The sequence below is a fragment of the Candidatus Formimonas warabiya genome (assembly GCF_002777255.1).
Lineage (GTDB): Bacteria > Bacillota > Dehalobacteriia > Dehalobacteriales > Dehalobacteriaceae > Formimonas > Formimonas warabiya.
The window spans coordinates 4,728,639-4,786,309 of the sequence record NZ_CP017634.1; the positions used below are offsets into that span (position 1 = coordinate 4,728,639).

Annotated in this window: 55 protein-coding genes, 2 tRNA genes and 2 riboswitches (2 of these 59 cut by a window edge); of the genes, 47 read left to right on the top strand and 10 right to left on the bottom strand. The window is 46.4% G+C overall.

The features are described 5' to 3' along the window. Window positions 1-556, bottom strand: the 5' portion of a protein-coding gene (locus tag DCMF_RS21415) for a magnesium transporter CorA family protein (protein ID WP_148136311.1). It extends 374 nt beyond the left edge of the window; only the first 556 of its 930 coding nucleotides appear in the window; it begins with the start codon at window positions 554-556; the stop codon falls past the left edge of the window. A gap of 275 nt (window positions 557-831) precedes the next feature. Further along, window positions 832-996: riboswitch (M-box (ykoK) riboswitch) on the bottom strand. A gap of 190 nt (window positions 997-1,186) precedes the next feature. On the opposite strand from DCMF_RS21415, the gene purR reads away from it, so the two are divergent. From purR to DCMF_RS21435, 4 genes are all read left to right on the top strand, one after another. After that, window positions 1,187-2,020, top strand: coding sequence for a pur operon repressor (gene purR, locus DCMF_RS21420; RefSeq protein ID WP_148136312.1), 834 nt, complete (start codon window positions 1,187-1,189; stop codon window positions 2,018-2,020). A 117-nt stretch (window positions 2,021-2,137) separates the two neighbouring features. Then, window positions 2,138-2,410 (top strand): septation regulator SpoVG, encoded by a 273-nt coding sequence (gene spoVG, locus DCMF_RS21425; protein ID WP_148136313.1) that lies wholly within the window; start codon window positions 2,138-2,140, stop codon window positions 2,408-2,410. 102 nt (window positions 2,411-2,512) lie between these two features. Continuing rightward, window positions 2,513-3,895 carry a bifunctional UDP-N-acetylglucosamine diphosphorylase/glucosamine-1-phosphate N-acetyltransferase GlmU gene (gene glmU, locus DCMF_RS21430; protein WP_148136314.1) on the top strand — a complete coding sequence of 461 codons (1,383 nt, stop codon included), beginning with the start codon at window positions 2,513-2,515 and terminating at the stop codon, window positions 3,893-3,895. A 103-nt stretch (window positions 3,896-3,998) separates the two neighbouring features. Continuing rightward, entirely contained in the window at window positions 3,999-4,946 is a 948-nt protein-coding gene (locus DCMF_RS21435) for a ribose-phosphate diphosphokinase (protein ID WP_148136315.1), read from the top strand. 28 nt (window positions 4,947-4,974) lie between these two features. Here DCMF_RS21435 and DCMF_RS21440 read toward each other — a convergent pair whose 3' ends face one another. Beyond that, window positions 4,975-5,787, bottom strand: coding sequence for a PRC-barrel domain-containing protein (locus DCMF_RS21440; RefSeq protein WP_148136316.1), 813 nt, complete (start codon window positions 5,785-5,787; stop codon window positions 4,975-4,977). A gap of 149 nt (window positions 5,788-5,936) precedes the next feature. Here DCMF_RS21440 and pth point away from each other — a divergent pair, with 149 nt between their 5' ends. The 7 genes from pth (at window position 5,937) to DCMF_RS21475 (ending at window position 13,761) form a co-directional block, all read left to right on the top strand. Further along, on the top strand, window positions 5,937-6,500 hold the full coding sequence (gene pth / locus DCMF_RS21445; RefSeq protein WP_148136317.1) for an aminoacyl-tRNA hydrolase: 564 nt from the start codon (window positions 5,937-5,939) through the stop codon (window positions 6,498-6,500). A gap of 178 nt (window positions 6,501-6,678) precedes the next feature. Further along, entirely contained in the window at window positions 6,679-7,077 is a 399-nt protein-coding gene (locus tag DCMF_RS21450) for a hypothetical protein (RefSeq protein WP_148136318.1), read from the top strand. Between the two features lie 123 nt (window positions 7,078-7,200). Next, entirely contained in the window at window positions 7,201-10,686 is a 3,486-nt protein-coding gene (gene mfd, locus DCMF_RS21455; protein ID WP_214658796.1) for a transcription-repair coupling factor, read from the top strand. A 33-nt stretch (window positions 10,687-10,719) separates the two neighbouring features. Further along, entirely contained in the window at window positions 10,720-11,691 is a 972-nt protein-coding gene (locus DCMF_RS21460; protein WP_148136320.1) for a peptidylprolyl isomerase, read from the top strand. A 195-nt stretch (window positions 11,692-11,886) separates the two neighbouring features. After that, entirely contained in the window at window positions 11,887-12,459 is a 573-nt protein-coding gene (spoVT, locus tag DCMF_RS21465; protein WP_148136321.1) for a stage V sporulation protein T, read from the top strand. 144 nt (window positions 12,460-12,603) lie between these two features. Beyond that, window positions 12,604-13,383, top strand: coding sequence for a nucleoside triphosphate pyrophosphohydrolase (mazG, locus tag DCMF_RS21470; RefSeq protein ID WP_236860085.1), 780 nt, complete (start codon window positions 12,604-12,606; stop codon window positions 13,381-13,383). A gap of 102 nt (window positions 13,384-13,485) precedes the next feature. After that, the gene (locus DCMF_RS21475) at window positions 13,486-13,761 is read left to right on the top strand and encodes an HU family DNA-binding protein (protein WP_148136322.1); all 276 of its coding nucleotides are present in this window, start codon (window positions 13,486-13,488) and stop codon (window positions 13,759-13,761) included. Window positions 13,762-13,860: 99 nt separating this feature from the next. Here the strand turns inward: DCMF_RS21475 and glnA are convergent, their stop codons facing one another. Continuing rightward, window positions 13,861-15,159 carry a type I glutamate--ammonia ligase gene (glnA, locus tag DCMF_RS21480; RefSeq protein WP_148138021.1) on the bottom strand — a complete coding sequence of 433 codons (1,299 nt, stop codon included), beginning with the start codon at window positions 15,157-15,159 and terminating at the stop codon, window positions 13,861-13,863. A gap of 233 nt (window positions 15,160-15,392) precedes the next feature. On the opposite strand from glnA, the gene DCMF_RS21485 reads away from it, so the two are divergent. The 9 genes from DCMF_RS21485 to DCMF_RS21525 all read left to right on the top strand — a co-directional run bounded on the left by DCMF_RS21485 (window position 15,393) and on the right by DCMF_RS21525 (window position 20,949). Continuing rightward, complete coding sequence (locus DCMF_RS21485; protein ID WP_257790930.1) at window positions 15,393-15,662, top strand: RNA-binding S4 domain-containing protein; 270 nt, start codon at window positions 15,393-15,395, stop codon at window positions 15,660-15,662. Window positions 15,663-15,732: 70 nt separating this feature from the next. Further along, window positions 15,733-16,698, top strand: a complete 966-nt coding sequence (locus tag DCMF_RS21490; RefSeq protein ID WP_148136323.1) for a SpoIID/LytB domain-containing protein — start codon at window positions 15,733-15,735, stop codon at window positions 16,696-16,698. Window positions 16,699-16,807: 109 nt separating this feature from the next. Continuing rightward, entirely contained in the window at window positions 16,808-17,092 is a 285-nt protein-coding gene (yabP, locus tag DCMF_RS21495) for a sporulation protein YabP (protein ID WP_148136324.1), read from the top strand. 15 nt (window positions 17,093-17,107) lie between these two features. Next, window positions 17,108-17,626, top strand: coding sequence for a spore cortex biosynthesis protein YabQ (yabQ, locus tag DCMF_RS30535; protein WP_148136325.1), 519 nt, complete (start codon window positions 17,108-17,110; stop codon window positions 17,624-17,626). A 141-nt stretch (window positions 17,627-17,767) separates the two neighbouring features. Then, window positions 17,768-18,013, top strand: coding sequence for a helix-turn-helix transcriptional regulator (locus DCMF_RS21505; RefSeq protein WP_148136326.1), 246 nt, complete (start codon window positions 17,768-17,770; stop codon window positions 18,011-18,013). After that, complete coding sequence (locus tag DCMF_RS21510; RefSeq protein WP_148136327.1) at window positions 18,003-18,338, top strand: FtsB family cell division protein; 336 nt, start codon at window positions 18,003-18,005, stop codon at window positions 18,336-18,338. The genes DCMF_RS21505 and DCMF_RS21510 overlap by 11 nt, the downstream gene beginning before the upstream one ends. Before the next feature lie 92 nt (window positions 18,339-18,430). Further along, the gene (locus tag DCMF_RS21515) at window positions 18,431-18,799 is read left to right on the top strand and encodes a S1 RNA-binding domain-containing protein (protein WP_148136328.1); all 369 of its coding nucleotides are present in this window, start codon (window positions 18,431-18,433) and stop codon (window positions 18,797-18,799) included. Window positions 18,800-18,883: 84 nt separating this feature from the next. Beyond that, the gene (locus DCMF_RS21520) at window positions 18,884-19,753 is read left to right on the top strand and encodes a Ppx/GppA phosphatase family protein (protein ID WP_148136329.1); all 870 of its coding nucleotides are present in this window, start codon (window positions 18,884-18,886) and stop codon (window positions 19,751-19,753) included. Between the two features lie 89 nt (window positions 19,754-19,842). Continuing rightward, on the top strand, window positions 19,843-20,949 hold the full coding sequence (locus DCMF_RS21525) for a mannose-1-phosphate guanylyltransferase (protein WP_148136330.1): 1,107 nt from the start codon (window positions 19,843-19,845) through the stop codon (window positions 20,947-20,949). A 3-nt stretch (window positions 20,950-20,952) separates the two neighbouring features. Here the strand turns inward: DCMF_RS21525 and DCMF_RS21530 are convergent, their stop codons facing one another. Next, a complete protein-coding gene (locus DCMF_RS21530) occupies window positions 20,953-21,246 on the bottom strand; it encodes a hypothetical protein (RefSeq protein ID WP_214658797.1) in 294 nt (97 codons plus the stop codon). 57 nt (window positions 21,247-21,303) lie between these two features. Between DCMF_RS21530 and DCMF_RS21535 the strand changes: the two genes are divergently transcribed. The 4 genes from DCMF_RS21535 to DCMF_RS21550 all read left to right on the top strand — a co-directional run bounded on the left by DCMF_RS21535 (window position 21,304) and on the right by DCMF_RS21550 (window position 25,849). Beyond that, window positions 21,304-22,416 carry a CotS family spore coat protein gene (locus DCMF_RS21535; RefSeq protein ID WP_148136332.1) on the top strand — a complete coding sequence of 371 codons (1,113 nt, stop codon included), beginning with the start codon at window positions 21,304-21,306 and terminating at the stop codon, window positions 22,414-22,416. Between the two features lie 4 nt (window positions 22,417-22,420). Further along, window positions 22,421-23,431: a CotS family spore coat protein gene (locus tag DCMF_RS21540; RefSeq protein ID WP_148136333.1), complete on the top strand. Its 1,011-nt coding sequence runs from the start codon at window positions 22,421-22,423 to the stop codon at window positions 23,429-23,431. Window positions 23,432-23,443: 12 nt separating this feature from the next. Continuing rightward, window positions 23,444-24,562, top strand: coding sequence for a glycosyltransferase family 4 protein (locus DCMF_RS21545; protein WP_148136334.1), 1,119 nt, complete (start codon window positions 23,444-23,446; stop codon window positions 24,560-24,562). 219 nt (window positions 24,563-24,781) lie between these two features. Next, window positions 24,782-25,849, top strand: coding sequence for a two-component system sensor histidine kinase NtrB (locus tag DCMF_RS21550; RefSeq protein WP_148136335.1), 1,068 nt, complete (start codon window positions 24,782-24,784; stop codon window positions 25,847-25,849). Between the two features lie 29 nt (window positions 25,850-25,878). Here the strand turns inward: DCMF_RS21550 and DCMF_RS21555 are convergent, their stop codons facing one another. Next, on the bottom strand, window positions 25,879-26,400 hold the full coding sequence (locus DCMF_RS21555) for a peptidylprolyl isomerase (protein ID WP_148136336.1): 522 nt from the start codon (window positions 26,398-26,400) through the stop codon (window positions 25,879-25,881). Window positions 26,401-26,565: 165 nt separating this feature from the next. On the opposite strand from DCMF_RS21555, the gene DCMF_RS21560 reads away from it, so the two are divergent. The 3 genes from DCMF_RS21560 (at window position 26,566) to DCMF_RS21570 (ending at window position 31,231) form a co-directional block, all read left to right on the top strand. Continuing rightward, entirely contained in the window at window positions 26,566-28,014 is a 1,449-nt protein-coding gene (locus tag DCMF_RS21560; RefSeq protein WP_148136337.1) for a LysM peptidoglycan-binding domain-containing protein, read from the top strand. Window positions 28,015-28,194: 180 nt separating this feature from the next. Further along, a complete protein-coding gene (locus DCMF_RS21565; RefSeq protein WP_148136338.1) occupies window positions 28,195-29,214 on the top strand; it encodes a CotS family spore coat protein in 1,020 nt (339 codons plus the stop codon). A 13-nt stretch (window positions 29,215-29,227) separates the two neighbouring features. Further along, window positions 29,228-31,231: a glycosyl hydrolase family 18 protein gene (locus tag DCMF_RS21570; RefSeq protein ID WP_148136339.1), complete on the top strand. Its 2,004-nt coding sequence runs from the start codon at window positions 29,228-29,230 to the stop codon at window positions 31,229-31,231. Window position 31,232: 1 nt separating this feature from the next. On the opposite strand, the gene DCMF_RS21575 is transcribed toward DCMF_RS21570, so the two are convergent. Then, on the bottom strand, window positions 31,233-31,844 hold the full coding sequence (locus DCMF_RS21575) for a DUF2284 domain-containing protein (protein WP_148136340.1): 612 nt from the start codon (window positions 31,842-31,844) through the stop codon (window positions 31,233-31,235). Window positions 31,845-32,055: 211 nt separating this feature from the next. Then, window positions 32,056-32,142, top strand: a riboswitch (cyclic di-GMP riboswitch). Window positions 32,143-32,200: 58 nt separating this feature from the next. Here DCMF_RS21575 and DCMF_RS21580 point away from each other — a divergent pair. The 12 genes from DCMF_RS21580 to ndk all read left to right on the top strand — a co-directional run bounded on the left by DCMF_RS21580 (window position 32,201) and on the right by ndk (window position 45,803). Next, the gene (locus DCMF_RS21580) at window positions 32,201-34,171 is read left to right on the top strand and encodes a methyl-accepting chemotaxis protein (RefSeq protein ID WP_214658798.1); all 1,971 of its coding nucleotides are present in this window, start codon (window positions 32,201-32,203) and stop codon (window positions 34,169-34,171) included. 145 nt (window positions 34,172-34,316) lie between these two features. Continuing rightward, window positions 34,317-35,327: a CotS family spore coat protein gene (locus DCMF_RS21585; protein WP_214658799.1), complete on the top strand. Its 1,011-nt coding sequence runs from the start codon at window positions 34,317-34,319 to the stop codon at window positions 35,325-35,327. A 9-nt stretch (window positions 35,328-35,336) separates the two neighbouring features. Continuing rightward, window positions 35,337-36,362, top strand: a complete 1,026-nt coding sequence (locus DCMF_RS21590) for a CotS family spore coat protein (protein ID WP_148136343.1) — start codon at window positions 35,337-35,339, stop codon at window positions 36,360-36,362. Continuing rightward, window positions 36,359-36,988, top strand: coding sequence for a metallophosphoesterase family protein (locus tag DCMF_RS21595; RefSeq protein ID WP_148136344.1), 630 nt, complete (start codon window positions 36,359-36,361; stop codon window positions 36,986-36,988). The genes DCMF_RS21590 and DCMF_RS21595 overlap by 4 nt, the downstream gene beginning before the upstream one ends. Beyond that, a complete protein-coding gene (locus DCMF_RS21600; RefSeq protein ID WP_148136345.1) occupies window positions 36,985-38,118 on the top strand; it encodes a glycosyltransferase family 4 protein in 1,134 nt (377 codons plus the stop codon). Before DCMF_RS21595 ends, DCMF_RS21600 begins: the two co-directional genes overlap by 4 nt. 362 nt (window positions 38,119-38,480) lie before the next feature. Beyond that, window positions 38,481-38,924, top strand: coding sequence for a DMT family transporter (locus tag DCMF_RS21605; RefSeq protein WP_148136346.1), 444 nt, complete (start codon window positions 38,481-38,483; stop codon window positions 38,922-38,924). 113 nt (window positions 38,925-39,037) lie between these two features. Then, window positions 39,038-39,114 (top strand) — tRNA-Met (locus tag DCMF_RS21610). A gap of 5 nt (window positions 39,115-39,119) precedes the next feature. Beyond that, window positions 39,120-39,198, top strand: a tRNA-Glu gene (locus tag DCMF_RS21615). 205 nt (window positions 39,199-39,403) lie between these two features. Beyond that, a complete protein-coding gene (spoIIE, locus tag DCMF_RS21620; RefSeq protein ID WP_148136347.1) occupies window positions 39,404-41,836 on the top strand; it encodes a stage II sporulation protein E in 2,433 nt (810 codons plus the stop codon). Window positions 41,837-41,930: 94 nt separating this feature from the next. Next, a complete protein-coding gene (gene tilS / locus DCMF_RS21625; protein ID WP_214658800.1) occupies window positions 41,931-43,319 on the top strand; it encodes a tRNA lysidine(34) synthetase TilS in 1,389 nt (462 codons plus the stop codon). Window positions 43,320-43,423: 104 nt separating this feature from the next. Further along, the gene (ftsH, locus tag DCMF_RS21630) at window positions 43,424-45,394 is read left to right on the top strand and encodes an ATP-dependent zinc metalloprotease FtsH (RefSeq protein WP_148136349.1); all 1,971 of its coding nucleotides are present in this window, start codon (window positions 43,424-43,426) and stop codon (window positions 45,392-45,394) included. Next, window positions 45,348-45,803, top strand: a complete 456-nt coding sequence (gene ndk, locus DCMF_RS21635; RefSeq protein ID WP_148136350.1) for a nucleoside-diphosphate kinase — start codon at window positions 45,348-45,350, stop codon at window positions 45,801-45,803. Before ftsH ends, ndk begins: the two co-directional genes overlap by 47 nt. Before the next feature lie 66 nt (window positions 45,804-45,869). Here the strand turns inward: ndk and DCMF_RS29360 are convergent, their stop codons facing one another. From DCMF_RS29360 to DCMF_RS21645, 3 genes are all read right to left on the bottom strand, one after another. Then, on the bottom strand, window positions 45,870-46,037 hold the full coding sequence (locus tag DCMF_RS29360) for a hypothetical protein (RefSeq protein WP_214658801.1): 168 nt from the start codon (window positions 46,035-46,037) through the stop codon (window positions 45,870-45,872). 153 nt (window positions 46,038-46,190) lie between these two features. Further along, window positions 46,191-46,982: a LytR/AlgR family response regulator transcription factor gene (locus DCMF_RS21640; RefSeq protein WP_148136351.1), complete on the bottom strand. Its 792-nt coding sequence runs from the start codon at window positions 46,980-46,982 to the stop codon at window positions 46,191-46,193. A gap of 13 nt (window positions 46,983-46,995) precedes the next feature. Beyond that, window positions 46,996-48,309, bottom strand: coding sequence for a histidine kinase (locus DCMF_RS21645; RefSeq protein ID WP_148136352.1), 1,314 nt, complete (start codon window positions 48,307-48,309; stop codon window positions 46,996-46,998). Between the two features lie 224 nt (window positions 48,310-48,533). Here DCMF_RS21645 and DCMF_RS21650 point away from each other — a divergent pair, with 224 nt between their 5' ends. The 7 genes from DCMF_RS21650 to DCMF_RS21680 all read left to right on the top strand — a co-directional run bounded on the left by DCMF_RS21650 (window position 48,534) and on the right by DCMF_RS21680 (window position 55,719). Further along, entirely contained in the window at window positions 48,534-48,938 is a 405-nt protein-coding gene (locus DCMF_RS21650) for a thioesterase family protein (RefSeq protein ID WP_148136353.1), read from the top strand. A gap of 47 nt (window positions 48,939-48,985) precedes the next feature. After that, window positions 48,986-49,936 (top strand): quinolinate synthase NadA, encoded by a 951-nt coding sequence (gene nadA, locus DCMF_RS21655; RefSeq protein WP_148136354.1) that lies wholly within the window; start codon window positions 48,986-48,988, stop codon window positions 49,934-49,936. Between the two features lie 27 nt (window positions 49,937-49,963). After that, window positions 49,964-51,508, top strand: a complete 1,545-nt coding sequence (nadB, locus tag DCMF_RS21660) for an L-aspartate oxidase (protein ID WP_236860087.1) — start codon at window positions 49,964-49,966, stop codon at window positions 51,506-51,508. After that, the gene (gene nadC / locus DCMF_RS21665; RefSeq protein WP_148136356.1) at window positions 51,499-52,344 is read left to right on the top strand and encodes a carboxylating nicotinate-nucleotide diphosphorylase; all 846 of its coding nucleotides are present in this window, start codon (window positions 51,499-51,501) and stop codon (window positions 52,342-52,344) included. The genes nadB and nadC overlap by 10 nt, the downstream gene beginning before the upstream one ends. A 364-nt stretch (window positions 52,345-52,708) precedes the next feature. After that, a complete protein-coding gene (gene dctP / locus DCMF_RS21670; RefSeq protein ID WP_148136357.1) occupies window positions 52,709-53,752 on the top strand; it encodes a TRAP transporter substrate-binding protein DctP in 1,044 nt (347 codons plus the stop codon). A gap of 90 nt (window positions 53,753-53,842) precedes the next feature. Continuing rightward, window positions 53,843-54,382 (top strand): TRAP transporter small permease, encoded by a 540-nt coding sequence (locus DCMF_RS21675; protein ID WP_148136358.1) that lies wholly within the window; start codon window positions 53,843-53,845, stop codon window positions 54,380-54,382. A gap of 38 nt (window positions 54,383-54,420) precedes the next feature. Beyond that, window positions 54,421-55,719: a TRAP transporter large permease gene (locus tag DCMF_RS21680; RefSeq protein WP_148136359.1), complete on the top strand. Its 1,299-nt coding sequence runs from the start codon at window positions 54,421-54,423 to the stop codon at window positions 55,717-55,719. On the opposite strand, the gene DCMF_RS21685 is transcribed toward DCMF_RS21680, so the two are convergent. Further along, window positions 55,720-56,259, bottom strand: a complete 540-nt coding sequence (locus tag DCMF_RS21685; protein WP_148136360.1) for a cupin domain-containing protein — start codon at window positions 56,257-56,259, stop codon at window positions 55,720-55,722. Between the two features lie 187 nt (window positions 56,260-56,446). On the opposite strand from DCMF_RS21685, the gene DCMF_RS21690 reads away from it, so the two are divergent. Beyond that, window positions 56,447-57,671: the 5' portion of a trimethylamine methyltransferase family protein gene (locus DCMF_RS21690; RefSeq protein ID WP_148136361.1), read on the top strand. It continues 239 nt past the right edge of the window; the window shows 1,225 of its 1,464 coding nt (coding positions 1-1,225); its start codon is at window positions 56,447-56,449; its stop codon lies beyond the right edge, outside the window.

Here is a 57,671-nt window from a genome sequence, read left to right on the forward strand (position 1 = left end):
ACCGTAAAGATGTGGTGAAGTAAACTAAGCTTTTCTCCAAATCCAATAACCGGATTAATTCTTTGTTTCTCATGGATTTTTGCAGCTCAGATTCAATTTCATCGGTCTTCTTGTTTATTTCCCGAAGGTATTTCAGGTAAAGGCTGGCGGCCCGGTGCATGATTTGAAAAACAAATCTGGTTTTCTTAAAAGTAGCCAGTCCTTTCACTTTTCCTTGGGAAAATTCTTTTAAAAAGTCAATATGCTGCAAACACACGGTGACAAAATAATCCTCGGTGAGCACAATCCCCAAGGGGATGGTGTCGTACATCACATCTTTTTGTTGAATGGTCGGCACATTGACAATAATTAATACCTGGTTATTGTCCTCTACTTCTACCCGGGGACGCTCTTCGTCGTCTAAAGGATACTTTAAGAAATCATAGGTGATTCCAGTGCTTTCGGTCACCCGGTGCAGTTCTTCTTCCGACGGATTAATCAGGTGGATCCAGGATCCTTTTTCCATTTCGTCCGTAGAGATAATTTCATCATTTTTGGTTAGATAAATTTTTAGCATGAATATCCCTCCTTTACAAGGCCAGGGGACACACCTTCATATCGGGCATTCCTATCCTGTCGAAGGAATGTCCCCAATTATGTCAGGGGACACACCTCTATCTCAGGCATTCCTATCTCGTCGGAGGAATGTCCCCAATTTAGGAGGTATGGTACAGAGGGATCTGTATGGCCAACCTCCCATGATCAAATGTCCGTATACCGTCTGTAGGATCACTGTCCATACGATCACCTCCAAAAATAAAAACCCACTCTGGCACGAGTGGGAAAATGATCTCTTCTTCCCCTCGTGACAGTTTTGGCTCTATACAACGTAGGAACAATCCCAGCTACATTAGGTAACACCTTAAGCCGATGTTGCCTGCTGACCCTTTGGCATCTCTCGATGTTTCAGGGCAGTAGCATATTTTTGTATAGTAACCTCACCTAACGGGTTTCATGTGATTACATTATATACCTTTTGCCTCGATTTTGAAAGGAGAGACGCAAATTTTTCATGTTTTCCGCAAATCTTTTAAATGATGACGATAGGAGGCAGGTTTTTCCTTTCAGGTGTAGAAAATGAATATTAAACGGAAAAATGTAAATAATATTCGGAATAATACGGCGTGAAAATATGGGGGCGGGGAATATGGAAAAGCTAAAGAGGACAGATCGTCTTGTGGTTTTAAGCACCTTACTGACGAAAAACCCCAATGCGTTATTTTCGCTCAGCGATCTGGCGACTATCACCGGAGCAGCCAAATCGACGATTAGTGAAGACTTAACCATCGTGAAAGAAGTTTTTTCTCTTTTTTCTTTAGGCGAATTAAGTTCCATCGCTGGAGCAGCAGGCGGGGTCGTATATAAGCCGGTGGAGCACGAAGAAGCTACAGGGGAATTTTTAGAAAAACTGGCGGAACGATTCAGTGAACCGGATCGCATTGTTCCCGGGGGTTTTATCTATATGACGGATGTGATTTATGATCCCAGGATCATATCCCGGATTGGAGAGATATTTTTTACCAAGTTTTGTGCATGCAGTCCGGATTATATTGTCACGGTGGAAACAAAAGGGATCCCTATCGCCATGATGACGGCCCGGTCCTTCAATGTACCCCTGGTGATTATCCGGGATTCCGGGCGGGTGACCGAAGGAACTTCCGTGAGCATTAATTATGTTTCGGGCTCTTCCCAGCGCATTCAAACCATGTCTTTGTCACGAAGGGCCTTGCCTACCGGTGCCAAAGTCTTGATCATAGACGACTTTATGAAAGGCGGGGGCACCGCCCAGGGCATGCATAATCTGATGAAGGAATTTAATGCGGAAGTGCTGGGAACGGGTGTGGTCATTGCTACCAGGGAACCTCAGGACAAGCTGATCAAAGATTATTATGCCTTATTGGAGCTGATTTCTATTCATGAATTGTCGAAAAATATCTTAATTAAACCATTTATAGAGAATAAAGAAACTTTTTTGAAATAGCATGTATATTTATAGGAAGTTTTGGAAATTTAGTATCATGTTGAAGGAATTTTATGGTAAACATAGAATTAACAAATAACCAAAGATTTTTTGCATAATAGAAGGGTGGTGAGGGAATTGAACGTAACTGACGTTCGCATCAGAAAAATCCTTTCGGAAGGGAAAATGAAAGCTATTGTATCTGTAACCATCGATGATGCTTTCGTAATACATGACGTAAAAGTAGTTGATGGGCAAAATGGTTTGTTTGTGGCTATGCCTAGTCGCAAAACGCCGGCAGGAGAGTTCAGAGATATAGCTCATCCAATTTCCCAACAGGCACGTGATATTATTCAATCCAAGGTATTGGAAAAATATCAGGAAGTGCTTTCAGAGCAAGAAGCGGTGTAAAATTCAAAATGTATTTTTTTGTGGAGCACTTGCCTGCTCCATTACTTTTTCTGGATATATTCCCGTATTCAAACATTCTGACACTATAGGGGGGTAATATTTTTGTCTTTAGGATGCGCAATTATTCTTGCAGCAGGAAAAGGAACCAGGATGAAATCCCGTCTCCCGAAAGTTTTGCATCAAGTGGGAGGAAAGTATATGGTGGAGCACGTGATTTCCGCAGTGGGAGAGATCGGTGTCCGGGAAGTGATCGCGGTGATCGGACATGAAGCGGAAATGGTGCGGCAGGCTTTAGGAAACAAAATAACCTGTGCCGTCCAGGAACAGCAATTGGGCACGGGGCATGCCGTGATGATGGCCCTTCCTTACTTGGAGCAGGCGGGCGGCAGTGTTCTGGTTGCCTGCGGAGATACACCCCTTCTGAGGGCCGATACCTTGAAAAAACTAGGGGAATTTCACCTCGCTTCCCAAGCGGTGTGCACCATCCTTTCTGCCAGGTTCCCCGATCCGACGGGATACGGGAGGATCATCCGGAATCAGAACCATACGGTAGAAAAAATAGTAGAACAAAAGGATGCCCGGCCCGAAGAGCTTTCCATTGATGAAATTAATACGGGCACCTACTGTTTTGACCTCCAGTGGCTGAGAAAAGCCGTTCAGAGCCTGACACCAAATAATACTCAGGGTGAGTATTATTTGACCGATGCCATCGCTTTTTTTGTGTCCCGGGGATTAACCGTGCATGCATTTTTGACGGAAGATTTTCATGAGACCCTGGGTATTAACAGCCGGTCTCAGCTGGCTGAAGCAGAAGCAGTGTTGCGGATGCGAAAAGCACAGGACCTCATGGCGCAAGGCGTAACGATCATAGATCCCTCGTCTACCTTTATTGATCATGATGTGCAAATTGGACCGGATACCATTGTGGAGCCTTTTACTTTTCTCCGAGGGACCACCGTGATCGGGTCCGAATGTATCATCGGCCCCCACGCCGACATTAAGGATTCCACCATCGGTCATGGAGTGACGTGCTCGCGTTCCGTAATGGTAGAATCATTGGTCGAGGACCATTGTACCATCGGTCCTTTTGCCTACTTACGCCCGGGAACGGAACTTTGCGAGAAAGTAAAGGTGGGAGATTTTGTAGAAATCAAAAAATCCGTGATCGGTGCGCAAAGCAAGGTTCCTCATTTGAGCTATGTGGGCGATGCCGAGGTAGGAAAGAATGTAAATATTGGCTGTGGCACCATTACCTGCAATTATGATGGAAAGTATAAGCACCGGACCGTGATTGGTGATGGCGCTTTTATTGGCAGCAATACAAATCTGGTTGCTCCGGTAGAAGTAGGAAAAGGTGCCATGACGGGTGCCGGCTCTACGATTACCAAGAATGTACCCGATGACGACCTGGCTTTAGCCCGGGGAAAGCAGATCAATCTGCCCGGGTGGGCGGCAAAAAAACGGAAACAACAGGAGGAAATGTAAGAAAAACTTTTCGGCCCGCTGTCGAAAATGGACAGGAGATTCGGATTTCAGGTCGAATAGTTCAAGGTACGATTTTTTGCTTCTGGGAGGTAAGAGAGTAATTATGAGCAGCAATAAACTTAAGCTATTTTCTGCTAATGCGAACCCCCAGTTAGCTCAGGAAATAGCTGAGTATTTGGGATTGAGTGTGGGAGCCGCCAAAGTAACGCGTTTTAGTGACGGAGAAATTGCTCTGGCCATTGATGAGAGTGTTCGGGGGGCCGACGTCTTTGTGATTCAGCCTACCTGTGGTCCGGTCAATGAACACTTGATGGAGCTATTGATCATGATAGATGCCATGCGCAGGGCATCTGCCCGGAGGATTACGGCTGTGATGCCCTATTATGGATATGCCCGGCAGGAAAGAAAAAGCCGGGCCAGAGACCCCATTTCCGCGAAATTGGTGGCAAATTTGCTGACGGCCGCCGGGGCCCGCCGTGTCGTGGCCATGGACCTTCATGCCAGCGCCATTCAGGGGTTTTTTGATATTCCGGTGGATCATTTACCGGGTGTGCCCATTCTCGGGGAATACTACAAAAATAAACATTTGGAAAATGTGGTGGTGGTTTCGCCGGATTTAGGAGGAGTAACCCGGGCCCGCAATTTGGCAGACCGGCTGGGGACGGGGATTGCCATTATCGATAAGACCAGGCCGGAACCGAACGTGGCGGAGATTATGAACATTATCGGCGATATTGAAGGAAAAACCGTGATCATGGCGGATGATATTATCGATACGGCAGGTACCATTACTTTGGGCGCCAAAGCCCTCTTGGACAGGGGCGCGAAAGAAGTGCACGCGTGTTGTACCCATCCGGTACTGTCGGGACCTGCCATAGAGCGTTTAGAGCAGTCTGTCCTTAAAGAAGTGGTGATCACCAACACCATTCCCGTTGATCCGGCCAGACTGGAGAATTGTTCCAAAGTGAAGGTATTATCTGTCGCGCCTCTGCTCGGGGAAGCGATTATCCGGATTCATGAAGATCTTTCTGTGAGCCGGCTTTTTGACTAAGAAAAACCCCTGCCTAAGGGCAGGGGTTTTATTCCTTGTTTTCTCTGCTTTCTTTCGTTTCTTCGGCCGCCGGACTTTCCGGTGGCGGTGGGTTGGGGCTTTCTTCTTTTTGCTCTTCTTGGGGTGAGACGGGTTCCTGACTGGGGAGTGGTGGATCTGCTTCCGTTGGGCCAGGCGGTTCCGGTTGTCCCGGTTTGGTGATCTTGTCTTCCTCTTCCGCCAGTTTGCTGATGGAATGGGCAATGGCCTGACCCAGTTTCTGAGAAGTTTGCATAGTGCTTTCCCAGGCTTTGGTGGTGACAGACTTTAATTCATGCATGGTGGTGCGAAGATGTTTTGCGCTGGGGATGAGGCGCTTTTCTGCCCCGTCTGCCACAATGACCACGTCTTTTCCCATGGTGACTACTTCCTCACAGGGTAGTGCCGCTTTGCCTTTCCAAATTCCTTCCGTACCCCTGCCGCTGATTTCCAGCTTGGTAATCTTTCCGGAGGAATCGAACCAAAATTCTTCCACCTGTCCTAGCGCCTTGCCTGTAGTGCTCACCACTTTGGAGTTGATCAGCTGGGCGGGGCTTTTTAACAGTTTCAGGATCTGGGGAAAATTAGCGGGCTTTTCTGCCGTGCCCGACTTATCGATCACGACGGCATTTTCCCCAATACTTGTAACTCTGTTGAAGGGAATGATCTTATCTTCTTTGAACCAGCCTTTTTGATCAATGACAAAAGCAATGATTTCTTTGATTGCCGGGTCGACGACGATGCTTTTAATATATCCCAGTTGTTCACCTTCATTTACACTTAATACGGGGAGAGAAAGAATTTTCCTACTTAATTTTTCCATGGGAGGACACCTCCTTTTTCTACACGCTCCACCATATTAGAATACTATGCGTATAGAATTGTTGATATGACAAATCATGTGCAAAAGAAAGCTGGGGAAGAGGGCCTATTTTTTTAAGCTCAAGAACAGGAACAAAGGAGGGCAGGTCCATGAGACTCATTGCAGGATTAGGAAATCCGGGACCTCGTTATGAAACAACACGGCACAACGTGGGCTTTATGGTTGTCGATTTATTGGCGGAAAAACTAAGCTTGGATTTTAAAAAACAAGCCCATTTTTCATCCGTTGCCGAAGGGCGCCTGATGCATGAAAAGCTGGTGCTGATGAAACCTTTAACCTATATGAATTTAAGCGGCAAGGCTGTAGCCGATGCATATAATTTTTATAAAATAGATTTATCCGAACTGATCATCATCTATGATGATCTGGATTTGGAGGTGGGAAGGCTGCGGGTCAAACCCGGGGGCAGTGCAGGCGGTCATAAGGGAATGGATTCTATTATTCGCCAGTTGGCCAGCCAAAATGTGCCCCGGGTGAAAATCGGCATCGGCCGGCCCAGTGTGGAGGATGTATCGGACTATGTCACCATGCCTTTTCCCGACGCTGACTGGAACCTGGTAAAACCGGTGATTGAGGATGCGGCTGATGCCGTGGAATTATGGATAAAAGAAGGCATTACCAGTGCCATGAATAAATATAATGCGGCAAGATGAGCGAATGGATGAGTCAGGGGACGGTTCTTTGACTCACTTCATTTGCTGAATGAGGTTTTTGCTTTATTTTTGATGATACTCTTTTTTTGCTGGCATTTTTTGATAAGTGAGTCAGAGAACCGTCCCCTGACTCACTCCCTGATGAATAATTAAAGCCGTTGGATCGGAAACTAAACCCATGAATTGGTTATGGGCAGGAATTTTAGCTGCGGTTGCGGCCTGGCAGCTGAACAAAATCATCGTCAGGTTCTGGGGAGAATGGGGCACCATATGGATTACTCCGGCCGTGGAGGAAACGGTAAAAACCACAGGCGCTTTTGTCCTGGGGGCCGATCTTATTCTTACCCATGGCTTCTTTGGCGCCATTGAAGCCTTATATGATCTGAAAACTTCCCGGCGCAGAGGGTTTTCGGCTGCTCTGGCAAGCTTGCTGGGGCATTTGGTTTTTGGCATGGCCGCCCAGGGGGCTTGGACGGTTTACGGCAGCCTTTTTGCGGCAGTGGCCTTCGGGACCATGGGACATTTGGCGTGGAATGTTTTAATCTCTATGTTAACTAAGAGAAAGCGGATCCCTTGACGAAAAGAAGGAAGCCCGATATACTTAAGGAATAATCTAAAGAGAAACGGGTCCAGAAACGCGCGGTCTTCTCAAGGTCGTGCTTATTTCTGCATGCAAAAAAGACGGCTAGGGAGGAAGTTCATGATTTGCTCGCAGCTTGTGTGGCCATGGAAAGAGATTAGGCAGTACCGCCAATTAAAGGAGAATTTACGCCCCGGGGCCGGCCATTTGGTCGTCGGTCTGACGGATTTACCCCGGTCTTGCTGGACGGTAGCACTGGAAGAGGATGTGCACGTACCGATTCTGGTGATTACCTCCTCCGCCGAAGCGGCTAAAAAGACCTATGCGGATTTGGTATCCCTGGCTCCCCAAAAACAAGTATTTTTTTTCCCCCATGTGGAACTTCTCCCCTATGAAGTTTATGCCCGTAATCTGGAAATTGGGGCTCAAAGGATCACCGCCCTGCATAAAATGGCCGGCCAGGAGCCGGTAGTTGTTGTCACTTCGGTAGAGGCCTTAATCAGAAGAACGGTCTCCCGTGAGACTTTTAACGCACATACGCTTACTTTAGCAACCGGTTCCAGAATCGATATTCTTCAGTTGTCTGTTCTCTTTATCAATATGGGCTATTCTAAAGAAAACCTGGTGGAAATTCCGGGCACATTCAGCATCAGAGGCGGCATCATTGATGTTTATCCTTTTACGGAAAATCACCCTGTACGCGTGGAATTATTTGACGACGAAATTGAATCGATTCGTTTTTTCGATCCGGACACCCAGCGTTCTTTAGAAGAAATTGGTCAAGTCATTTTGCCCCCGGCCCGGGAACTTCCCGCAAATTCGGAATTGCTTATTTCGGCGGGAAGAAGATTGGAGCAAGAATTGACCCGTGTCCTGCCCTCTTACTCCGGAGCAGCGAAAAGGAATCTCAGGGAGAAATTTTCTTTCTATGTGGAGCAAATGAGCCAGGGAATCTGGATGGACGGCATGGAGCAGTTCTTACTTTATTTTTACCCCAAAGCAGGAAGCGTGCTGAATTATCTTCCCCCCACGGGATTGGTAATTGTGCATGAACCGGATAGTGTGCGTCAAACCGTAGAAAAAATGAGAAAACAAATGGACTCCTGGTATTATGACCTTTTGGAGGAAGGAAAAATACTCCCTTCCTTTGGGCAAAATTTTCTTGATTTTGCGGAGTTAAAAGAGGTGATAACCGGTTATCCTTTTGTTCTGCTGGCTCAATTGCCGGAAACGGCAGGACTGCCTGTGCAGGATAAACATGACTTGATATCCAGGGAGCTTCCCTCCTATAAAGGACAAATGCATCTTTTAGCGGAGGATCTCAAATATTATCAGCAGCAGAAATACCACATCCTCTTTTCGGCCAGTTCTTCCGTAAGAAAAGAGAAACTAAAGGAACTCTCCCAGGAATTAGGCATGGAAGGGATCGAAATCATCGATGCCGCACTTTCCCGCGGTTTTGAAAGCCCGGTCACCAAAATGCTGGTTCTAAGCGAAACGGATATTTTGGGGCAAACCACCCATGCCAAGGCCCGCCGGCCATTGCGCAAAGGGGAAAAAATAGCCACTTTTCTTGATCTCAAAGTAGGTGACTATGTGGTTCATGTGAACCATGGCATCGGGCGTTATTTAGGCGTTGTGCGCTTGGATATCGGCGATGCCCAACGGGATTATTTTGATATTCGCTATGCCGGGGAGGATAAATTGTATGTTCCCACCGATCAGGTGGATTTAATTCAAAAGTATGTGGGAGCGGACGGCCAGACGCCGAAGGTTTATAAATTGGGCGGCACGGAATGGAACCGGGTAAAAACCAAGGTGCGGAATTCGGTCCAGGATATGGCCAAGGAATTATTGGCCCTCTATGCGGCCAGAGAAGCTGTGAAAGGGCATGGCTTCTCTACGGACACAGTCTGGCAAAAGGAGTTTGAAGACGCCTTTCCTTACCCGGAGACGCCCGATCAATTACGGGCCGTGGAAGAGATCAAGAAAGACATGGAAAACAGCAAGCCTATGGAGCGATTGCTCTGCGGAGATGTGGGCTACGGGAAAACGGAAGTGGCTTTAAGAGCGGCTTTTAAAGCCGTGATGGACGGAAAACAGGTAGCCGTATTGGTCCCCACCACCGTGCTGGCCCAACAGCACCAAAGAACTTTTGAAGAAAGGTTTTCCGGCATGCCTGTGACCATCGGGGTGCTGAGCAGGTTTAAAAGTGCCAAAGAAACGGCGCAGACCTTAAAAGATCTGGCCCAGGGCATGGTCGATATTGTTATCGGCACCCACCGGCTCATCTCCAAAGATGTCAGGTTCAAAGATCTAGGGCTGCTCATTATCGACGAGGAACAGCGCTTCGGAGTAGGCCATAAAGAAAAGATCAAGAACATGAAACAAAATATTGACGTACTCACGCTGACCGCTACGCCCATTCCCCGGACCTTGCACATGTCATTGGTGGGCGTTCGTGATATGAGCGTGATTGAGACGCCTCCGGAAGACCGGCAGCCTGTGCAGACTTACGTAATGGAATACCAGGATCGTGTGATCAAGGAGGCGATTTCCCGGGAGATCGGCCGGGGCGGCCAAGTATATTTTGTGCATAACAGGATTAACAACATTTATCGGAGCGCCAGCCAAATCCAGGAACTGGTCCCGGAAGCGAAAATCGTCGTGGGCCACGGCCAGATGAAGGAACATGAACTGGAAACCGTGATGCTGGATTTTGTGGAAGGAAAATATAACGTCCTGGTCTGTACCACCATTGTAGAATCAGGACTGGACATTCCCAATGTAAATACGCTGATCGTGGATGAAGCGGATCATTTGGGACTATCCCAGCTTTATCAGCTGCGCGGCAGGGTAGGCCGGTCCAACCGGCAGGCTTTTGCGTATTTCACCTATCGGAAGGATAAAATATTAAGCGGCATTGCCAAAAAACGGTTGACGGCGATCCGGGATTTTACCGAACTGGGTTCCGGATTCAAAATTGCCATGCGGGATATGGAGATTAGAGGGGCGGGAAATATTCTGGGCCCGGAGCAGCATGGCCATATTCTGGCCGTAGGTTTTGATCTCTACTGCCGTTTGGTGGAAGAGGAAGTGAATAAACAGCGGCAAGGACAGACCCAGGCTTTGGAAAAAATCACCCCTTCCCTGGAGTTAAATATGGATGCCTATATCCCGGACAATTACGTGCTGGAATCCGATTTAAAAATAGAATTATATAAACGTCTGGCCGCAGCGGAAGAACTTAAGGATGTGGACGACCTGGAATATGAAGTGGAAGATCGTTTTGGGGTGATGCCTGAAGTGGTGCGAAATTTATTCGTATTAGGGAAGCTAAAGGTTCTGGCCCAAAAACTCAGAATTAATGGGATCTTCCAGCAAAAGCAACTGATCACGATTCGTTTTGCCCCGGATCACGCCGTGGTGGGCAACCACTTGGCGGAAATCGCCCAGGAGTTTGGCCGGCGCATTTCCTTCAGCGTATCCGGAGATTTGGAAATACGGGTAAATGCAGGGGGATGTCTCCCCCCACGGGTATTGCAGATCTTGCTGAGCATTTTAACAAAATTATTAGGTTTTATCCCTAAGGCCGGCGTGGTATAATAAAATATCTTTTTGTGTGTGGAGGTGGTTTTGTTGCGTCGACGGATGATAGGAGGACTGGTCATCTTATTGTCTTTGGTATTACTATCCGGCTGTGGTCCAAAACCGGTAGCCGTTGTGAATGGGGAAAAAATATCCCAGGAAAGATTTGACCGTTATTTTGCCCAATTAAAAGCGTATGCAGAACAAATGGGCACTTCTTTTGAAGGGGATGAGGGGAAAAAGCAGTTAGCCAGCCTGAAACAAGAGGCTTTGGACGGCATTATTGATGAAACACTGGTTTTTCAAGCGGCTAAAAAGGAAGGGATCAAAGTAACGCCGGAGGAAATTGATCAATACTTGAATGAACGGGTGAAAAGCTCATTTGAGAGTGACCAAAAATTCCAGGACTGGTTAAAGTCCTTGAATATGACGGAGCAAGAGTTTAAACAGAAAATTGAGTACCAACAAACAGGCCAGAAACTATTTGATAAGGTTACGGCGAAAATATCCGTCAGTGACGAAGCGGCCCGGGAATATTATGAAAAAGACAAGGCTTCCTGGGAAAAGATTAAAGTATCCCATATTCTGATCAGTGCAGAACGGGATAAAGTGTCCAAGGAGGATTTGGAAAAGGCCAAGAAAAAGGCTCAATCCGTTATTACAGAGCTGGATCAGGGCGGCGATTTTGCGGAACTGGCCAAAAAATACTCAGAAGACCCGGGTTCGGCAAGTCAAGGCGGCCTATTAGACATGGAATTTACCAAAAATGAACAGGGATTGGTTCCTGAATTTGTGGAAGGATCCTTTAAACTGACCAAAGTTGGAGAATACAGTAAAGAACCTGTGTTGTCGGAATTTGGTTATCATATCATCAAATTGGATGAGAAGAAAGGTTCTTTTGAGGATGTGAAAGCAGACGTGAAAAATCAGCTTGTGCAGACCGATAAGAACCAGGCTTTTACCAAGTATATGGATGATTTAAAGAAAGAAGCGAAGATTACCAAGAATCTGCCCCAGGAATAAAAAAATTTGTCCACCCGGAAACGATAACTTGAAAAAAGCGCGCGCAGGCGCGCTTTTTTGGGCCTTGTCAGCTTTTGGGGCATGTTGAAGTGGTTTTGGGAAAAAATGAATAATAAGCAGGAAAAAGTTATATACTATCACTGAAACAATGCCAATGACGTCCTAAGCATAGCAAAAAGGAGGGAAATTAATTTCATGAAGGCCACAGGAATCGTACGCCGGATTGATGATTTAGGCAGAGTAGTAATCCCTAAAGAAATTCGCAGAACATTAAGGATTCGAGAAGGAGATCCCCTGGAAATTTTTGTAGATCGGGAAGGAGAGGTTATTCTAAAAAAGTATTCCCCTATTGGTGAATTAGGCGATTTTGCCAAAGAGTACGCTGATTCCCTCTATGAAGCTATAGGTCATATAGCTTGTATTGCGGACCGTGATACCATTATTGCGGTTAGCGGGGCTTCCAAAAAAGAGTTTCTCAATAAACCGATTGGTCCTGCGGTAGAACGGGTGATGGAAGAACGGCGCTCGGTATTAATTAATAATCCCGGCGAACATACCCATTGCAAGGACTGTGCCATTATGGAAAGCGACACTGAGGATGATACCTGCAAATTTACGGCAGAAGTAGTTGCTCCCATCATTGCCCAGGGAGATCCCATCGGGGCCGTGATCATTTGTACCAAAGAACCGAATGTGAACATGGGTGAAATGGAAGTAAAACTTGCGGAAACTGCTGCCGGATTTTTAGCCAAGCAAATGGAGCAGTAGGATAAAGAAGTAAAAAATGTGAGTATGCTAGGAAATAAAAGATGTTTTTATTAAAAAAAATCGCCACCGGCGATTTTTTTTAATAAAGGATGTTATAATAAAGAAAGCCTGATCCAGGAAAATCTAGTCTAGGAAGGGATTACTTTGAAAGATCAAAAAACAGACGGTACTTTGCATGAATTAGTAGATGTGATGGCGGTGCTCCGCGGGGAACAGGGCTGCCCTTGGGACAGAGAGCAGACCCACGAATCGATCAAAAAATATTTAGTGGAAGAAACATATGAGGTATTAGATGCAATTGATGAAAAAAATATGCATAAATTATGCGAAGAATTGGGAGACTTATTATTACAAATTACCTTTCATGCCCAAATGGCGCAAGAAAAGGGACATTTTAATATATGTGATGTCATCAATGGCGTTGTGGAAAAAATGATGCGCAGGCACCCCCATGTATTTGGGGGAGAAAGCGCAGAAACTTCTCAGCAGGTGCTGGTGAAGTGGGAAGAAATTAAAGCAGGAGAAAACGAAAAACCGAAACCCCTGCTGGATGTTCCCAATAACTTTCCCGCTTTGTACCGGGCCCAAAAAATCCAGGAAAAGGCTGCCCGGGTAGGGTTTGATTGGCCGGATGTTTCCGGGGCCTGGGCAAAGGTACAGGAAGAGATCCTGGAGTTGAAAGAAGCGGAAGCAACGAGTAAAGGGCCCAGAATTAAAGAAGAATTGGGGGATGTGCTATTTGCAGTAGTTAATGTAGCCCGTTTCATGGGCATTGACGCGGAAGAGGCTTTACAGGAAACCACAAAGAAATTTATCAAAAGATTTTCTTACATAGAAGATACAGCGAAAGCGAATCAGGTCCATGTAAAGGACATGTCTCTGGAAGAAATGGATCAATTGTGGTGTGAAGCGAAGGAAAAATAAAAATTTTTAGGAAAAAATATGAAAAAAACGGAATAAAGGAAGGAAAATCAAGGATCGTAGCGAATTTGTTAAAATCATCTACTTTTTTTAGGAGGGATTGTTTTGAATAAAACCGACCTGATAAATAGCGTAGCAGAAAAAGCTGAAGTAACAAAAAAAGATGCAGAAAAAGTCATCAACGCCGTGTTTGCAAGTATTAGTGATGCCTTGACGGCAGGGGAAAAAGTACAACTTGTGGGATTTGGTACTTTTGAAGTTAAGGAACGGGCGGCCCGTGTAGGTCGGAATCCCCAAACCGGAGAAACCATAAATATTTCCGCTGCAAAAGTTCCCACTTTTAAAGCCGGCAAAGTTTTAAAAGATGCGGTGGCTAAGTAAGAAAGCATCAAAGAAGAAAGTAGTGCGTGAAAAATAAAATCAGGTTCTAGGGAACCTGATTTTTTTTGGGCACTAACGCCCGGAAAGTGATCAGTATTATTAAAACTTCGTCAAATATTCCTCGATCTCCCACTGGGTGATTCTGGTCCGGTATTGATCCCACTCTAATTTTTTTGCCTCAAGATACTTTTCCACGATGTGTGATCCTAATGCCTCTTTGATAATTTCATCCTTTTCCAGATCCGTCACAGCTTCCCGGAGCGAGCCGGGTAAACTGGGAATGCCTTGGGCGATCCGCTCCGTTTCATTCATTTCGGAGATATTGCCGTCAATGGAGGGAGGGGCCTGGGTTTTGTTCCTGATGCCGTCCAGCCCTGCTTTCAACATCACCGCAATAGCCAGGTAAGGGTTGCAGGAAGGATCCGGGTTCCTCATCTCGATCCGGGTAGAGACTCCTCTTTTCGCCGGTATTCGGATCAAGGGGCTCCGGTTTTTAGCGGACCAGGCAATATAAACAGGTGCTTCATATCCCGGCACCAGGCGCTTGTATGAATTTACGGTGGGGTTGGTGATGGCGGTCATGTGCCGGGCATGTTGAATTAATCCGCCCAAATAGAAATAAGCTGTTTCGGAGAGCTCCAGCGGCCCCTTGGGGTCATAGAACGCATTTTTTCCCTCCTTAAATAAGGATTGGTTGGTGTGCATACCGGACCCGTTAATGCCAAAAATGGGTTTCGGCATAAAAGTAGCATGTAAGCCGTGGCGCTGGGCAATGGTCCGCACAACAAATTTGAAGGTGACAATGCTATCTGCGGCCGTTAAGGCATCCGTATATTTAAAATCGATTTCGTGCTGGCCGGGGGCAACTTCATGGTGGGATTCCTCAATCTCAAATCCCATGTTTTCCAAAGCAATGGCCATATCGCCCCGGGCGTTTTCGCCCAAATCCACCGGTGTCAGATCAAAGTAGCCCGCTTTATCGTGGGTCTCCAGCGTCGGCTGCCCTTTTTCGTCGGTATGGAAAAGAAAAAACTCACATTCCGGCCCCACATTCATGGTATACCCCATGGATCCGGCTTCTGCCAGCACTCTTTTCAGCACCTGTCTGGGATCCCCGGCAAAAGGAGTGCCATCTTCATGATAAACATCACAAATGAGCCTGGCCACGCTTCCTTCCTGCGGTCTCCAGGGAAAAATGACAAAGGTATTCGGATCAGGCATCAGATACATATCGGATTCTTCAATCCGTACGAAGCCTTCAATGGAAGAGCCGTCAAACATTAATTCCCCGTCAAGTGCCTTTTCCAGCTGGTGGGGGGGAATCGCCACATTTTTCAAGACACCGAAAATGTCGGTAAATTGGAGGCGAATAAATCGGACATCTTTTTCCTGGGCCATACACAGGACATCTTTCTTGGTAAATCTTGGCACGGGTTATCCCACCTTTCTTTACTAAAAATAAGATGTGCTTGAAAATAAAAAACGTCCCAGATAAAATAATCCCAGGACGCCGTTGACCCGTGATGTGCAGGTACATCTTTGTACCTGACAAGTTCTTATTTACTTGATATTATATTCTTGATCCGGTGAAAAATCAAGATTTGAACCAATAATAAATGATCAGGGAGGATATGATGAGGCTAGATAAATTTTTAAAGGTGTCCAGATTGATTAAAAGACGCACCGTAGCCAAAGAAGTATGTGATGGGGGAAAAATCTCTGTGAACGGCAAGACTGCCAAGGCGGGCAGCGAAGTGAAACCGGGAGATATCCTGGAATTAAGCTTAGGTCCTCGCGTGCTGAAAGTGGAAATAGTATCGGTCATGGATACAGTGCGGGCGGATCAAGCGAAAGAATTATACAAAATACTGGAAGATGTGCGCATCAGCCAGGAGTGGTAACGGAATAAAAAATTCCTTTCCCGGAAACCCTAAAAATGAAAAAAATCTTTGGAAACCGGGAGGAATGTCAATGAAAAAGTATTTTCTTCGTCTATGCGCACTCGCTTTAATTGTTTTTATTGGTATCGCAGCAGCCGGTTGTCCCAGCCCAGGATTAAAACCCAAAGGGGAAGATGTGAAACAGCGTTCTCAAACCTACAAAGAAGAACCTACCATCTCTCTCTTTGTCAATGAAACCCAAAAAACGCAAAGAATTAAACTGGAAAAATATATCGAAGGCGTGGTTGCCGCTGAAATGGATCCCCAGTGGCCCCAGAACAGTTTGGCCGCTCAAGCCATCTTGGCCCGTACCTTTACGCTGAAAAAAATTAAGGATGGAGGAGTCAAGGCCCATCAAACAGATGCTTCTACCAGTGTGGAGGAGTTTCAGGCCTATGATCCGGCCCGGGTCAACGATCGGGTGCGAAAGGCGGTCAGAGATACCCGGGGGATGGTTTTGCTCTACCAGGGTGAATATATTAACGGATGGTTTCATGCGGACAGTGGCGGGCGCACGGCTTCTTCCGCAGTAGAGGGACTGGATTATCGCAAGGAAAAGACCCCCTATATTACCAGTGTCAAGGATCCGGGTCAGGAAATTACCGTTCCGGAAAATAAATCCTGGACCGCCCGTTTTTCTCTGGATAAAGTAAGAGCGGTCGTCAAAGACACGGCAGGAAACGATCCGGGTAGGATCCAATCTGCTCAGATCACGGAAAAAGGTCCTTCAGGACGGGCCGTGAAAGTAAAAATCAACAATGTTACGCTCAGTGCCCCGGCTTTGCGCTTAGCTTTGGGCAACGATGAGATGAGATCAACCTTAATTGATAAATTTGCCATTGAAAATGGACAATTGGTGATCCACGGCAAAGGATATGGTCATGGTGTAGGGATGAGCCAGTGGGGAGCGCGGGCCTTGGCGGAGAAAGGACGGAGTGCCCAGGAAATCGTGAAATACTGGTTCAAAGGCGTAGAACTGAAAAAAGTATGGAAATAAATGTCTGCCAGGAAAAAGCCCTTTTGGGGCTTTTTTTATTTTACGCATATAGTTGTTTTTATCCACATAATAATTTGTTAGGTGTTGCCATGAGAAAGGGGGTAAAAGAATGCCGGACCAAAAGGTACATCATTTTTCCTTGGCCAACCGGGAAGAGTTTAATTTAAAAGGGGTAACAAAGGTGGAAACCTTTGATGAGTCGGAAATAATTATCGAAACCAATGCGGGGCCTTTAGCGATCAGAGGTGATAATTTGCATATAAACCATCTTAATTTAGAGTCGGGAGATCTGGTTGTGTTTGGGCTTGTGAAGTTAATCCAGTACTTGGATCCCCAGGGCCTAAAATCGGCAAAGGGGAAAGGAAAAAGTATCATCAACAGGCTCCTGAAATAAGATTGGGAGGAGAATATGGAATTTTTGGCTCTTCAGGTGGTCAATTTTTTGCTTTCCATTGCCATCGGGGTGTTTATCGGTCTCCTGTTCGATGTATACCGCGGGTTGTGGAAAAGGCTGTCTCCGCCCCGCATCACACGCCCCCTCTGGGATATCACTTGGTGGGTGATGGTTACCGGATTCGTTTTTGTTGTCCTGCTCTGGTGCAATTGGGGCGAGGTGCGTTTTTATTTATTTCTGGGACAAATTATTGGGTTGGTCTTTTATTTGAAAAAGATGAGCCGGACCTTTTTGCGTTTCTTCTTAAAATTTTTATTTTGGACGGAAAATTTTTTAAAAACATGCTTTAGGATTGGGCTCATTCCCTTCAAAATATTGAAACGAATCATTTTTTTACCCTTTGCCTGCGTGAGTATTTTGTTATTTCACATCATGGGTTTTTTAAAAAAATTCCTTATTTTGCTCAAACGGTTAACATGGGCCCTTCCGAAAAAAATGGTAAAAAGATGGAGAAAATTTTTTTGGAAAAAATAGCAGGAAAAATTTTTCAGGCGCAGAAATACCTTTGTAGTAATTTTGTAGCAAATTTGTCCACAACTGTTGATAAGCTGTGCATAAGCTGTGAAATATTTGTGTACAACCTGGGGACAAGACAAAGGTTAAGGGGCAGGCATCATGAAAATTGAAATCCGGGGTGTGGAAAAACTCAGTTTCCGTGAACGCCAGGTAGTGGCACTGAAAGAAATGGGCAAATCGGCAGAAGAAATTGCCAAAAGATTGGACTTAAGTCCCAGTACGGTAGCTACCCTTTATAACCGGGCCAAAACCAAAGGATATGAGGTCGTCATTATTATGCCAGGAGACGCACTAGGAATATTTGGCATAGACGCAGAAATGGAGGGAACAGGCAATGAAGATTAAGAACAAGTATCACATTAAAAAACGATTTTTTGTGATTTTTTGTGTTCTTTCCTATGTAGGCATCTGTTTTGGACAGCAGTTTTATCACATACATACGATTAATCAGGAAATCGCCGGTTATGTGCAGGAAAAAAACGATTTGATCCGGGAACAGAAAAATTTACAGCAAGAGATCAATTTACTGCAGAACAAATCCTATATTGAAAGAATCGCCCGGGAAGATTTAGGCTTGATCAAGCCGGGAGAGACTCTTTTAGTACCCGGCCATCCAGGAGATATGCCGAAAGCAAAATCGGTGGGGACAGTATCCGACAATATCCATTGACCTTACTTGGGGCAACTTTCTCATTGACAGAAGGTTTTTCCTTAGATATACTAACTGTATAGTGTATATTCGTTGGGAGGAATTATTTTTTTATGGGCCTTGCCGTTGGGAGCATCGTTGAAGGGATAGTTACTGGAATTACCAAGTTTGGCGCCTTTGTGGAGTTGCCTGGGGGAGTAACCGGCTTGGTTCACATTTCTGAAGTTGCGGATGCTTATGTAAAAGATGTGAAGGATTACCTCAAAGAAACTGACAAGGTAACAGTAAAAGTTGTCAATATTGACGAAAAGGGGAAAATAGGCCTGTCCATTAAGCAGGCAAAGCCAAAACCAGTAGCACCCCCGAGAAATCCCAAAAATGAGATTCCCTTTGAAGATAAACTGGCCAAGTTTTTGAAAGACAGCAACGAAAAACTAACCGCTTTAAAACGGCACCAGGAAGGCAAGAAAAGCGGCCGCTAGATCATGATAGCCACAGGGCATTCCTTTTCAGGGGAATGCTTTTTTATTTTTTACCCGTACCATCCATAAAGAAGGAGGTTTTCTATGAAAGCGGTTGTAGATATTGGTACCAATACGCTCCGGATGCTGATCGGAACGGTGCATGAAGGAAAAGTTTCTGTGCACGCCCAGTTTATTGAGGAACCCCGGTTGGGGGTTGGCATCACGAAAGGAGAATTAACGCCTGAGGCAGTGGACCGTACCGTGCAGGCCCTGGAAAAGTTCCAAAGGATTACCCGAGATTACCGGGTAAAGGATGTCGCTGTAGTGGCGACCAGCGCTGTAAGGGATGCAGCAAATAAGCAGGAATTTACGGAGCTGGTATTCGAGAAAACAGGCTGGCAGGTGGAAATCCTTTCCGGGAAGGAAGAGGCCGCCTATTCCTTTTCCGGAGCCGTGGCCACCATTCCTTTCGGGAGGGGAATCCCGGTGGTGATCGATATTGGGGGAGGCAGTACGGAAATTATTTATGCGGCGGAAGGAGAGGTAAAAGGGTCAAGTGTCAATGTGGGTGCGGTACGTTTAGCAGAAAGCAGGCTGTCCCCCCAACAGCTGAAAGAAAAATTATTTCCCGGCCTGGAAGGTATCCGTGATTTGGGCGGGAATCCGTGTCCCATTGGCGTAGGGGGCACTGCTACTACTGCTGCTGCCATTCATTACGGGATCGAAAAATATTCCCGTCCGGCTGTGCAGGGAAAAATAGTAACCTTACCTGACCTCAGGAGGCAAAAAAGCCGCTTAGAAAAAATGACGCTGGAGGAAAGAAAAAGGGTCCCGGGGCTCTCTCCCCAAAGAGCAGACATTATTGTGCCGGGACTGGAAATTCTGGTAACAGTCTTAGAGATGCTGGGATCGGAAAGCATTACGGTTAGTGATGCGGGAATTTTGGATGGTCTATTGTTGAGAAAGAATTGAACAGAAGGATTTTGGGTTGGACTTTCACCTTGTGTCACGGTACTGAATAGAGATATTAATATCCTATTCCATACGGGAGGTGGCAGAAGGTGGAGGAGGGTGCAGGAAAAAGGCATTCTGCTGTTTTTGCTGTAATTATGGCCGGCGGAGCAGGAACCAGGTTTTGGCCGAAAAGCCGCTTGAAAAATCCCAAGCAGTTCTTGAAACTGTTGGGTAAGGCCAGTTTGTTAAGTGATACGGTAAGACGGGCATCCATGCTGGTGGAACCGGAAAATTGCTTTGTAGTCACCCATAAACAGTATCACGGTCAGGTATTCGAAAGCATTCCGGAAATTCCGCCCCATAATGTTATTTTTGAACCGGCCAACCGGGATACGGCATCCTGTATAGGTCTTGCCGCCCTAAAGCTCTCCAAAATAGATCCGGAGGGTATCATGATGATACTTCCTTCGGATCATTATATCGGCCATGAAAAGGCTTTTATGAAAACTCTGGAAAGTGCCATAGCCTATGCGGAAAAGCATGATTACCTAATGACCTTAGGGATCAAGCCTGATTCTCCGCAGACCGGCTATGGCTATATTTGTTGGGAAAGAATTCTAACGGTGGAAAACGGCTACCCGGTTTACCAGGTGCAAAAATTTACGGAAAAGCCGGATCAAGGAACAGCCCTTTTTTTTCTGAAACAGGGGACCTATCTTTGGAACAGCGGTATTTTCGTGTGGAAGATTTCGGTGATCCTGAACGCCATGGAAAAATATTTGCCTGAGCTGTACCTGGAGCTGGAAAAGATCGAGCCTTTTATGGGCACCCCTGAGGAAGGGGTGTTATTGGAAAAAGCATATCCTCATTTTCCCAAGGTGTCCATTGATTATGGCATCATGGAAAAGGCGGATAACATCGGCACGATCCCGGGAGATTTTATCTGGGATGATGTGGGCAGCTGGTCCGCTCTAGAGAAATACCTGCCGAAAGACGAAAGAAACAACACCTTAAACGGGGGAAAACATATCGCCATTGATTCCCGGGGGTGCATTATCGACAGCGAAGCAAAGCTCATTGCCACCATCGGCGTGGAAGATTTAATTATTATTCAATCAGAGGATGTGATGCTGGTCTGCCGCAAAGACCGGGATCAGGAAGTAAAAAGACTGGTGGAAAAACTGAAAAGGTACGGTTTGGAGGAATATCTCTAAAAACTAGCTTCTTTCTATTTTCGGGACCGGAATATGGACCGGGTCTTCCGGGTGCCTTTTCATTTCATGGACCCATTTATCCAATAAATCGTCAAGAGTATCAATGACTTTATCGATAATTTCTCCTAAATCGTCTGCCCGGTGCACCGCATCCTCCAAATCTTTGCGATGGGCCAGGGTAATCCGGTTAAACTCGTCTGCCGAACTTACCAAAAGCCGGTAGGACTCAGCCAGGGGTTTTAAAGCAGTAATGAGATCCGTCACTTTTTTTTCTAAGCATTCTTTTCCGGTTTCCATTTTATGATTCATTCCTTTCCCAGATAGAAAATTGACGGGGAATGCCACTTCTTACACGTGGCGCGAAAACCTGGAGTGTTTCCCAGGAACAATGTACGAGCGGAAAAAATATTATGTTATGCAGAGCCAATCACTCCGGGGGAGATCTTTGACAGCAGAGGTGAAGAAAATGGGGATATGAGCCTATGTCCGATTCTTTGTCAATACGGAATTGATCCGCTCCAAATTGTCTCCCACGACCCTGTATATAAAATATTTGCGCAGAAGGGAAACTATGCTTTAAAAAAAATTAGCACCGATCCGGCCAGATTGATATTTTTCTTGGCTGCCATGGATTATCTGTGGCAGAGAGGATTTTTCCGCATGTCAAAGCTGGTAAAAGCTTTGAATGGGGACTTATTTACCCAATCAGGCACCGATTTGTTTTTTCTCACCGAGTGGGTGGAGGGCAGGTACATTAATTTTTCCCGGAGAGAAGAGCTGGAGGAGGCCGTGCGCTTGCTTGCCGACCTGCATCGCCTGGGGGAAGGTTTCTCTCCTCCCGAAGCATGTGTGCCCAGAAACGATATCGGCCGGTGGCCGGAAAAATGGCGCAAACGGATAGCGGATTTAGAAACAATGTCTGGTTTATCTGAATCCCAGGCAGATGGGTTTGACATCATCTTTCATAGAATGTGCGGAATCTGGTTGGAAGACGCCTATCGCGCTTTGGACATTCTGGAATCCTCCGGATACAGAGCATATAGTGGGGAGCAAAGTCAGTTAAAACCTTTGTGCCACCGGGATTTTGTCTATCACAATATTATCTATACCGGTCAGGAAGGGTTTTTGATCGATTTTGAATACTGTGTTCAGGATTCCCGGCTGACGGACTTAGCCCGTTTTTTGAGAACGAACTGGAGGAATCATCGCTGGGAAAGGGATGGGGTGCAGGAAATTTTGTCTGTCTATCACGGCAGGTACCCGCTGTCCCCCACAGAGCAAAGATTATTGCCGGCAGTATTGATGTTTCCTCATGAGGTATGGCGGGCGGGGCACCGGTGGTATTTTTCCCGCCAAAGAAAAAAAAGCGTTTATGACGATTTATCTCAACAATACCAATGTCACCGTGAGAAACAGGAGTTATTAAATAATTTTACACGAGGGTTTATTCTCCCGCCAAGGAGTTGAAAGCATGGGGAGAAACAACGATTATGTGCCGGAAAGTTTTCTCGGCATCTTAAGCCAGTATGACATTACGCCTGTTCGTGTGGAAGCCTATAAGCTGATCTACAGAGTGGAGGCCCGGGAGGGGATCTTCGCCTTAAAAGAAGTGAAATATCCGGAAAATGAGTTTTGTTTTATCTACGCGGCACTGGAGCATTTGGCTTCTCACGGATTCAGCTATGTGAACAGGGTTCTGCCTGTAAAAAACTATTATCCGTATGCGGAGTATCAAGGCAAAAGGTATGCCCTATCTAAGTGGATTCAGGGGAGGGAGGCCGATTACAGCCGGAGGAATGATGTAAAAATTGCCGCCCAAACCCTGGCTAATTTACATAAGAGCTCCAAGGGTTTTACCCCTCCTCCCTATGAGGGAAGAATCAAATGGGGCACCTGGCCCGATTCCATGCAGGGCAAAATGAAAGAATTAATGGATTTTAAAAAACAGGTGATGAAAAAAAATCAGAAAACTCTCTTTGATCGTGTTTTTCTTGCCTATGTGGATTATTATATCCATGAGTGTGAAAAAGCGTTAGAAATGCTAAACAAAGGCGGATATGAAAAAGTCAATGGGAAGGAAGCACAGGAGCAATTTTTTTGCCACCATGATTATGCACCGCACAACGTGATCATTGATGAAAACGGCACAGGACATGTGATTGATTTTGACTATTGTATCAGTGATATCAGGTGCCATGACGTAGGCAGCTTAATGCTGAGAGTGATGAAAAGGAGCAATTGGGACTATCGGCAGGCTGTTCAGGCTTTGAATTATTATGACAGAGTACGCAGGGTTTCATCCAGAGAAACGAAGGTTATTAACGCCCTTTTAAGGTTTCCCCAGGATTTCTGGCAGGTGGCTTTTGCGCATTATATTGAACAGAACCAACCTCAAGAGCGGTTGCAGCGTAAGATCAAAAGCTGGGTATTGGATAAAGAATTACGGGAAAAAGGCCTAAGAAAGTTGGATAAACTGATATAATGGGGTGAAAGAATGAAGGTTGGCATCGACAGCCGCGCGGCGATCTGGTACCGGGGAACCGGCATGGGTACCTATACCTATCAATTAATTCGCAATATCTACTTGATTGATAAAAAGAATGAGTACCATTTTTTTCTGCCCAATGAAAGGTTCCAGGGAACAGACCCTTTAACCAGCGGGGTCTTTCAAAGCATTGCCCAAAATACCGACGCATTTTGGGAGACCGTGATTGCAGAAGGAACGATCACTCCTGATGGGATTGATATTTATCATGTACCCCAGAACGGCATTGGCCTGCCGCCGAAAAAGAACTTTCCTACCGTTGTAACCGTACATGATTTGATCCCTTACCTGCTGCCGGAAAAGGTGGGTCCCGGATATTTAAAGATCTTCCAGAAAGAAATGCCCCGCATCCTGGAAGAAGCAGATCATGTGATCACGGTTTCCGAGCATTCCAAAAAAGACCTGCAAAAATTAATGGGTGTTTCCGAGAAAATGATTTCCGTGATTCATGAAGCACCCGAATCCACCTATAAGCCGATTAAACGAGAAGTGGCCAAAGCCCGGATTCAAAACAAATATGGCATCAGCGGCCGTTTTATTCTTTACATTGGCGGTTTTAACCCGAGAAAAAATTTGCGGGGATTGATCAACGCCTACCACAAAATCTATAAAGACACAAAAATTCCCTGCAAACTGGTGATCCTGGGAAAGCCCTCCCGGGATTACGTAGGGTTAGTAGAACTGGTGGAAAGCCTGAATCTAGGGGGCTGGGTGCTTTTTCCCGGCTTTATTCCCATGCAGGATCTCCCTTTTTTTTATAATGCCAGTGATCTCTTTGTCTATCCTTCCTTTTATGAGGGATTTGGCTTGCCTCCCATTGAAGCTTTGGCGTGCGGGACCCCGACCATTGTGTCAAATGTCTCATCTTTACCGGAAGTGGTGGGAGATGCCGCCCTTTTGATTAACCCCCATGATCTTTTATCCCTGGCTACCACCATGCACCGGGTATTGACGGAACCGGATCTGGAACAGGACTTAAGGAAAAGAGGTCCGAAAAGGGCCCAAAATTTTTCTTGGACCAAGACTGCCGCCCAAACCATCAAAGTATACCAGGATGTGGCAGGCTAAGGAGAAAGAAACACGGGGACGGTCCTATTGTTTCCGCTAGCGGAAACAATAGGACCGTCCCCGTGTTTCTTTAAAGGGAAGGTCGTTTTTTGGCGAAAGAAATTTAAAAAAAGAATCGGTTTTTTCAGTTCTTTTTTACAAAATAAGACATTATTCTTACGCCCTCTAATGTAAAATTAAATAGGTAGCTATGTTGTCGTAATAACTGGGGGAAAAGTAATGATGTTAAATGACCACAGCAAAATACATGAAATATTTGCGGATATACTTTCCAGTATTACCGATGCATTATTGGTTTTGGATCAACAGTCCAATATTATTTATTCCAATCAGATGGCAAAAGAACTATTTCTGAAAGAAAACCAGAAATATGGCGAGGGGGAAAAATTCTCCCCTTTTATTTTGCCGGAGCCCCATTTATCTCAGGGCCTTTCTCAAGGAACTGTCCTGCCCGGATCGATCCCTTTTGAATGCTATTTTTCCCATGTGCAGAAATATATGGAGGTAAGAGCTTTTCCTTTCCCGAAAGGGATTACCCTTTTGCTCCATGATATTACGGAAAGGAAAATATATGATCAAGAAAAGGATCATGCCGCGGAGCGCAAACAATTTGAAATTGAAATGGAACGGTTGGACAGACTGAATTCATTAGGAGAAATGGTGGCGTGTATCGGTCATGAGTTGAGAAATCCCATGACCACCGTACGGGGGTTTCTTCAATTGCTGGGCGAGCAAGCAGAGTGTCTGAAATTTAAAGATTCCTTTGATTTAATGATCGAGGAACTGGATAAATGCAATTCCATTATTACGGAATTCTTATCCCTGGCTAAAAATAGAGTATTAAATTTGGAGTCAGGCAGCCTAAATGAGATCGTGATGGCGATCGCTCCTTTGATTCGGGAAGAGAGCGCCAGGGCCGACAAAAATGTCATGTTTGAACTGGAAGAAACACCTGATTTATTATTGGATCAAAATGAAATTCGGCAGCTCATTCTTAATTTAATGCGCAATGCCTTAGAAGCGATGGGCCCGGGGAAAATGCTGGTTGTGAAAACCTATCGGGAGGGCCTTGATGTGGTGTTGGCAGTCAAGGATCAGGGGCCCGGGATGGACCTTTCCATCATTGAAAAAATTGGTATCCCTTTTGTAACGACAAAGGAAAACTGTATCGGATTAGGCCTGGCGGTTTGCTTCAGTATCGCCGCAAGGCATAATGCGGTAATTACCTTTGATACCTGCAGCAAAGGCACCACCTTTTTTGTCCGCTTTAGAAAAAGAACGGCTTAATCCTGAAGAAAGCCCTGAGGGCTTTCTTCCTACATCTTTTCTACCGGATCATCCGGCGCACCAAAGGTTTCCACCGTGACTTTTTTCATTTTTTTTTCTTTCAGAGGTTTATCCATGGCATTTGTTGGTACGGAAACAATACCGTCAACAACATCCATGCCGGATGTTACTTTGCCGAAAGAGGCATATTGGCCGTCTAAATGGGGAGCATCAGCAACCATGATGAAAAACTGGGACCCGGCAGAATTAGGGTTCATGGTTCGAGCCATCGATATCACTCCCCGTTCATGCTTGAGGGGATTCGCATGGCCGTTGCCGGAAAACTCTCCCTTGATGCAATATCCCGGGCCGCCGGTTCCTGTTCCTTGGGGACAGCCTCCCTGGATCATAAATCCCGGAATCACTCTGTGAAAAAGAAGTCCGTCATAAAAGCCCTGTTTAATCAAGGAAATAAAGTTTTTCACCGTGTTGGGGGCGTTGTCCGCATAGAGTTCAATGCCGATTTTTTGCCCGTCTTCCATTTCGATCGTAACCAAAGCATTATTTTTCATCTTATTTCTCCTTATTTTTGTTAGAAGTATCTCCTATTATATCAAAATTTAACACCAAACTTAAGCTTTCCTTTTTTCTTTTTTGGGCGAATAAAAAGACAAAACAGTCATATTAACAGAACCCCGGCATATGTTTTTTGTAGAGCAATACCGGGAGGAGATAGAATGAAAAATGATGTTTATGCACCGGTCGTAAAAACTTTGTTTATTCCTGAGGGCAATCCCGGGGTGCAATCAGTCCATGAAATCAGGGCAATCCCTAGGATTCATGATGCCCAGGGAGACTCTCAGGAGATTACGATCACCGGTGAAATGGATATCTCTATTACTTATTTGCCGATGCGTGAATCCGACCATGAACTGCCTTGGAGAACGGTGAATTTTGAAGATGAAGGAGATTTTACCGATACAGAGCCTGATGAAAAAGTGATCGCCCGTCTGGAATCTGCGCTCAGAGAAGAGGATGATTTTGACCGCAGGGAAAATCAATACCGGGATTTGAGTCTCAACGTTCCCTTTACCTTAGCCATTGGAACGGAAGATCTGGGTAGAGACCACGTGGTCAAATTGGAGCCTTGTGTCCATAGTACCAACTGGTTTGTCGTTAGTCCCAAGGCCATTGAGTTTGAGGCTGTTTTGCAGCTCGCTCCTCAGGAGGAACTTGAAGCAGAAGAGATGGAGACAGGGGAGCAGGACGATTTTGCAGGTCAAGAAGAAGTTGATGCCTATCTCAATCTGAGCCGTACCGAGAAACCGGTGCAGAAAGCTGTACCGGTGCAAAAAGTTGAACCAGTACAAAAAGCTGAAGCGCTGCAAAAAGTTGAACCGGTGCAAAAAGCTGAATCAGAAGAGATAACTGAATTAGAAGAGAAAGCTGAATCGGAAGAGATAACTGAACCGATACAGATAACTGAACCGGTACAGAAAGCCGGATCGGCACAGAGAACGGAATCGATGCAGAAAACTAAACCGGTGCAAAAGGTTGAACCGGTACAAGAGGAAGAAGAATATGTAAAATGGGAGGCCGGTGCAGAGGAAAAACAGGAGAAAACGGTGCCCGTCAAAGCGGATCAATTTGAGGCGGCCCATGGGGAAAAAGAAACAAAACTGCCTGAAAAGGCGGAGATAAGTAAAAAAACGGCGGCGAAAGAAGGATCGGAAAATATTCCCCCAAAAAGTCAGGAAAAAGAAAGCGCCGGATCTGTTAAACCCAGCCCGGTTTCCAGTATCAAGCCAAGCAGTGCCGGTAAAACGGATGCGGCTAAGAAAAGCGAGATTAATAAGAAAGCTCACCAGATGCCCATGGTCAGCAAAATAAAGTCGATTTTTACCGGGAAAGAGGGGGGCGGGCAGAAGCGAAACGAGGATCAGGTTTCCGGTCCGGTAAGCACTGGACCCCAAACAACGGCTGAACAGGATTATGCCGAGAGCAAGGGGACGTTCTTTTCCAGTAAGGAGTTTTATCAAATGAAATTTTACCGGGTCCAGTTAGGGGAAGATTTAGATGCGATTGCGGATAAACTGGGGGTTTCCAAAGAAAGTATCCGCGAATTAAACGCGGTGGGGGAAGAAGAGATAAAATTCGGCTTATTGTTATCGGTACCGAGAATGTAAAGCATTTTTTGCTCGATCAAAAAGCACAACGTGTTCCGTTGTGCTTTTTGGCATTTTTCCGGAGAGGAATCATATTTATTAAAATAAAGCTCCTCATAAATTGGGGACATTCCTCGGCGGAATAGGAATGCCTGATATAGAGGTGTGTCCCCTGACCTTATTAAAAAAGGAGTGGGTCAGGTGGAAATACGGAAAATGTGGCAGGAAGACTGCCGGGAATTAAATATTGACACCTGGGCGCTGAAACAGTGGGATTTTGATCTTTATCACATCATGCCCAGGGGAAAGGTGATCATGCTGGAAACCGACCGGGGAACCAAGTGTTTAAAAATTGTGCAGAATACGGAGCATGAGGTTTTCCATCTTTTTTTATTACTGGAACATTTAGCTCAGCAGGGTTTTAAAAAGGTGCCCCGATTGATCCGGACTAAGTTTGGCGAACCCTATCACAACATCGGTAACCGGTATTACTGTATTTCAGACTGGATTGACGGGCGTCCCATTGATCTCAGAGACCAGAACGATGTTTCAAAAGCCATCCGGCAACTGGCCCGGTTGCATCAGGCCGCAAAAGGATTGATTTTACCGATGGAAAAAGAGGCCAGCTTTGACAGGAATAACTGGAAAAGGGACTTTATCATTATTGCGGTAAAACTGGAGGAACTGATGCCCGCCGTCACCGGACCCCCTTTTTTGAAACAGAGCCTGCGCATGATGGCCTCTCAGGCGGTAATTTCCTATCGGATGTTGGAGCGAGCGGGGTATCACCAATTCAGACAGCTGGTGAAAAGGGAGTTGAGTTTTTGTCATGGAGCTTACCACAGCCATCATGTCATTGCCAGTCCTTCCGGGGAAATATTCATTACCGGATTTGACGGCTGGCAGAGAGACCTTCGTTTAAGGGATCTGGTTGATTTTATCCGTTTGGTAGGGTCGGCAGAAGGGTGGAACAGCCCCATCGCCTCCCAAATTATTCCGGAATATGCCGGTATTTATCCCCTCGATGCCGCCGAAATTGAAATCATCCAGGCTAATTTATGGTTCCCCGTTGGATATTGGCAGCTGTTGAAACAACTGGCCCAGGAAAATTCGGCATTGGATCAAACAAGGGAAAGAATGGACTCTTTTCTCCGTCAGGAAGAAGAAAAACAAAAATACTTGGCAGAATTGACTCAGTGGGTAGAAAGAAGAAGCTGTTAGGGGGAATGAGCAGATGTCAAAAAGAAGAAAATCACTGGCAAAAAACGGAGAGAAACTAATGGTGGAATACTTGCGTCATGCGGAAATTCTTGGTGAATGGGATTTAAGGCCGAAAAAGATCAAAAGAATGGGCAATGAATATAAAATTAAGACCCAGCGGGGAGAAAAAGTATTAATGGTGAGTTATCAGGAAGAACGGATTCGTTTTATGCACCATGTGTTGGAACATTTGGCCTTTCATGGGTATTCGAAAGGAATTCCCCGGCTCATCCCTACCAAATACGGCGATTATTTTGTCAAAGGTGAAATGGGCATCTATTATTTAACCGACTGGTTCGGGGGAAAAGCGTGCACCGCAAAAGATGGGGATCAGATCATAGAAATGGTCCGGACATTGGCGGAGATGCACCTGGCGGCCCAAAAGGTGGATCAGGTGCCGGATTCTGTGGTGAGAGAAAGGTGGTATGATCTTTCGGAGCAGATGACCAGGGGTGTCCAAAAAGTAAATGAAAAATTAGGGCATCTCCCGGAAGAATTTCAACAGGCCTGGACTACCTTTGCCTCGATGGCGCACAGGGCGCAAGACTTATTACGGGTATCCGGATTTAAAACCCTGGTGGAGCGGGCCAAAAGGGAAAAAACTATTTGCCACAGGCAGTTTCGCCTGAAAAATATCGTCATTACGGATCATGCGCTTAGTATTCTGGGCTGGGAGCATTGCGCCTACGGTGTCCAGGTGGCAGATCTCGTCTACCTGATGAACAAAATGATGCCGAAAGTTGCCTGGGATTATACCCTGGGGGAGCAGGTAATAAAAGCGTATCATCGCATTAAGCCCCTTGCCGATGCGGAAATGATGACATTGGGAGCAGCACTGATGTTTCCCGCGGCCTTTGTAAAATTTGTGGAGAAGTATCAGGACGGTAGATTTGAAGAAGATAAAATCGGTCGTAAATTCGATCAGTTAATGGAACAGGAAGAAAAGAAGGTCGCTTTTTTAGAAGCATTTTTTGAGCGGTATGGTCTCAAGGGTTCCTATGAGGGAAAAAATGCCTCCCTGATGTCAAATGCCTGGTATTTCATTGCTCCGGACGATCTGAAACAGTATCTAAAAAGCGGGGCCCAGGATGTTTCCTGTTTTCTTCCCTTCAGTTTCACGGTCAGCCCCCAGGGAAAACTGCAGGAACAATTTGATATGAAGATCTGTAAAATATCCCAAGAACATCAGGTGCCGGTAATTCCGGTGATTTATACCCCGAAACAATCAAAAGAAAGAAAGATCATTTCCGATGTACTGGCAGATCCGGCGTGCAGAGAAAAGCTAATCCGTGAAATTGATCGGGTTTTAGAAATCTATGCCTTTCCAGGCGTGAACATCTATTTTGATTTAGAGGATGCGGACGATCAAGAATACTTTACTGTTTTCATGCAATCTTTAGCGGAAGAGATCCGCCCCCAAGGGAAAATGCTGCTGGCTACTGTGGCGGCGGCGAAGGGCCAGCATTTATATTATGATTATGCCCAACTAGGCAGCTGGTGTGATTATTTGTTGGTGGAAATAATGGATGAAAACTTCGGTTTGCCGGGACCCAGCGCCTCAAGACAATTTGTCCAGGCGGCCCTGATTTATGCGGCGGCATACGTCCCACGGGAAAAAATTGTCGCGGTGTTGCCCGTTTGCGGGTATCGCTGGCGGGAAAGGAATCCCGTCCGAGAGCCGATCTCCTTTTTAGAAGGGCAAGACCTGCTTACATCTCAACAGGGAAAATGGAAGCGGGATCCGGATTCCGGGGTAATTTCGGGGAAAATCACGATGGATGGCAGAGAAAACGAAATATGGATGGAAGATGCCCAATCTGTCTTTGATAAAAAGTTTTTCGTCCAGCAGTTTGGGGCAGCCGGCTGCGCTTTTTGGCGTTTAGGCTTGGAAGACCCCCAACTCTGGAAGAAGGAACCTGTTGCCCGTATCAATATGGAAGAATCTTTTAGTGAAGATGAAGATGATGAAGAAGAGTGACTTAAAGTACATAGATCAATTCAGCTTCATCCACCGGTTTTTTGGTGAGTAAACATGCTACAGAAGACACATAGTTCGGCGCAATCCCCTGGGCGCACCAGTCAAGCTTATGATTCAAAAAATCCGCACAGATTTTTATCACGTGCAATCCCAGAGATTCCATGCTGTATCTCATTTCTTTCGGTCTTTTACATCCGGAGCTCTTGTCGATACAGGAGCATTGCAGGCAAAGCCTGCAGATACCGCTGGACAGCATGCGTCCCTGGTATTTTTTTTCTAAGGAACGGAGGGACCTTTCCAGAATAGATCTTAAAACAGTATTGGCGGTGCGTATTCTTTGATCCAGATTTTCAATATGATCAAACTGGTCCAGGGCAGTGTAGAAGAGTACGATCACAGCATGATCAAAACTTTTCTCATACAGGGAGTAAGACGGGCTGTGGGGAGGACAGGACCAGGTCCTGTTATAATCCGGGCAACCCTCGGCACATAACCGGGCTACGTTTTCTTTATCTTCATAGGACAAAAGGGCCCGCGCAGGTACACCGCAGGCTCTGACATGAATGGGTATTTGGGCAGAAGGAAAGGTACTGGTAAAAACGGTTTCCCACATCACTGATCACCACCTGGCCGATAAATCGAAAAAATTTTTTCTCCCCCTACAGAAAAAATTATACCATATCTTTAAAAAAGCCCCAAGGTTTTTTCGGGCAGGGAACACCTGGGTACGGTCGCCCGTTTAAGTGGGCGTTTGTGACAAATATTGACAAGCAAGCGCAAATTTTGTAAAGTAATAATAATTGTTTTTATTGTTTCCCATACTTTCCGATTAAAGGCAAAACTGCCGAAAGGCAGCGACGCAAAGCTAAAGGGCCTAAAACGAATCAAAGTTAAGGCAGCCAGCTACCGAAGAAGTATTTTTGTTTTTTTTGAGGTGTTGATAAATTAAAGGGAAATGGGGGAACGAATTTGTCAGGCAGAAAAATGACAGACTTAAAAATTAAGACAAAGCTATTATGTTGGGTAGGACTGATGGTATGTTTTGCTTTTGTGGTCACCATTTATTTTGTTGCTTCAAAATCAAGCAGGATGGCCGAAGAATCTGCCCAAGAAATTGCCTCGGAAATGGCAAATTATTATGCTTCTTATGTACACGATGAAGTAGATACGGGGATGACCATTGCCCGGACCTTGGCGCAAACCTTTTTCACCCTGAAAGTAAGCGGCAAGGCGGACCGGGATGCTTTAAATCAAATATTAAAGGACGCGGCAGAAAAAAATCCTCAGTATATTGCTGTTTGGACCTGTTGGGAGCCCGATGCTTTGGATGGCAAAGACCGTATGTTTGTGGACAAGCCGGGTCACGACAGTACGGGCAGGTTTATTTCTTACTGGAAAAAGGACGGCACGGTGGAGCCTTTAGCTCTTTATGAGACTCCGGGGGCGGGAGATTATTATCTGCTTTCCAAAGAATCCCATAAAGAAACGGTGTTGGAGCCTTATCTGTACACCACAGGAGGAAAACAGGTGCTGATTACCAGTTTGGTGGTGCCTATTCTGGAGCAGGATCGTTTCTTAGGGGTGGTGGGTATTGATATTGGGCTGGACAGTTTTCAGAAAGTGATATCCGGCATCAAACCTTTTCAGACCGGCTCTTGTACCCTGATATCCCATAATGGATTATATGTGGCCTATACCGATGAAAAACAATTAGGGAAAGATATCGGTTCCACGCCGGAAAAAATACAATGGAAAAAGAATATCAAAGAGGGAAAAGGCTTCTCTACTACCAGCACCGATACCAATGTCTACCGGGTTTTTGTTCCTGTCGATATCGGCAACGTAGGAACTCCCTGGTCCCTTTCCATCAATATTCCTTGGGATAAGATCGTCGCGTCAGCAAATGAGATCAGGCAGTTTGCCATGATCATTGCGGCAATTTCTTTGGCCATCGTTTTAGGGGTGCTCTACCTGGTGGCCCATCGTATCGTCAAGCCCATCGAAAAAACGACCGATTTACTGAAGGATATTGCGGAAGGAAACGGTGACCTGACCAAACGGCTGACTATCGGCAGCAAGGATGAGATTGGCCTGATGAGCCGGTATGTCAATCAATTTGTAGAAAATACCCAACATATCATTAAAAATATTGCCGAAACTGCGGAGAGTCTGGCGGCATCAACCCAGGAGATGTCCGCCGGTACCCAGCAAATGTCCAGCGGCGCCCAGGCGCAGGCCAGCCAGGTGCAGACCGTGCATTACAGTATTGACCAGATGGTTTCCGGCATTACAGACGCCGCCGGAAAACTCCACTCCGCTGCCCAAACGGCACATGAAACGAATAACAAAGCGCTGAACGGGGCAGAGAAAGTACAGCTGGTTACTGCCGGCATGAAAAAGATTCATGATACGGTGGAGAAGGTAAGCAATAATTCTGAAAAAATCGGCGCTATTCTGGACGTGATTGACGACATTGCGGATCAAACCAATTTGCTCGCTTTAAATGCTGCCATTGAAGCAGCACGGGCAGGGGAACAGGGACGGGGTTTTGCTGTGGTGGCGGAAGAAGTAAGAAAACTGGCAGAAAGGTCCGGCGGCGCGACCAAAGAAATTTCTCAACTGGTCAATACCATTCGTCAAGACAATGAGCGGGCCGTGGAGGCTGTTGCTGAAGGGATGAAGGTAACGGCAGAAACGGGCCGGGCTTTTGATGAGATTAGAACTTTTGCCGGACAGACCAATCTGATGATTGATGAGATTGTTCAGACATCGGAGCAAGCGGCTCAGACCGGTCAGGAAGTGGCTCAGACCGCCCAAGAAATTGCCGCCGTGACACAAGAAAATGCGGCCGGAGTGGAAGAACTGGCCGCTTCTTCAGAAGAAATTGCCGCCCGGGCGGAAGAATTAGGGGCGTTAGTGAGGCGTTTTAAAACTGTTTAACCGGAAAAAGCTTTCCGTAAAAAAACGGGTCACCCAAGCATTACGTTGGGGGACTCGTTTTTTTTGGGCCTTTTTGTCAATTTGGATAAGCGGATACTCATAATCTATAATAGAATTCTTTCGCGGGATACAGGGGAAAGGTCAGGTGACAACCTTGAAAGGGATTTTACCGGTACTGAATCAATACGGGGTTACGGTAAAGGCCATCGCGCCCATCCAGGAAGATGTCTTCTGGGTAGAAACCAGCCGGGGGACCTTTTGTTTGAAGCGGGCTGACAAAGGAGAGCATAAAATGCTCTTTATTTATTCGGTTTTAAAGCATTTGACGGACCATGGCTTTCATAAGATTTCCGCGCCGGTGGCGGCGAAGGACGGATCACCACTGGTGATGCTGGACGGGGATGCCTATTTTATGACAGAGTGGGTTTCCGGTGTCCCCTGCGATTTTGCCCGCAATGATCATTTAGGGGCTGCGGCCCGGACCTTAGCCGAATTTCATCAATATGCCAAAGGGCTTCAGGTTCTTAGCGGCGCAAAAGCCCGGTCCATGTATCGTAAATGGCCGGAAGTTTTAGAAAAAAGAGCGGCCGATCTAAAAGATTTCAAAAATATCACCCAACAGAAAGACCAGTTAACGGATTTTGAGAAGAAATATCTGGCCACCGTTGATTATTTTATCGAAAAAGGAGAAAAAGCGCTTGAGACGCTAAAATCCTCAGATTACCGCCAGATCGCAAAGGATGCGGAAGGGCAAAAAACCTTTACCCACCGGGATGTGGCGGCCCGTAATTTTATCATTGGCGAGGACCGGGAGGCTTATCTGATTGACTTTGATTATTGCCGGTATGACCTCAGGGTAACCGACGTGGTACGGATGGTGGAAAGAACATTAAGAAGTTTCAAGTGGAATGTGGATAAAGCAAATTTAATCCTGGATGAGTATAACAAGGTATATCCTTTAGAAAAACCCCAATATCGGATCATGCTGGCCTTTTTTCAGTTTCCCCAAAAATTCTGGCGCATTTCCCACCGGTATTTTAACCGGAAGCAAAAATGGCAGGAAGAAGGCTATTTAAAAAAATTGGCTTCCGCAACCCGAAAATTAGAGCTCCAAGAAAAGTTTCTCCTGCAATTTGAACAAAAGTATGGTAACTAGGAGGGCGACATGGATCGTGACAAAATGATTTCCATTCTGCAATGGTGGGAGGAAACTCCCCAGGAAATAAAAGCTGTGGGGGATGTCTACCAGGTTGATACCGGCCGGGGAAAAATCTGCCTGAAAGAAGTTACCGGCAGTATGGACAGGGTTTTGATGATGATGGATGCCATGAATTATGTAAAAAGCCGGGGATTCTCCTTGATGGCCCCTTGTATTCCTGCCCGGGACGGCAGGATGGTTGTTCCCGATCATCAGACCTATTATTTTGTTCAGGAATGGATGGAGGGCCGGGAGCCGGATTACAGGAATGCCGGCGACATGTCGCTGGCCGCAGAGGCGGTGGCTCAATTTCACCGGGCCAGTATCGGTTTTACGCCGGGTAAGGGATATCAAGCGAAAAATAAACTGGGAAAATGGCCCCAAAAACTGAAAGAAAAAACAGATGATCTGAAAAAATTTTTGCATTTAGCCAGAAGTGTTCCCCAACCGAAGGAATTAGAAAGGGAATTTAGGGAACATGGTGATTGGCTCCTGGATCAGGCCGCCGAGAGTACGGACCGTTTAGCCCAGTCCAGGTACCAGGATCTGGTGGAGGAAGCACGGGATTGGGGCACTTTAGTCCATGGAGATACAGCCGCGAGAAACTTTGTTTTGTTTCAGGAAAAAATCTATCTCATTGATTTTGACGCCATTGCCATCGATATCCATGTGACAGATTTATGGCGACTGCTGCGCCGGACGCTTTGGAGAAATCATTGGGATATGTCGTTGACCGCCCGGGTTTTAAAAGCATATGGTAAATTTGTCCCTTTGGAATCCAAACACATGGAAGTTCTTCTGGCCTTTCTGCAATTTCCCGAGATACCCTGGAGAATTGTGAAGGAGTACTATGAAAAAAAGCATGAACATTTTTGGAATGAGCCTTATTTAACGGAGAAATTTGCCTATTATGTGCATCAATATAGAGAGATCGAGCGCTTTCTGAAAGCTTTTGCCGCTATGATCTATTCCTGGCCGGAGGTGAATCCATGAAAATTGCCGTCATTTCAGATACCCATGTGCCGCACAAATTCGAAAAACTGTCCCAACGCATGAAAAAGGGCTTGGAAGGCGTAGATCTAATTTTGCACTGCGGCGATATTGTTACGCCGGAAATATTGGAAGAGATTGCCGCTTTTGCCCCCGTTCATGCGGTGGCAGGAAATCATGATCTCCCCTTTTTCGGAAATAGGTTGCCCCGAAAAAGGGTGGTGGAAGTAGCAGGGTTCAGAATCGGCATGATCCATGGTGACGAATTGGCGGAAACACATATCAAAAAGTCCCAGCAATATGATTTAATTTATCAAATTGTTTTAGAGCCCTTTTTACATGATGAACCGGTTGATTGCGTGGTGTTTGGGCACAGTCACCTGCCTCTGATGGAATCTTTTCAGGCTGTCTTTCGGCCTCCTGACCGGGCGGGAAAAAAAATGAAACAGGATGTGCTGTTATTCAATCCGGGAACCCCTGTGCGGAACGGCCGATTGTCTACCATGGGCTATATTTATCTGGAGGATGATGTGATGCGGGCAGAGATTAAAGTATTTACTTTTTCCAGATTGGGCAAGGATCAGGAAGACCGGAAGCACCAAATAAATTTCCGGGAGGAGATAGAATGAAAGTAGGAATTGATGCCAGAGGGGCGATTTGGTATCGGGGCACAGGGATCGGCACCTATTCATTCCAATTGCTTTATCATTTAAAACAACGTCCGGAGGGGGCCAATTACCGGTTTTTTTGGCCGGGGGAAGAATTTGCGGATCTAGACCTGAACAATCGTGAGGAATTTGTTAAAATAGAAACCAGCACCCAGTACTGGGAAGAGCATTTTTTGCCCGGGAAGCTGGAAAAAGAAAACATCGATATTTACCATGTACCGCAAAACGGCATTGGCATTCCTCTGGTGAAAAAGTGTCTCCAAGTGGTGACGATTCATGACTTGATTCCCTATATTTATCCGGAAACAGTGGGCAAGGGTTATTTAAAAACCTTTCTCACGGAAATGCCCCGGATCATGGAACAGGTAGACCGGATTATTACTGTTTCCCAATGGTCCAAAAAGGACATTGAACAGATTTTTGGCTTCCCCGGAGAAAAAATCGACGTCATTTTTGAGGCACCGGAACCGGTTTACCAACCCCTGGATCAAAGTTGGTGCCGGAATTTTCTCGCCCGGCATTATGGCATCGGGTCCGATTATATTCTTTATGTGGGCGGTTTCAGTCCCCGGAAGAATCTCAAAGCACTGCTGATGGCTTTTGCCAAAATATTGGGGGAAGTAGATTTTCCCTGTTTTCTGGTTTTGCCCGGGAGAAGACAAAAAGAGCAGGACTATTTAGATGCCTTGATCAGCGCCCTGGATTTAAATGACAAGGTGATTTTTCCCGGTTTTGTGCCGGTGGATCATCTGCCCTATTTTTACCGGGCGGCCAGGTTATTCGTCTATCCTTCCTATTATGAGGGTTTCGGGCTTCCTCCCCTGGAAGCGATGGCATGCGGCACGCCCACCCTGGCGGCAAAGGCTTCTTCTATCCCTGAGGTACTGGAGGATGGGGCCATTTTGTTTGACCCCTTTGACAACAGGGATTTGATGGAAAAAATGTTTTTGGTATTGACGGACCCGGATCTGGCGGAAAAATTGGGCCAAAAGGGTTTGAAACATACGGCGAAGTTTTCTTGGGTGAAGGTAGCGGAAGAAACAGCACAGGTCTATGACAAAATGTTTTCTTCAGTCTATCAGAGAATATAAGTTCTTTCTGATAGATCTAAGTGCAACTAAGGTTTACGCCGGCGCCAGAGGCTTGGCGCAAGCCAAGTTTTCTAATAAAAAAGCCCGTCCGGGCTTTTTTGGTATACTGAGAAGGAAAGGAGGAAAAAATAATGAAGATTTCTGAATCAATTGGGGACATTCCTCGCTACAAGAGTCAAGAGGTAAGAACAAGATCTTTGGTTCTTCATTCCTGACTCTAGCTTACCTTTCTTGCTTCTGGCTTCTTGTATCTTGCTTCTTGGATGAGGTGTGTCCCCTAACATAAATTGGGGACATTCCTCCGACGGGATAGGAATGCCCGAAATAGAGGTGTGTCCCCTAACATTTAAAGGAGAAAAAAGATGAAATTTTTCCTGCCTCTGATATTGGCTGCCCTATCAGGAATTGCCATGGCCATCCAGGGTTCCCTTAATTCCGTGATGGCAAAAGTGATTGGTTTGCTGGAAGCCACTTTCATGGTGCATGTGATCGGTCTGGCGGCCGTTACCGTCGCCTTATTCGGGCTCAAGCTGGGAGAAGGGAATCTGGGCAAGCTGGCCCAAGTTCCCTGGTATGGATATTTGGGAGGGATCATTAGCGTACTGATTATTTATGGTGTTGTGGCCAGCATCCCCAAAATCGGTGTGGCAAACGCGACCACCGCTATTATTGTCGGCCAGGTGACGACTGCCTTGCTCATCGACTGTGCCGGATTATGGGGATTAGAAAGGTTCCCCATGACCTGGACCAAGGTCCTGGGCGTGGTTCTTCTCGCGGCAGGCGCTAAGTTGATGCTGGTAAAGTAGGCTGTTTTCCGGGAAAGAGAGGAGAAAAAACTGGAATATATTTATGTAAAGAGAGAGGGTATTTGGTCTTGACATTTTGAAATTGTTCAGGTAATATCTAAAAGTAACGATTTGGCGGTGTAGCTCAGCTGGTCAGAGCACACGGTTCATACCCGTGGTGTCACTGGTTCAAATCCAGTCACCGCTACCAAACATGGCCCGTTGGAGAAGCGGCTTAACTCACCAGCCTTTCACGCTGGCAGTTTCAGGGGTTCGAATCCCCTACGGGTCACCAAATGAGTCAGGGGACGGTTCTTCTTGTCGCAAAATTTGCGACAAGAAGAACCGTCCCCTGACTCATTTTCTGGAAAACCAAAAAAGATTGTTGAAAGTTAAAAAGATGGTCGCAAAGTTGATCAGCGGTGCGGTTCTAATCTGACAAGTTTCTTTCCGCCCCTATTTTATAATGGAAAGCGAATAAAAGCTGGGGGCGTGGTTCGATGTCGGAAAATCCTAAAGTACACAGTTTTCGCCAAAGGGTAAGAAAAAAGCAAAGAACCCTCAACTGGAAGTTTAAATTTAAATGGCCGGATCTTTCTTTTGGTGAATGGCGGGAACATTTGCCCGAAATGCTATTTTTTGCTTTAGCCGGATTTTTGCTGGGCCGGGCGCAAGTCTTGGGCAGTTTACTCCCTTTTGGACCGGCCTATTTTGCGGCGCTGGTGTGTAGTGACCGGAAACAGGTGGTGATCCAAGCATTTCCCGTCATAGCAGGGCTGTTAACGGTGGTTTCGGGTCAACAGCTCTTTTGCAACATAGGCGTGATCGGGATTTTGGCGGTTGTCTTTCTGCTTTACTCCATCGACGCAAACCGGCAATGGGTCGCGGTGCCCGCTTTGGTATTAACTGCCGTGATTGTGGCAAAAGGCCTTACCCTTTTTTTGGGACAGGCCTCAGACTATTTAATCATGTCTGCCATATTTGAAAGCCTGTTTGCCGCCGGCCTGTCCCTGGTATTTTTGGTCGTCATCGAAGTGATTCGGGGCAGGCGTTTTTTAGACCGGCTGGCCGCAGACGAAGTGGTATGTGTCTTTATCTTTATTTTAGGGCTGATTATGAGTTTAGGAAGCTGGAGTATTGGGAATGTAGAAATACGCAGCATGCTCAGCCGGCTGCTGGTGATGCTGGCCGCATTTTTAGGCGGGGGCGGGGCAGGCGCCGGTATTGGGGCCTTAGTAGGTGTGATCCCCAGCCTGTCCGAGATGATTGCGCCCTCGGTGATCGGCATGTATGCTTTTTCCGGTTTACTGGCCGGTGCTTTTAACGGCTTTGGCCGGATGGGCGTGGTGATGGGTTTCTTTTTAGGAAATTTATTGCTGGCCCTCTATTTAGTAAATACGGCTTTGATCTTATCCTCCCTTACCGCATCGATGGCAGCGGCTGTTTTATTTTTTATCCTCCCGAAAGAATGGCTGTTACAGGCGGGAAAATTATTCAGTTACAACGCAGCCTGGCCTATTAAAACCCACAAAGACGACAGTATTCGGCGACTGACCCTGCAGAAATTAAACAACATGAGCAAGGTGTTTGAAGAGTTGGCGTGCACGTTGGAACAACTGTCCGGCGACATGGAACCCGAGGAGGATCAGCACATCAACTCCGTTTTGAATAAGATTTCTGTCCGGGTATGCCAGGATTGCACCTTGCAAAAGATGTGCTGGGAAAAAGATTTTTACCAGACCTACCGGTCCATTATGGCCTTATTTACCACGATTGAGACCAATGGCTATGCCAGCATCAAGGATATGCCTGCCACCCTGCGCAAAAGATGTTCCCATGCCCGGGAAATGCTGGCGGCAGTGAACTGTCTCTATGAACTGTACCAAAAAAATTATTATTGGCAGCGTTATATGGAGAATACCCGCAATCTGGTGGCCAACCAGATGACCGGGTCGGCCCAGATCATTGACAAGGTGGCCAAAGAAATCAAAAACTCCGGCAGATCCCGGGAACTGCTGGAGGTCAATTTGAACAAAGCTTTAGCGAAAAAAGGCTTTTTTGTTGACAAAGTAACGGTAACGGAAATGGGGGAAAAAATTCTCGATCTCACTTTAGAACTGCAGTCCTGCCCGGGGGTGGATGAATGCGGGCAGCTTCTTCCCGGCGTTGTTTCCCGCTTAACCGGGAAAGAATATAATGTCTTTCAGTCCAATTGTTCTTTTGATACCGGCGTCAAAACCTGCTGCTTCCGCATGCTTGCCTCAGGAGCTTTGAAATTAAAGATGGGGAAATGCCAGATGGCGCGGGATGAGGACAGCATTTGCGGGGATAGTACCGGCAGTATCTTGCTTTCGGACGGAAAAATGATTATTATGCTCAGCGACGGCATGGGCGTGGGCGCGAAAGCGGCCCTAGAATCAAGCACCACCCTGGCTCTTTTGGAACAACTGCTGGAAACCGGTTTTAACCAGCAAGTTGCTATCAATACCATTAATTCGGTTTTAATGCTTCGCTCCAAAGAGGAAAGCTTTGCTACTTTGGACATCTGTATTGTGGACTTATATTCCGGGGAAACCAATTTTATCAAGATTGGGGGAGGCCCCAGCTTTATCAAAAATCATCAGGATGGGGTAAAAATCATCCGGGGATCCAGTTTACCCATCGGCATCCTGCACACCGTAGAAATGGAGACGATTCAAGAATTAATCGGCGTGGGGGACACGATCGTGCTGGCGTCCGACGGCTTGCTGGATACAGGGAAAAATCTGGAGGATGCGGAAAAGTGGATTGCCGGAATTTTAGAGAGCAGTAGTGAACGCAGTCCTGATAAATTAGCAGAGTCCTTAGTGAAAAATGCGGTTAATTTTGCCGGAGGCAAACCCCGGGACGATATTTCCGTATTCATCGCCGTGGTGGAAGATTATTCGGCATAAATTTTGGCCATAATAAAGGAAAATGATGAATGATGAAGAAAAAGCACGGTAGGGAACACCGTGCTTTTTAAATGATACCTGGATGGGAGATACCATGGAAAAGCTTGTCTTAAAAACCATCAAAAAGTATGGGCTGATTCTGCCGGGACAGATCCTTGTGGCCGCAGTCTCCGGGGGGCCGGATTCCGTGGCCATGCTGCACCTTATTCGCAAGCTCACAGTATCCTGGGGTGTGAAAATTCATGTGGCCCATTTAAACCATATGTTCCGGGGGGCACAATCAGAGGAAGAAGCCTGTTTTGTGGCCGGAATGGCCCAGGAAATGGGTTTAGACTGTACCGTGGAATCTTTTGACGTTCCTTCCTATATTAGTAGAACCGGTCTTTCACCGGAAGAGGGAGCCCGGAATATTCGGTACAGTTTTTTACAGCGCATCGCCCAGGCCTGTAAAGCCGATGCCGTGATGACGGCCCACCATGCCAATGATCAGGCAGAAACGGTGCTGCTTCATTTAATCCGGGGGGCGGGTCCGGAGGGGTTAGCGGCTATTTCGCCCCGGGAAGGAAACCTGATCCGGCCCTTGCTGGAAACCGGCCGGGAAGAGATTCTCCATTATTGCCGGGAAAAACGCTTGGCATACCGCATGGACCCTTCCAATGAGGAGGACGTCTATCAGAGAAATAAGGTTCGGCTAGACCTGATACCCAGATTGAAGAAGCTTAATCCCCAAATTATCAATGCCCTGACCAGGACGGCAAATATTTGCCGCAGTGAAAACCAGCTCGTGCAGGAAATTACGGAAGAAGCCATGGGGCAGGTAGAGCTGGTGCGCCAAGAAAGGGGGGCTACCCTTGATCTAAACCGGTTGGATCAATTTCACCTGGCGATCCGGCGCCGGCTGATCCGGAAGATCGTGGATGACTTTACGCATGCCCCGGGCAGCCTGAGCTTTGACCATACGGAAGATATTTTGAATTTAAGGCCAGGCAAAGAAATTTGCCTGCCTGGCCGCTTATACGCCAGAAAAGAAAAGGGAAGACTAATTTTCAGCCGCTGCCCTAACTTTCCCCAGGAGGATTTTGATTTTTTTACGCCGGTGCCCCTGCGGGTACCCGGCATCACCCGGATCCCCCAGCTGAATATTTCACTGGAAACAGAGGTCATTCCCTGGCCGGAGCCCCACTACGTAAAAAATAAAAACAGCGCCGCTTTTCATTTGAACGTGTTGGATGGGCAGCTGTTTGTTCGGGGCCGTCTGCCGGGAGACCGTTTTCAACCCAAGGGGCTGAGCGGAACAAAAAAACTGAAAGATTTTTTTATTGATGAAAAAATACCCCATGAACAAAGGAAGGCAGTCCCCTTAGTGATTTCCGGAGATAAAATCATTTGGGTGGTAGGGTACCGGACTGGGGAACAAACGGAAGCAACTCCCCTAAACGAGAAAGCACTATGGATAAAAGTAAAAAAGTTATCACGGGCATAAATAGGTATGTTTGAAAATAAAAATAAACTATGGTACAATTGTTAAGTATGAGATATTTGCCCATTTTCGTTGGATTTTAGCAGTGCTTGAGAGGAGTGTAGCGTTTGAATCGAATCTTTAAAAACTTGGCTATCTACGTACTCATTGTATTGATTGCCGTTACTTTTTATGAATGGTCTTCCGCTCCGGAAAAAAAGGCTACGGAGTTAACATATAGTGAGTTTACAAAGCTGGTAGAAAGCGGCACGGTCAAAGATGTCACAATTACGGCAAGCGACAAAAAATATATTGTGGACGGTACCTTAAAGTCAGGAGAAAAGTTTGTGGTCAATACTTCTCCTGATCCCAATTTAGCTTCGTATCTTGATGAAAAGGGCGTTACGGTAAAATCATTTGATGAGGAGAAGGGTCCGCCTTGGTGGGCCGGCCTTCTTTCCACCTTGTTGCCGGTGTTGTTGTTAGTCGGTTTGTTCTTCTTTATGATGCAGCAAACCCAGGGAGGCGGCAGCCGGGTGATGCAGTTTGGCAAAAGCCGGGCAAAGCTGCACACGGATGAAAAGAAAAAAATCACCTTTGCCGATGTAGCAGGGGTCGATGAAGTCAAAGAAGAACTCCAGGAAGTAGTGGAATTTTTAAAACAGCCCAGAAAGTTCAGCCAGTTGGGGGCAAAAATCCCCAAAGGGGTGTTGCTCTTCGGTCCTCCGGGAACCGGTAAAACTTTGCTGGCCAGGGCGGTAGCCGGGGAAGCGGGCGTGCCTTTTTTCAGCATCAGCGGTTCCGATTTTGTGGAAATGTTTGTCGGTGTAGGTGCTTCCCGGGTTCGTGATTTATTCGAACAGGCAAAAAAGAACGCCCCCTGCATTGTATTTATTGATGAAATTGATGCGGTGGGGAGGCAAAGAGGCGCCGGTTTAGGGGGAGGCCATGATGAACGGGAGCAGACGTTGAATCAGCTTTTGGTGGAAATGGACGGTTTTGCCCCCAATGAAGGGATTATTGTGGTTGCGGCTACCAACAGACCGGATATTTTGGATCCCGCCCTCCTGCGCCCGGGGCGTTTTGACCGCCAGATCACGGTAAATGTTCCCGACATCCTGGGCAGAAGAGAAATTCTCAAGGTGCATATTAAAGGCAAGCCCTTGGGTCATGATGTAGATATCGAGGTTTTGGCCAGACGCACACCGGGATTTACCGGGGCCGACCTGGCAAACCTGGTGAATGAGGCGGCCTTACTTGCCGCCCGCCGGAATAAAAAAGAAGTGAATATGGAAGAGATGGAAGATGCCGTAGAAAGAGTCATTGCCGGTCCGGAGAAAAAATCCCGGGTGATCAGCGATTACGAACGCAAGCTGGTCGCTTATCATGAGGCGGGCCATGCCGTAATTGCCTATCTTCTGCCCAATACCGACCCCCTCCATAAAGTATCCATTATTCCCCGGGGCCGGGCAGGAGGATATACCCTTTTGCTGCCCAAAGAAGACCGCAATTATGTCACGAAATCTCAAATGCTGGATCAAATTGTGATGCTGCTGGGGGGCCGGATGGCGGAGTCGCTGGTCTTAAAAGAAGTTAGCACCGGAGCCCAAAATGATTTGGAGAGAGCTACCGAGATCGTCCGGAGGATGATTACCCAGTACGGCATGTCCGAAGAATTGGGGCCGCTTACTTTTGGACGCAGACAGGAACAGGTATTTTTGGGCCGGGATATTTCTCAGGAACGGAATTATTCGGAGGCCATCGCTTATTCTATTGATAAAGAAGCGCGGAAAATGATTGATGAGGCTTACTGCAAGGCGAGAAAGCTGCTGGAAGAGAATATGGACCGCCTGCATGTAGTAGCCAAGACTCTCATGGAGAAGGAAACCATCGAGGCCGATGAGTTTGCGGAATTAATGAAAACCTTTGATCATCCTGAACGTACCGAACCTTCCGGAAACGGAACAGGCGGGGGACAATTGCCCCCCCTGAATGAAAGTCCCCATCATGAGCCAACTGTGAAGTTCTCCTTTAACTTGAGGAGGGAATTAAGTGGAACGAACCTATGTTATGATCAAACCCGACGGGGTACAACGTAACCTGATCGGCAAGATCATCAGCCGCTTGGAGGATAAAGGGTTAAAACTGGTGGCCATCAAATTCCTCCGTTTAACCAAGGAACAGGCGGCAGAGCATTACCGGGAGCATGCAGGCAAAGAATTTTATGAAAGACTGATTTCCTTGATCACTTCCGCACCGGTGGTGGCGATGGTCTGGGAAGGAAAGAACGCAGTTTTCATTGTCCGGAAGCTCATGGGAGCAACGGATCCTGCCCAGGCCGATGCCGGCTCCATTCGGGGCCTGTATGGCATGAGTATGGGAAGAAATATTATTCACGGGGCCGACTCTGTAGACAGTGCCCGGCGGGAGATTAGCATTTATTTTCGGCCGGAGGAACTGGTTTCTTATGAGAAGACCCTTGAGACCTGGATCTATGAGGAAAAATAAAAAAACCGGATCCCGGAACCCGCAAAAAAAGCGCATTTTATGCGCTTTTTTTGATCTGGTACAACATTAACAGAAGTCCCCAAGGACGGGATGTTCGCTGAGAAGATAGATCACAAAGCCGTGTTTTTGCTCCTGCTCATTAATGTATTCTTCCGCGTCCCGCTGATGGAAAAATATTTTATCCAGTGAGGCCACACAATTAGAATCCATGCTTTTCACCACATAAACTTTCATTTCACTTCCTCCTTCACGAAAGCATTGATGAAAATCTGTTTATTATATTGTAATTGCCCCTGGCAGAAAAAGTAAGTTTATTGCCGTCAATGGTTAAAATTGAGCGGTCTCGTGTCGGAAACGTGGGGCGAATGGGTGCTGTCTAAAGGAAGTTTAGTAGCCCAGGATTTTTCTCAGGATCTTGGCCTGGTTACGGCTCACGGGAATTTCGCTCCGTTCTTTGTCTTCCAGGACTAAAAGGCAGGTGCCTTTAAAAAAGGGCAAAATTTCTTTGACCTTATCCAGGTTGACGATGAAGCTGCGGTGGGCCCGAAAGAAGTTCTTTTTACCCAGTTTTATTTCCAGCTCTTTTAAGGTAAACCGGGTATGCATTCTTTCGCCAAATGTTTTGACAAAAACTTTTTCCCCTTCCGTATAAGCAAAATAAATATCTTTCACATCAACTAGAATAGCTTTTTCTCCAGACTCGGCAATAATCCGGCTGCTCATTAATTCTCCCCGTTCTCCCGAAATGGCATAACTCTCCGGATTCCCTTTATCTCCGGAAGGATCCTTCCTTTCCGGTTCCTCCTCTTCTTTCTTCAGTTTGCCGTGCACTTTATCGATGGCTTTTTTTAAGCGCTGCTTGGCAATGGGTTTCATAATATAGTCCACTGCATTTACATCAAAGGCGTCCACAGCATAATTATCGTAGGCGGTGATAAAAATGACCTGGGGAGACCGGGGCAATTTGAGGAGGCTTGCGGCCAATTCCAAACCGTTAATGCCCGGAAGATTGATGTCCAGGAATAGAATATCGTACTCCAGGGCTTGAATCAGCTTCAAAGCCTCCGTGGCCCCTGCCGCTTCCCCCACAACCTCGATATCCGGAAATTGTTCCAGCAGGTAGCGCAATTCCTGTCTGGCCGGATATTCGTCATCGACAATGAGCGTTTTCAGGATCATTAAAACCACTCCTTTATTCCTTCTTAGGATGAATAGGTATGATCAATTGTACACAGGTCCCTACCCCCGGTTCACTGCCGATTTGTAAGGCGTAGGCCTCGCCATACAACCGGATCAGCCTTTCATTAACATTAGACAGCCCTACTCCGGAACCTGATCCAAACCCCGGTTCCAGGATCCGGGGCAGTATTTCCGGGCTAATTCCTACGCCGTTATCGCACACGGTAATTTCCATGACCTTTTCATCCAGCAATTGGGCGGAAATGTGGATAGTTCCTCTCCCTTCTTTGGGCGTAATACCGTGTCGGATCGCATTTTCTACTAAGGGTTGCAGAGAGAGAATGGGAATAGGGTAGGCCAGAAGACTTTTATCAATTTTTCTGACAATGCGCAGTTTATCCCTAAAACGGGCTTTCTCCAGAATCAGGTAATTGCGTACAAATTTTAGTTCCTCTTCTAAAGAGATAAAACGGTTGCCCCTTTTTAAAGAATGCCGCAAAAAGGAAGCCAGCCTGCTGATAAGCCGGCGCGCCATACCCGGTTTGGTCCGGATCAGCATGACGATGGTGTTTAAGATATTGAAAAGAAAATGAGGATTTATTTGGGCCTGAAGGGCATCCAATTGGGCTTCGGTGACTAGCTGGGCCTGATGGTCCAGTTCGGCCAGCTCGATCTGAATACTTAAAAGCTGGGCGACGCCTTGGGCCAGTTTGATCAAATAGTCCGGTACTGGGCCTTCCTGGGTTTGATAGAGTTTGAGGGTTCCGGCAACATGCTCTCCGCAGATCAAAGGCACAATGACGGCAGATTCCAGGGGACAATGGCAGTCCTTCATGCGGCAGTGAAATTCGCTTTTGTTTCTGACAATGCGTAATTCCTTTGTGGCAATGACATCACGGGTAGCCTGGGTCAAAATGGGCATTCCTACGGGATGGTGCTCACAACCGGCGCCCAGAAAGGCTAAAACCTTCTCCTGGTCCGTGATGGCAACGGCAGGAATGTCACTGATTTTTTGGATAATTTCTCCTACTTTTTGGGCCGTTTCCTCATTTAATCCCCGGCGTAATAAGGGTAAGGTTTCGCGGGCGATTTGCATCGCAGGGGGAAAAGACCTGTCATCCAGCCGGGGCTTGGCCGGCAACCGGAGCTGCCAATAAAGAATCAGCGTCATAGTGCCCAGATAAGAGAGAAAAAAAACGAAAAGACAGGAATACCAATTTATAGGTGCCGCCAATGTGCATACGGTTCCAAGCAGCAGATGCCAGAACAGGATGCTGAAAGTAAGGCGTTTCATGGAAACCAGCACAGTGAGAATTTTCTTGATCATCTTTTAACAACCTTCCTGCAAAATAGCGCTCGTAAAAACAATAAATGGGACCCTCTATATTTTTCCTTTTCTGGGTAGAACGGGATTTATTAAAGGATAGATTCGACAGAGAGCCCGCTAACTCCTTCTGAAGAGTTTAGATAGGGCTGCACCTGCTCCTTGAATTTCCGGGCCAATTAAAATATAATTGAACCTAAACAAGATTTGGCAAAGGAGCGGGCTAAATGGAATTTAATTTAAAGACCGGTCTCCGTGGGGAAATCACGGAGCAGGTAAGGGAAAATAATACGGCCCGAAGGTTTGGCAGCGGAAGCATTGATGTTTATGCGACGCCGGCCATGATCGGACTCATGGAAAAAGCAGCCTTAAGCGCTGTTGATCCCCTGCTTCCGGAAGGCTTTGCTACAGTAGGTATCGACCTGGCTGTGCAGCATCTGGCGGCAACTCCTCTAGGTATGACGGTGAAAGCTAAAGCAGAGTTAACGGAGCTGGACGGGCGCCGTTTGGTTTTCCGGGTGGAGGCTGCCGACGAAGTAGAAAAGATTGGAGAAGGACAGCATCAAAGGTTTATTATTCAGGTGGACAAGTTTCTGGAGAAAAGCGCCCGCAAAGGGGCCAAGAGAGAGTAAGGGGGGAAGCCGGACTCAATTGACATGAAGGTTCGGCTGGGGTTATAATGCTACCAAAGGCAGCATGGGAATCTGAACAGGAGGAACCAAGGGTGAAACAAGATGTGCAGGAACGCATCCGATACTTAAAAAAAGAGCGGAACGCATTAATTCTGGCTCATAATTATCAAGTGGATGAAGTACAGGATAGCGCTGATTTTGTAGGCGACAGTTTTGGTCTCAGCCGTCAGGCGGCGGCTGCGGATAAGGATGTCATTGTTTTTTGCGGTGTTAATTTTATGGCGGAGACGGCGGCCATTTTAGCTCCCGAGAAAACTGTTTTGCTGCCCGAAATAATGGCAGGCTGCCCGCTGGCGGATATGATTACGGCAGAAGATCTTAGGGAAGCCAAAATACAATATCCGGAAGCCGCCGTGGTCTGCTATGTGAATTCCACTGCGGAAGTGAAGGCGGAATCGGATATTTGCTGCACCTCTTCCAATGCGGTGAAAGTGGTCAACAGTCTCCCCCAAGAGGAAGTGCTTTTTGTTCCCGACGGCAATCTGGCCCATTGGGTCTCCTTAAACAGCAGGAAAAAAATCATCCCCTGGAAGGGATTCTGTCCCACCCATCATAAAATTACACTAGATGATATTGACCGGGTGCGGGAAGCCCGGCCCGGGGCTCCTGTAGCGGTCCACCCGGAATGCCACCCGGATTTGGTGGCCAAGGCTGATTTTGTAGGCAGTACCGGAGCGATTCTGGATTATGCCAGGAAAAGCGCGGCCCCGGAAATGATCATCGGTACGGAAATGGGGATTTTGCACCGGCTGGAATTGGACAATCCTGGCAAGAAGTTTTATTTATTGTCTTCCCGTTTGGTTTGTCCCAATATGAAATACACCACTTTGGAAAAGGTATTGAATTCCTTGGAAAAAATGGAGACGGTGATCCGGGTTCCCGAAGAAATCAGGAATAAAGCGAAAGTAGCCCTGGAAAGAATGCTTGCCATCGGCTAAATGTTTTGGTGCAACGGGGTGAATGAGATGAAATATGATTTTATCGTGATTGGCGGCGGCATTGCTGGTTTAAATGCCGCCATTCGCTTGAGCAAATATGGAAAAGTACTGGTTGCCACGAAGGAACAGCTGGAGGACTGCAATACCCTTTTTGCCCAGGGAGGCATTGCGGCCAGCATGGGTTGCGACGACAGTCCTGAGCTTCATTTGCAGGATACCTTGGCAGCCGGGGACGGGCTATGTAACCGGCAAGCGGTGAAGGTGATGGTGGAAGAAGCCCCCCGCCGTATTCGAGAATTGATCGCCCTGGGCACCGTCTTCGATACGTCCGGGACTGAACTAGCCCTGACCAGGGAAGGGGCCCACAGCAGAAACCGCATCCTTCATGCCGGAGGAGATGCCACCGGCAAAATAATTTGGCAGTCCTTGGCTGCCGCCGCCGGCCGGAACAGAAACATTACCATTCAAGAGCACACCTTTGTCACTGACCTGATTGTGGTGGAGGGAACGTGCCGGGGCATTCGCGTGCTGGATCCGGTACGCCGTGAAGTAGAAGAGGTTTGGTGCCGGGCCGTATTGTTGGCGGCGGGCGGGGCGGGACGGCTCTATCCCGTAACAACCAATCCTCCTACCGCTACCGGGGACGGCATTGCCATGGCCTACCGGGGCGGGGCGGAACTTTCCGACCTGGAGTTCATACAGTTCCATCCCACTGCTCTGGCGGTGGAGCAAGCAGCCGGCTTTTTAATTTCCGAAGCCGTCCGGGGTGAAGGAGGAATTTTAAGAAACCGCCATGGAGAACGCTTTATGATGCGTTATCATCCCCTGGCGGAATTGGCCCCCCGGGATGTGGTGGCCCGGGCAATTTACCGGGAAATGATTATATCCGGGGAACGATCCGTTTATTTGGATGTGACTGAGTTTCCGGGGGGCTTTTTCGCCCGGCGGTTTCCTCAAATTCATCACCAACTCTGCCGGATTGGCATCGATGTGACCCGTGATTTGATTCCCATCGCTCCGGCGGCCCATTATATGATGGGCGGTGTGAATACGGGCCTTTGCGGAGAAACCAGTGTTTCCGGCCTTTTTGCTGCCGGGGAAGTATCCCATACCGGGGTCCACGGAGCCAACCGTTTGGCCAGCAATTCCCTTCTGGAAGGGCTGGTGTTTAGTTCCCGGGCCGTGGAATTAATGGCGGCGGTAAAAAATAGCCCGATCCCCCATTTATTGCCGGAGGAAAAAGAGCCCCATCATCCGAGCTACCGGTATGATCAGGAAGCGAAGAATAGGATGCAAAAATGGGTAGGTATTGTGCGAAATGGACATGATTTAAAAAAAGCGGTGGCCTACTTTAGCAGGTTTTCCCATCTCACCGTCGGCAAAAATCCCGGTTTTCAGGACGTGGAAGAGGCAAATCTGGGCCTGGTGGCGTATTTGTGTGCCCTGTCCGCTTTACGCAGGGAAGAAAGCCGGGGCGGCCATTATCGGGAGGACTTTCCCGAGAAAAATGAAAAATGGATACGGCATATCACGATCAGAAAAGAGGAGGCAGGAAATACCCTATGTTTATAGAGCCTTTTTCGTTAAAAGAAGTTGTGCAGAGTGCTTTAAAAGAGGATTTAGGATCCGGTGACCTGACTTCAGCCAGTATTTTTCCTTCTACTCATTTATCCCGGGCATTTTTTTTGGTGAAAAAGGAAAGTATCTTGTGCGGGCTGCCGGTGGTAAAGGAAATTTTTCACCAATTATCCCCGGAAATCAATTTCCTGCCTCAAAAGCAAGATGGGGACAGGATTATGCCCGGCACCGTGGTAGCTGAAGTGGTTGGCCCCACCTATCTTTTATTGAGCGGGGAACGGGTCGCCTTGAATTTTTTGCAAAGATTATCGGGAATTGCCACGCTTACGGCAAAATATCTGGCCCAGGTGGAAGGTTTAGACGTGAAAATTGTGGACACCCGGAAAACTACGCCCGGTTTAAGGGTCTTGGAAAAATATGCGGTGCGCACCGGCGGAGGTACCAACCACCGCTTGGGTCTTTTTGATGCCGTCATGATTAAGGATAACCATATTAAGGCGGCAGGAGGCATCAAAGAAGCCGTCCGGCTGGTGCGGCAGAACATCCCTTTCCTGACGCCCATTGAGGTGGAAGCAGTTTCCGTGGAAGATGCTTTGGAAGCGTTGGAGGCAGGAGCCCATGTGATTATGCTGGATAATATGCCCACCGATGAAATGGCCCGGGCGGTGCAGGCAATTGGAAAGAGAGCGGTTGTGGAGGCCTCGGGAGGGATTACCCTGGAAAGGCTGAGAGAAGTTGCGGCTACCAGGGTTGATGTAATTTCTGCAGGGGCGCTTACCCATAGTGCGCCGTCCATTGACATAAGTATGAAAATACAAGATGTTCTTTAAATTGTATTTTTAATGGTTTCTGGGGTTAAAAGAACTTTAAGATAATAGGACACAGGCACGATAGCAAATAGGCTATTGTGCTTTTTGTTTTTGCCAACAGAAATAAAAGAAAATATTTTTCGGAAGTTTTTTATAAAAAAGGAAAATTGGAAAATGGGTCGAACTATTATAATAAACAAACATAATACTATACTGAAATTTTTTTCTTCGTTTTGATCAGTATACTATACATAAGTAACAATATTTTGAACGCGGGAGCAAGTAATCAATTCAGAGATTAAGCCAAATGGGAAAGGAGGTGGCGAGGTCAACTTATCTAGTGGTCAAAATAAGGAAGATAAATTAAAAAGGGGGACGATGGAATATGAGAAGAAAAGGTAGACTTGTTTTAGGGATTTTTCTCTGTCTGGTGGTATTGGCTTCGTTAATTGGGATAGGTTGTGGAGCGGCAAAAAATGAGGAACCGGCTCAGGGGGGAGAAGAGCAAAAATTGACTTTGCGGTTGGCTACCCAGCATCCGGTTGAACATATGGCAACAAAATCTGCCGAAAAAATTAAGGAGAAAATTGAAAAAGAAACAAATGGACGAATTACCGTAACTGTTTACCCAGCTAATCAATTGGGTGATTATACACAAATTTATGAAGAAATTATGCGCGGTACCATCGATATGGCTCATATTTCGGTGCCCGATCAATTTGACGCAAGGCTGTCCATTGGGTTTCTCCCTTACATAGGCAGGGATTATGCTGAGATTGAAAAGGTTTTTACCCAAGATTCTTATTTATATAATGAAGTAAGCAAAATGCATGAAAAACTGGGCGTAAAGTTTTTGGGCTATTATGGTGAAGGATTCGGGGGAATTGGATGCGCAAAAATGCCGCAGGATCCGGTCAATTTCAATGCCGATAAAGGCCTGCTGGTTCGGGTTCCTCCCATGGATGTATTCAAACTGGCCGCCGAGGACCTGGGATTCCGGACAACCACTATTCCTTATGCGGAAACTTACAGTGCCCTCCAAACAGGAGTTGCGGACGGCTGGGTGGGAGGTCCGCCCAATTTAAATTATATGTGGTTCCGGGATGTGATTAAGGTTTTTCTTCAATACAATAACAGTTTTGAAAGTACTTCCTATTTAATGAATCTGAAACTATGGAATTCTTTAAGCCCGGAAGACCAGAAAATTATTGCAGATGCTTTTGGCGAACAATGTAAAGAGAGTTTTACCCTGGCAGAACAGGAAGACAAAATGTATCGGGATAAATTAAAAGAAGAAGGAATTGAAGTCGTGGAATTCTCTCCAGATGAATTAAAAGCCATGGCAGATCATGTGCGTGAAGTGACCTGGCCCAAGTTGACGAAGAACCTCACGGAAGAATTGGTTAACGGCCTAAAGGCATCCTATTAACTTGATTAAAAATTCCAACGGGGGGCTTTGTCCCCCCGAAATACATTAATACCCTTGATGAATCCGGTCTTTTAAGGAGGTTAAGGTGAAATGAATATAAACCAAGCAGGGAATAGAAGCAACGGGATCTGGCAGGGATTACTTTATTTTCAAAAAGCAGTAATGATTGTGACCAGTATTGCCGTAACATGTATTATTTTTCTTTCAGTAATACTGAGATATATATTTAAAACGGATCTCTACGGGATTGAGGAAATAGTGGTGATGGTAGCATTCTGGCTTTATTTTATGGGCAGTTCTTACGGAAGCTTTGAGAAAAGTCAGATTGCAGCCGATTTACTCCATTTGTACTTAAAATCCGCCAGAAGCAAGCAAATTGCCAACCTTATTACCTCATCACTTACGACTCTTTTAGGTCTGCTGGTTAATTATTGGGCAGTTCAATTTTTTATCTGGGGTCTTCAGATGGATGCCCGGTCGGCTATCTATCGATTACCGATGGTAATTCCTCAAAGCGCTGTTCTGGTGGGTTTCACGCTGATGTCTTTATATAATGTGGTTTATTTAATTGACGATGTGAAGTGCTTTATAACTACAATCGGCCCAAAGGCTGAGAAAAAGCCGGAATAGTATTATTTTTCTTATTTAATTGAAAGGAGTGGCTAGTCATGGTTGTTGGCATTGCCTTGTTGGTACTGATTATCACCCTTTTTATCGGTATTCCCATCCCTTATGCTTTTTTTGCCTCATCGGCCTATTTGATTTTTGTCCAGGGATATGATCCCGGCTTTTTACTCCCTTTTGGGTTTAGCAAAATGGGTTCTATCGTTTTATTAGCCATCCCTTTGTTTATTATGGCGGGAGGGCTGATGAACAAAGGAAGAATCGGTGAAAAGCTGGTAGAAGTAGTGGAAGTTTTTGTGGGGAGATTTAAAGGCGGATTAGGTGCAGTGATGGTGATCTCTTGCGCTATTTTTGGCGCTATTTCCGGGAGCTCATCTGCTACGATATCCTGTATCGGATCGATTATGCTGCCTAAGCTTTATGCGGCCGGTTATCCCAAAGGGCATTGTTCTGCCTTGATTGCCAGTTCAGGGGTACTGGGTATTCTGATTCCACCAAGCATGTTGATGATTCTTTACGCCTGGATGGGAAACCAGTCTGTTTTGGCAAGTTTTTTAGCGACAGTTCTGCCTGGGCTGATGCTCATGACCCTTTTGTCAACCGTTAATATGGTTCTTCTCAGAAAGAATCAGGAGATTCAAGTATCGGCGAATTATGATTTGAAGACTACGGTAAAATTGTTTGGACAGAAGTCATACAAAGCACTCCCGGCTTTAATGATGCCCGTGATTATTTTAGGGGGGATTTATGGAGGGATTATGACGCCTACGGAAGCGGCTGCTGTCTCCGTACTTTATTCTATTCCTGTCGGCTTTTTTATTTATAAAGGGTTAGATAAAAAAGGTTTTATGCGTAGTCTGATCGAGTCTACCACCACCACAGGTGTGATCATGGTGATGTTGTTTTCCGTAATGATTTTGAGTCGTTTGTATACCATGGAGAATTTGCCTCAGAAAATTATCGAGCTTTTTACCGCCATTTCGTCTAATAAAATGGTGATCATGCTCATGGTTAACCTTTTTATGATTATTATGGGAATGTTAATGGATGATGTGAGTTCGGTTCTTTTAACAACCCCCATTCTGCTTCCGGTGGTGACGCATATTGGGGTGGACCCGATTCATTTTGCCGCAATTTTAGGAGTGAACCTGGGAATGGGGAATATTACCCCTCCTTGTGCCCCGTTGTTATATTTGTCCGGGAGAATCGGAGGGGCAAAGGTCAATGAGATGTTAAAGCCTACGATGTATATGATCCTTTTTGCCTGGCTGCCTACTCTCATCGTCACGACTCTTTTTCCCTCATTTGGGACATGGCTGCCCAATTTGGTCCTAGGCAGATAATTAGGATTTTCCTTGGCTTACCCAGAGGCTGATACATTTGTTTGTGCCGGCATTCCGGTATTTATGGGGGACGAAAGAATTCACATAAACACTGTCTCCGGCTTCCATGAGGTAAGTCTCATTTCCCACAGTGATTTCCATTTTGCCCTCCAATACGATGCCGAATTCTTCCCCTTCGTGCCCCATAGGGGAGGCGCCATAGTCTCCTCCCGGTTCCATGGTAATACAAACCGGACGTAATTTCCTGGGGCGGGATGTTAATAGTTCATACACGGTTTTAGATTTTTTGGATTTTACCAAAATCTCCCTTTCGCTTTTGCGTACAACAATTTGTTCTTTTTGTTCATTATCTTGAAAAAGATTGACCAGACTTGTTTCCAGGGCTTCACAAATTTTAGCCAGGGAGCTGATGGTGGGACTGTTGATATCTCTTTCCACGTTGCTTAAAAAGCCGACAGAAAGCCCGGTCCGAGCCGCTAATTCCCTAATCGTAAGGCCTTTTTCCACGCGCACTCTTTTTAAGATATCTCCAACTAACATAGAAACTCTCCTTCAATTTTAGTAACGGACAATTCGATGTGATCAAATCCATGATCATTATACAGAATTCAAAAAATTATAGCAAAATTTTTTTTAAACTAATTTGCTGCAGAAGGAATAACTTGAAAAAGACAGAATATATAATACTGAACAATTATTTCATTATAATAATCAAGGAGGCAAGATCATGAGAAGCAATGTGATGATTCAGCAGGCTCCAGTACTAAAGTATTTGTCTCAAGACCAAATGGAAGATATTCATCTTTGTGGTCTGGAAATTCTGGAACACACGGGGGTACAGGTATACCATCAAGAAGCGCTTAGCCTGTTAAAATCTGCGGGGGCTTGTGTGGAAGGAACTTTGGTGAGGATCCATGAAGGATTGGTAAAACAAGCCTTGAGCACTGTCCCTTCCCGTATCGCGCTGGCGAACAGGGACGGGGAAAGATGCATTTTCTTAGAAGCACGGAGAAGTTATTTTGGCACAGGCTCCTGCTGCCCTTATACCATCGATCCTTTTACCGGTGCGCGGAGACTTGGCAATAAGAATGATGTGGCTAATATGGCTAAGGTTTGTGACTATTTGCCTAACCTGGATTTTGTGATGTCCACAAACCTGGTCCAGGATAAATATCCCGAAATAGGTTACATTCATGAGTTTGATGCCATGGTGAGGAATACTAGAAAACCGATTATTATGAGCTTGCAGGATGCACAAAACTGCCGGGATATTATTGAGATGGCGGAAGCCGTGATGGGCGGACCGGAAGAATTAAGAAAAAAACCCCTTCTGGCGGTTTATTCCGAGACCACCTCTCCTTTAAGGCATGCGGAAGACGCTTTGGGCAAGGTACTGGTTTGTGCGGAAAAGTGGGTGCCGATTATTCATACGGTTGGTCAATTATCAGGGGCTACCTCTCCGGTGACTATGGCGGGCGCCCTGGCCCAGGCCAACGCAGAACTGTTAAGTGTTCTGGTCATTCACCAGTTGAAACAACCGGGTGCGCCTTTCTTATACGGGGGCACAATCACCCCCATTGATATGAGAACCATGGCCCATCCATACGGGGCTCCGGAGTTCCATGTATTCAGTGCGGCTTTAACAGAGTTAGGCGTGGATTACTACAAAATCCCTGTTTTCAGCACCGGCGGCTGTAGCGATGCCAAAACCTTCGATGAACAGGCTGCAGCAGAAGCGACATATTCTCTGCTGTTATCCGCCTTGGCGGGAGGCAACTTAATTCACGATATCGGTTTTATTGATTCGGGACTTACTTCTTCCTTAGCGGAGATCGTGTTTTCCAACGAGATCATTGAGCTAATCAAACATGTCGTCAGGGGGTTAGCATGGGGTCAAGATGAACTGGCTCTTGATGTGATCCACCGGGTCGGACCCGGAGGACATTTCCTGG

Coding starts and splice junctions, on each gene's coding strand:
- purR (WP_148136312.1), top strand. CDS start 1,187: ATGGAAAAGCTAAAGAGGACAGATCGTCTTGTGGTTTTAAGCACCTTA.
- DCMF_RS21435 (WP_148136315.1), top strand. CDS start 3,999: ATGAGCAGCAATAAACTTAAGCTATTTTCTGCTAATGCGAACCCCCAG.
- DCMF_RS21440 (WP_148136316.1), bottom strand. CDS start 5,787: ATGGAAAAATTAAGTAGGAAAATTCTTTCTCTCCCCGTATTAAGTGTA.
- pth (WP_148136317.1), top strand. CDS start 5,937: ATGAGACTCATTGCAGGATTAGGAAATCCGGGACCTCGTTATGAAACA.
- DCMF_RS21450 (WP_148136318.1), top strand. CDS start 6,679: ATGAATTGGTTATGGGCAGGAATTTTAGCTGCGGTTGCGGCCTGGCAG.
- mfd (WP_214658796.1), top strand. CDS start 7,201: ATGATTTGCTCGCAGCTTGTGTGGCCATGGAAAGAGATTAGGCAGTAC.
- spoVT (WP_148136321.1), top strand. CDS start 11,887: ATGAAGGCCACAGGAATCGTACGCCGGATTGATGATTTAGGCAGAGTA.
- glnA (WP_148138021.1), bottom strand. CDS start 15,159: ATGGCCCAGGAAAAAGATGTCCGATTTATTCGCCTCCAATTTACCGAC.
- DCMF_RS21485 (WP_257790930.1), top strand. CDS start 15,393: ATGATGAGGCTAGATAAATTTTTAAAGGTGTCCAGATTGATTAAAAGA.
- DCMF_RS21490 (WP_148136323.1), top strand. CDS start 15,733: ATGAAAAAGTATTTTCTTCGTCTATGCGCACTCGCTTTAATTGTTTTT.
- yabP (WP_148136324.1), top strand. CDS start 16,808: ATGCCGGACCAAAAGGTACATCATTTTTCCTTGGCCAACCGGGAAGAG.
- yabQ (WP_148136325.1), top strand. CDS start 17,108: ATGGAATTTTTGGCTCTTCAGGTGGTCAATTTTTTGCTTTCCATTGCC.
- DCMF_RS21505 (WP_148136326.1), top strand. CDS start 17,768: ATGAAAATTGAAATCCGGGGTGTGGAAAAACTCAGTTTCCGTGAACGC.
- DCMF_RS21510 (WP_148136327.1), top strand. CDS start 18,003: ATGAAGATTAAGAACAAGTATCACATTAAAAAACGATTTTTTGTGATT.
- DCMF_RS21515 (WP_148136328.1), top strand. CDS start 18,431: ATGGGCCTTGCCGTTGGGAGCATCGTTGAAGGGATAGTTACTGGAATT.
- DCMF_RS21520 (WP_148136329.1), top strand. CDS start 18,884: ATGAAAGCGGTTGTAGATATTGGTACCAATACGCTCCGGATGCTGATC.
- DCMF_RS21530 (WP_214658797.1), bottom strand. CDS start 21,246: ATGGAAACCGGAAAAGAATGCTTAGAAAAAAAAGTGACGGATCTCATT.
- DCMF_RS21540 (WP_148136333.1), top strand. CDS start 22,421: ATGGGGAGAAACAACGATTATGTGCCGGAAAGTTTTCTCGGCATCTTA.
- DCMF_RS21545 (WP_148136334.1), top strand. CDS start 23,444: ATGAAGGTTGGCATCGACAGCCGCGCGGCGATCTGGTACCGGGGAACC.
- DCMF_RS21550 (WP_148136335.1), top strand. CDS start 24,782: ATGATGTTAAATGACCACAGCAAAATACATGAAATATTTGCGGATATA.
- DCMF_RS21555 (WP_148136336.1), bottom strand. CDS start 26,400: ATGAAAAATAATGCTTTGGTTACGATCGAAATGGAAGACGGGCAAAAA.
- DCMF_RS21560 (WP_148136337.1), top strand. CDS start 26,566: ATGAAAAATGATGTTTATGCACCGGTCGTAAAAACTTTGTTTATTCCT.
- DCMF_RS21570 (WP_148136339.1), top strand. CDS start 29,228: ATGTCAAAAAGAAGAAAATCACTGGCAAAAAACGGAGAGAAACTAATG.
- DCMF_RS21575 (WP_148136340.1), bottom strand. CDS start 31,844: ATGTGGGAAACCGTTTTTACCAGTACCTTTCCTTCTGCCCAAATACCC.
- DCMF_RS21590 (WP_148136343.1), top strand. CDS start 35,337: ATGGATCGTGACAAAATGATTTCCATTCTGCAATGGTGGGAGGAAACT.
- DCMF_RS21595 (WP_148136344.1), top strand. CDS start 36,359: ATGAAAATTGCCGTCATTTCAGATACCCATGTGCCGCACAAATTCGAA.
- DCMF_RS21600 (WP_148136345.1), top strand. CDS start 36,985: ATGAAAGTAGGAATTGATGCCAGAGGGGCGATTTGGTATCGGGGCACA.
- DCMF_RS21605 (WP_148136346.1), top strand. CDS start 38,481: ATGAAATTTTTCCTGCCTCTGATATTGGCTGCCCTATCAGGAATTGCC.
- spoIIE (WP_148136347.1), top strand. CDS start 39,404: ATGTCGGAAAATCCTAAAGTACACAGTTTTCGCCAAAGGGTAAGAAAA.
- tilS (WP_214658800.1), top strand. CDS start 41,931: ATGGAAAAGCTTGTCTTAAAAACCATCAAAAAGTATGGGCTGATTCTG.
- DCMF_RS29360 (WP_214658801.1), bottom strand. CDS start 46,037: ATGAAAGTTTATGTGGTGAAAAGCATGGATTCTAATTGTGTGGCCTCA.
- DCMF_RS21640 (WP_148136351.1), bottom strand. CDS start 46,982: ATGATCCTGAAAACGCTCATTGTCGATGACGAATATCCGGCCAGACAG.
- DCMF_RS21645 (WP_148136352.1), bottom strand. CDS start 48,309: ATGATCAAGAAAATTCTCACTGTGCTGGTTTCCATGAAACGCCTTACT.
- DCMF_RS21650 (WP_148136353.1), top strand. CDS start 48,534: ATGGAATTTAATTTAAAGACCGGTCTCCGTGGGGAAATCACGGAGCAG.
- nadA (WP_148136354.1), top strand. CDS start 48,986: ATGCTACCAAAGGCAGCATGGGAATCTGAACAGGAGGAACCAAGGGTG.
- nadB (WP_236860087.1), top strand. CDS start 49,964: ATGAAATATGATTTTATCGTGATTGGCGGCGGCATTGCTGGTTTAAAT.
- nadC (WP_148136356.1), top strand. CDS start 51,499: ATGTTTATAGAGCCTTTTTCGTTAAAAGAAGTTGTGCAGAGTGCTTTA.
- dctP (WP_148136357.1), top strand. CDS start 52,709: ATGAGAAGAAAAGGTAGACTTGTTTTAGGGATTTTTCTCTGTCTGGTG.
- DCMF_RS21675 (WP_148136358.1), top strand. CDS start 53,843: ATGAATATAAACCAAGCAGGGAATAGAAGCAACGGGATCTGGCAGGGA.
- DCMF_RS21680 (WP_148136359.1), top strand. CDS start 54,421: ATGGTTGTTGGCATTGCCTTGTTGGTACTGATTATCACCCTTTTTATC.
- DCMF_RS21685 (WP_148136360.1), bottom strand. CDS start 56,259: ATGTTAGTTGGAGATATCTTAAAAAGAGTGCGCGTGGAAAAAGGCCTT.